The organism is Corynebacterium pyruviciproducens ATCC BAA-1742 (assembly GCF_000411375.1).
Lineage (GTDB): Bacteria > Actinomycetota > Actinomycetes > Mycobacteriales > Mycobacteriaceae > Corynebacterium > Corynebacterium pyruviciproducens.
The window spans coordinates 1090864-1131263 of record NZ_KE150446.1 but is presented as its reverse complement, the minus strand read 5'-3'; the positions used below and the strand labels follow the sequence as shown (position 1 = coordinate 1131263).

The following is a 40400-nucleotide window of genomic DNA, read 5'->3' as shown; positions in this document are numbered from 1 at the left end:
GGGGAGGGGATCTCGGTGTCGACCTTGTCGGTGGAGACCTCGAGGAGTGGTTCGTCTACCTCGACCTCGTCGCCGACTTCCTTGAGCCAGGTGGTGATGGTGCCCTCGGTGACGGATTCACCGAGTTCCGGCATGGTGACATCGGAAGCGGAACCGGAGCTCTTGTCCTCCTGCTTGGGCTCCGACTTGTCAGCCTCCTCGGCCTTCTCCTCTTCCTGAGGTTCCTCAGCCTCGGCTTCACCCTCCTTATCGAAGGAGGCGGGTTCTTCGCCCTCTTCGCCGATCTCGCAAATAATATCGCCGACCTCGACGGTATCGTCTTCCTCAGCGAGCACCTTAATAAGGACACCTGCTACAGGCGAGGGAATTTCGGTATCCACCTTGTCGGTAGAGACCTCGAGTAACGGCTCGTCAACCTCGACGGTGTCACCAACTTCCTTCAACCATGTGGTGATTGTGCCTTCGGTTACTGATTCGCCCAGCTCGGGCATCTCCACGGAAGTGGCCATTTAGTCATACTCCTTGAGCAGTAGTCCTACGCGTTTAATCCATTGTAAGCCTATAGCCTCACCCTGTGCACGCACCCCACGTTCGTGGAAAACACAGGTAACCCCCATTTATCACCCCTACCCGGGTGTAATCCCACTGGTTGGGACGTATTCGCCGATGGGGGAAAGTGGGGATTGCACGTTCCTCGGTGCCGTTCCGCCGTGAAACAGCGCATCGGATAGAGTCGTAGTGTGTTTGGCTTTCTAAAAAAGGGCAAGAAGAACGCGCGCCCCAAAGGTGTGAAGAGGGCTCCCGGCAGCACCATCCGGAGCAATGACCTCCAGACGCTGAAGCAGTGGGCCGCGCCACGGGGGTACGTCGAGGGGTTTGTGGAGCCGGAGACGTTTGTGAATGAGATGTCCATTGTGCTTGTCGACGAGTCAGGGGAGCACATCCGTCGGAAAATCGGCGGGCCTAAAGGGATTGACGTGGTGTCTAAGGAACTGGGGATTGACATCTACGACGTGGAGGAGACCGGATATCCCCAGCGGATGCGCGATCGCATCGAGCAGGACCGGCTGATCAGAAAGCGGCTTGAGTACAAGGAACGCAAAGCGAAGCTGCAGGAAGAAGCACAACGCGAGGAGCGTGACTAACCTTTCGGCCAGCTACGCTCCTCGTGGTGAAAGCGACGGCGTGGCTACTTACTTTTTCTTCTTCTTTTGGGCGAGGATCTCCAGCGCTGCAAGGAGCGTGCGCACGGGGACGCCTGTTCCGCGCTTCGGGGTGTATCCCCAGCGGCTTCCGGTGTTGTACGAGGGCCCGGCGATGTCGATGTGGGCCCATTGCACCTTCGAGGACACAAAATGCTCGAGGTAAGCGGCGGCCGACAACATGCCACCCGGTCGCTCGCCCATGTTGCGAACATCGGCGACATCGGACTTCATGGTGTCGCGCACCTCTTCAGTAATCGGCATCGACCACGCATCTTCGCCGACGGACCGGCCGGTTTGTGCAAGAAGGTCGCGCAATTGCGGCGTGCCCATGATTCCTGAGGTGCGGTTGCCAAGCGCCACGATCTGAGCCCCGGTGAGAGTGGCTACATCGATGATGTAATCGTGCTTCTTTGTTGATGCGTAGGCGAGACCGTCAGCAAGGACGAGGCGGCCCTCCGCGTCGGTATTGCGAATCTCGCTGGTGATGCCGCCGTAGTGGGTGATGACATCCCCCGGCCGGTAGGCAGCTCCGCCGGGCATATTCTCGGCCATGGGCAGGTAAGCGGTGACACTGATCGGGAGCTTGAGGCGCGCCGCCGCGACGGCAGTGGCGAGAACCGAGGCAGATCCTCCCATATCGGAGATCATGTCATCCATGCCACCTGCCGGCTTGATGGAAATACCGCCGGTATCGAAGGTGATTCCCTTGCCCACAAGCCCGACGCTCGTAGATCCCTTGCCTGCCTTGTAGGTGACAGAAACGAGGCGGGGGAGGCGGGCGGAACCGCCGCCTACCGCAAGGATGCCACCGAAGCCCTGCTTCTTCAGCTCCTTGGGGCCGAGCACTTCGACCTCCAGCCCATACTCGTGAGCAATGCGCTCCGCTTCCAGTGCGTATGTCTCCGGGTAGAGGTGAGAGGATGGAGTGTTGACTAGGTCTCGGGTGAGAATGACGGCTTCCGCCCGAATCGAGGCTGCCTCGATGTCCTTTTTGCTTCCGCCAACCAGGGTGATCGTGCAATCGCCGTGCGGGGTGGGGTTGGTTTTCAGCCCATCGAATGCGTATGACCCGAGGATCAAACCTTCCGCTACTGCGGCGTTGTTTGACACTAGTGGTGCCTTCCCGGAAGCGTTAGCGGATACCTCAACGTTGCCCAACGTGGTTGCCACTCGGGATACTGGATGCAACCGGTTCAAGGCGATAGCGGCGGCCTGGCGTAGCTTGTCTTGAGTGAGCTCGGACTTCTTCCCCAGCCCAACCCCGAGTACCACGTGGTCACCGGTGCGGACAGTGCGGGCGCGCTTCCAATGGCCATCGTGGCCAACAGTGACGAGGGAACGAGTGATCTCGTCGGTTGACTTGCCGTCAGCTACATCGTCGGAGAACAGTCCGACGATGACCGCTTCGGTGTCCTTCGGAATTTTCTTTCCACCCGTGACGGTGACGGTGTGTCCTTGGGGAAAATCAACGCCTGACATCGCTTACTCCTTTGTTCTGTGGGATTTTCGTCAGTGGAATGGAGTCAGAACCTCCATGGCTCCAGTGACCTTGGTGATGACCAGTGTACGCAAACGGGGTTTCTGCCTGAGAGAACAAGGTTTTCTGCCCGAAAAGCGTCTCATTGTATGGCGCTTAGTGTCCATTAGGCGGGAAAGGTGTATTGTGTGGCTATGGCTACACTATCGTTCACTGTTCATAAGAATCCGCATCCCGCGACCGAGGAAGAGGTTGCAAAGGTCCTTCAGAAGCCGGGATTCGGTAACTTTTTCACCGACCACATGGTCACCATCGACTGGTCTGAGGAGGAGGGTTGGCACGACGCTCAGGTCAGGCCCTACGAGGCTTTGGAGCTGGATCCAGCAGCCACGGTTTTCCACTACGGCCAGGCTATCTTCGAGGGCTTGAAGGCATACCGCCACGCAGACGGCGATGTCTACACGTTCCGTCCCGAACAAAACGCACGCCGATTCCAGCGTTCGGCTCGCCGCTTGGCAATGCCGGAGCTGCCTGAGGATGTCTTCCTGGAGTCGCTGCGCCAGTTGGTCGAGATTGACAAGCGCTGGGTCCCCGCAGCAAGCGGTGAGGAATCCCTGTACCTGCGCCCGTTCATGATCTCTACGCAGGTCTCCCTGGGAGTCCACCCCGCAAACGCATACCGCTACGTCCTCATCGCTTCACCCGCTGGCGCCTACTTCTCCGGTGGCGTCAAGCCAGTGTCCGTATGGCTGTGCGAGGACTACGTCCGTGCTGCTCCCGGTGGTACCGGCGCTGCCAAGTTCGCTGGTAACTACGCTGGCTCCCTGCTTGCTCAGGCGCAGGCAGAGGAGAAGGGATGCGACCAGGTTGTGTGGCTGGACGCCACGGAGCGCAACTACATCGAGGAGATGGGTGGCATGAACCTCATGTTCGTGTACGCCGACGGCGACAAGAAGTCGGTTGTCACCCCCGCCTTGTCCGGTTCCTTGCTTCCCGGTGTCACCCGCGATTCGTTGCTCCAGGTCGCCCGCGATCTGGGATACGACACCGACGAGCGCCGGATTTCCAAGAAGGATTGGGAACAGGATGTTGCTGACGGCAAGATGGTTGAGTCCTTCGCCTGTGGCACGGCCGCAGTTATCACCCCAGTTGGTGAGGTCAAGAGCGAGCACGGCTCCTTCACCGTCAACAACGGCGAGGCTGGGGAAGTAACCATGCAGCTGCGCGAGCACCTGACGGGTATCCAACATGGTGATGTGGAGGATTCCCACGGCTGGATGCACAAGCTCGGTTAAGGTTTACATTCCCTTTGCACACCGTGGCCATCGCCACGACAAGGCGTAAGTCTTACGGGTAACGGATAGCCCCTTAAGGCCCCAGGTCTGAAGGGGCTATCTTCATCCGTGCGGCCTGGTGAAAGGGGCCACCAGGCACGTGTGCTGTTGTACATGTGTTGTCTCTTGCCAGACGTTAATGTTCTCGGTCACGCCGGGCAGGGTGTTAGCCCCGCAGGTAGCGGCACGAGCGTGTAACGGCCGTGCGCTAGCGAATGATACGCCGATAAAACCTGAGGAACTGGGGCAGGTAGCTCGCGAACACAAGAATGGTCAGCAGCCTGATCACCTGCATGCTCACCACCACGGCACCGGCCCCGCTTTCAGAGGTAAGTGCGAGGACAGTGTCGATGGCTCCCGGGGTGGTTGCCAGGTAGCCCTCGAAGTACGAAATATCAAGCCATGCCGTCAGCGGCCAGGCGGCCAGCGCACACGTACCAATGAGGAAGGCCACAAAGGCCAAGGTGAGTGGGAGCAGCTTGGAAAACAGCTTCAGGGAGTCCTTGGACAGGCTGCCGCCGCAGAGCCAGCCGACGACGAGGAACGCCACCACACGCATGACCTTGGGAGGGTACAGCGCGATCGAATCCGGGACGATGTTAGCAACGATGAGCATGACCAGAATCGGCCCAATGATCGAGGGCGAGGGGATATGCACGAGCCGGGCGAGGCTCTCCGAGCCGAGCGCCACGGCGAAGATGATCACTAGACCCACCCAACCGGCGATGTCCTGTGCCGGTGCCTCGCTGGTGGGAGTGCTTCCGCTGGAGAGTAGCCAGCCGGACACCAGGGGGAGGGAGATCGACACCGCCAACAACCGCAGGTACTGGTTGAGGGCTACGTACCGGTAGTCAGCCCCCACTTCCTTGGCGATGAGCGGCATGACGGAGGCGCCCCCGGCGAGCATGGACATGATTCCTGTCTCCAGCCCAATCTCGCGGTGACTTCTGCCCAGAAACGTTCCGCCGATAATCGCCATGAGGATGGTGAATGCGGCAACGCAAAGACCGGGCAGCAGGTAGTGGGAAAGCTTGTGTATGCCCACAGCAACAAGTGGAAGAGCCGCGAGAACACCGATGGTGCCGCGGGAGTACCGGAATAAGTACCTGTTGATGGGCAGTTCTTTCCCCGTGATGAGAGCACACGCCGCGGATACCACAAGGGGGCCAATAATCCAGGCTGCCGGCACGTTCCACAGGTCCAGGAGGTATCCCAGGACAACGGATAAGGGTGCAACGACGAGCCATCTCATAGGGGATAGTGTACTGGGGAGTAGCACCTACTGATAACCGCGTGACCGGGCCATACACTCGCGAGTGGCGACGAAAACGCCCAGTTAGAGGCTGGAAAAGTGCGCACAGTGCAGTGGCAGGGCGTGAGTGAAATCGTCGCTGCCCGTGAGGTGTGAAAACACTCTCATATAGGCGGTCACAACGCTACCAGTGCGCAGCTCATGGCCGCGGTGATAACCGTCCCCAGAAGCACGCAGGCACCAACGCAGTCACCGTTTAGTCCATCAAACCGCGAGCTCATGTGCCTGCTCAGCACGTACACCGAGGCCAAAGAGAATGCGGAGGACACGGCGATCCACGGACCGCACACCGGGAGCGAGGCGGCACTGAGAACAGCCCACCAGACACCGATCCACCACCAGTGCACCGTACCGATGATCAACCCTCCGAACCCGGATTCGCTCAGCGGGTCAAAGGTTGTGGTTGCCGGGACAAGGCCCGCAACCCGTCCCGCCCACAGGGAGAAAAAGACAGTCCACTCGGCGGGGCCGGGGACGGACAGCGCCGAAGCAAAGGAGGCGAAAATCACGATGTAGATCAAGGCAACGGCGGCGACGGCGAAGGCACCCGAATGTGAATCACGCAGGATCTCTCGCGCCTTCTCCGGCTTGGCGTACGAGCCGAGGGCATCGGCGACATCGGCGACAGCATCAACGTGCATGAAGCGGGTGAGAAGCTCACTGACCACAAGGGCAACCGCCGCCGCCACCAGCGGGGTGCGGTGGAAGGCGAGCGCTGCGAGCGCGGAAATCGCACCGATAACAACTCCAGCGAGGGGAAGCGCGGCCATCGCGCGTCCGCCCACCTGGCGGTTATACTCGCGCGCCCCGGCGAACGGGAGGATAGTCATCCAGCTCAGCGCCGTGGAACAGGCTTCCCACACACGCTGCACCGCAGTGCCACCTGCTGGTGTTCCGCTGGCCGGATTTGTCCCCGGACCCGCCTTTCCACTCATCGTTTCCTCTTTCGGTTCTCGCTTGGGCTGCCTTTCCAGTTGAGCCGAAAAGGCACAGCACGGGGGATAAGCCTACTTGCACAAGGCCGTGCCTACACCGGCCGACTCAAACGTTGCCATGTAATGGAAAACATTGACGGCAGAGCGAAGGTGCGGAAGCGCCTCCACCGCGCCCGAGCCCTCACCGAGGCGCATCGACATCTCGATGATCGGGGTGAGGCCGAGTTCCTCCAGTGCATACGTGTGCGCAGGTTCGGGAGAGCGGTGGCCGGCCACCCAGTAGTTGGACGCGCCGGGGGCGAGACGGTTCCCCCACAGCGCTGCTGCCGCCACGATCGCGCCGTCGAGGATCACCGGCACCCTCCTCACGGCTGCCTGCGCCATGAATGCTGCCATCGCAGCAATATCGGGCGAACCAATGGCTGCCAGGACCTTAAACGGATCGCGCCCGAGCGACCGCGCGCGGAACATCGCGTCGCGGACCGCGGCCACCTTCGGCTTCCACAGCTCGTCATCGATGCCGGAGCCCCGTCCCGTCACCTTGACCGGCTCTGTCCGGGTGTATGAGCCGATGAGCGCGGCGGCGATAGTGGTGTTTCCTATGCCCAGGTCTCCTGGGATGAGCACATCAGCGCCACCGTCGATCTCCTCGTTGGCGATGTCGATGCCCGCGTTGAGGGCGCGTGCTAGTTCGTCTTCGCTCATGGCATCTTCCACGTCGATCGCGCCACTGGCACGCCGAACGTGGTGGGGATCGTCAGACTCGCGGTCGAGGGAAATATCTACCAGACGGATCGTCGCCCCGTGTGTGCGGGCAAGTGCGCACACTCCTGCGCCGCCGGAGGCAATGTTGTCAAACGTCTGGATGGAGACGATGGGATCAAAGTTACTCACTCCCCGGGCTGCGATCCCGTGGTCGCCGGCGAAGACAACCACTCGCGGCTTCTGAATTTGCGGTGGGGGAACGATGTCGTGGACGGAGGCCACCCACGCCCCGAGCTCTTCCAGCCTGCCGAGCGAGCCGGCGGGCTTGGTCAGCTGCGCCTGCACTTTCCATGCTTCTGCCCGTGCGGAGGCGCTTAAATCTGGGACGTGAGAAAAGAAATCCGTTGATTCCATGCCCATCATTCTAAGCTATCGGCTTTGCGGGCTTGAGCTGGATGGGAAGTCCGGCTGCGACGAAGTACACGTCATCGCAGAGCTGCGCGACCTGGGCGTTGAGCAGGCCGAGGGTATCGCGGAACAGCCGCGCGGAGCGGTGCTCGGGGATGATGGATAGCCCCACTTCCGGAGAGACGATGACAACGGTGGTGTCGGAAGGAAGAGCGCGGAGAACAGCAAGGAGTTCATCAATGGCCTGCTGCGGAGCGTCTTCCCACTCACCGACATCGAACTTGTGAGTAAGCCAGGTGCCGAGGTCGTCGACAAGCGAAAACCTCGAGGCGTGGGGGAGATAGTTGACGAGGTCCTCCTCGTCCACCGTCTCCCAGGAGTCTGGGCGCCGCTCACGGTGGAGGCGAACCCGTTCTTCGAAATCGGGGTCCGGGGTGACGTACGGCCGTGCCGTTGCCACGTACGAGACCGCGGACACCGGGTCCGCCGTAACGCTCGGGACCGTCGCGGCGCGCGAGGCGATGAGGCTTTCGGCGAACTGGGACTTGCCCGACCTCGCGCCACCCAGTACCAACGTGAGCATGCGCGGTTACTCGATGTTCGTGCCGGCCTCTACCTGTGGCTTGGGAGTGCGGAGGCGACGAGGCTGCGAGGCGCGGCTCCACGCGTAAAAGCCCAGCGTCCACCCCTTGAGGGTGGAATCCGGGAAGTGCTTACGCACGGCGGCAGTCGCCCTCCGTCCCTGGTAAATGCCCTCGATGAGGAACACAAGCATGACCACCATACCCACGATGGAGGCGGTATTGGCGATCATCGGCTTGGCCACACCAATGAACATAAAAACAAGAAGCACAAGCATCACCGGCATGAGCCAGGAGCTCAGCATGCGGCGGGAATCCACCCAGTCGCGCAGGAACCGGCGCTCCGGCCCACGATCCCGCTCGAGGAGGTACTGCTCCTCGCCGGCGTCCATCTTTTGCTGGATCTCCTTGTTGCGGGCGTTGCGCTGGTCGCGTTCCTTCTGCTTGTATGCCTTGTATTCCTCTTTAGACATCGAAGCCTTGAGTTCCTTGCGACGCTTACGCATCTCCGAGTAGGACTTGGGGGCCTCCGCCGGGCCGGTGTTGATACCGCGCTCACGCTCCACGTCACGGCGCTTCGGGGTAGCGTATCCCTTCTTGGGCGTAAAGGCCTTGGGGTTCGGTGCCTTCTTGGCCTTCTTCTCCGCCGCCTTTGCAGCCTTAGCAGCAGCGGAATTCGCGCCGGATCCGTCGGTGGCTGCCTGGGCTTGTTCGGCGGCCTTATCCTCTGCGCCGCCTGTTGTCGGCTTCTTATTCCTCAACAGATTTAGATACTTCGATGAACTCACAGGACATAGGCTACTAGGTCGCCAGTGGCAGCCGCCAACATGGGCGGGGAATCAAACGTGCTGGCTGCGTTCCAGTGTGGGGAGCCGGTGGGGAGGCAGTTCGCCCAACGGGGAATAGACATTTTGACGGACGTGTTACGGTAAATGGCAGAAGACGATAGATCGAGCACTAGTTCATACCGTGGTCTTCACAGTTTTACATCGGTTTTCGTACCGTGGTAGCGGGTTTTACCGCTCGTGACCAGCCCGATCGCGTCCCTACAATGATCCAGAGGAGAAGAATTCATGACAGCACCGTCCACCACCGGAGTCACCCTCACCGATGCCGCAGCCGCCAAGGCCAAGGCGCTTATTGACCAGGAAGGGCGCGACGATCTGCGCCTGCGCATCGCCGTCCAGCCCGGTGGCTGCTCTGGCCTGCGGTACCAGCTCTTCTTTGACGATCGTGAGCTCGACGGCGACAACGTCACGGAGTTTGGCGGCGTCAAGCTGGCCGTCGACCGGATGAGCGCCCCTTACCTGGACGGCTCCACCATCGACTACGCCGACACGATCGAGGCTCAGGGGTTCACCATCGATAACCCCAACGCAACCTCCACGTGTGCCTGCGGGGATTCTTTCCACTAAGAACTTAAGAACCAAAAGCAGCCCGCGGAGTGCTTCCATGCATTCCGGGGGCTGCTTTCGTTGCGGTGGGTTTGGGCCGCCCAGGTTTAGATCTCCACTGGGTACTCGCGCCTCTCCACGCCCGGGTCAATTCGCTTTTCGACGAAGATACCATGCCAAATCATGAACGAAATGATCGTCCACAGGCGACGTGAGTGCTCCGCCTCTCCGCGACGGTGCTCCTCGAGCATGGCGAGAACCGCCGACTTATCAAACAGATCATCCGTCTGGGATGCCGTGATCTGGTCCTTCGCCCAACCGTAGAGCTCATCACCGGCGAGCCAATACTTCATCGGCACCGGGAAGCCGAGCTTGCGCCGGTTAAGTACGTGGGCGGGCACGATCTGCTTGAGCGCCTGGCGCAGCGCGTACTTCGTGGTGCCGTGCGACACCTTGAGCGTGTGCGGAATGTGCTCCGCAACGCGGAAGACTTCCCGGTCAAGGAACGGTACGCGGAGCTCGAGAGAGTTGGCCATCGTGATCTTGTCGGCCTTGACCAAAATATCGCCGCGCAGCCACGTGAACAGGTCGAGATGCTGCATCCGGGCGACCGGATCCATATCCTTGGACTTCGCGTAAATCGGTGCGGTGACCTCGCGGTGATCCCACTCCGGCTGTGCCCACGGCATAACGCGCTTGATCTGCTCAAAGTTGAAGGAGCGGGCGTTGCCGTAGTAGCGAGTCTCCATCGGCTGGGTGCCGCGGAGGAGGAGCGACTTGCCCCGCACGCCCTCGGGCAACGCCTTACCCACGGCGCGGAGCCCCTTGAGTAGGGGACCGGGCACGTATTCGAAGGGCTTGAGAGAGAGCGGCTCCTTATAAATGGTGTAACCGCCGAAGAGCTCGTCGGAGCCCTCACCGGACAGCACCACCTTGACGTGCTTGCGGGCCTCGGCCGCCACAAAGTACAGGGGAACCAGCGACGGGTCGGCCACTGGATCGTCGAGGTACCAGATGATGCGGGGGAACGCCTCGGCGTACTCCTCCGGGGAGACGATCTTAACAATGTGCTCCACGCCGATGGCCGCGGCGGACTCGGCGGCCACATCCACCTCGGAGTAGCCCTCGCGCTCGAAGCCGGTGGTGAAGGTCAAAAGGTTCGGGTTATGCCGCTTGGCCAGCGCAGCGATAGCCGTCGAGTCGATGCCGCCGGACAAGAAAGAGCCGACGGTGACATCAGCACGCATGTGCTTTTCCACGCTGTCTTCCAAAGCCTGGGCAATGTCGTCGAAAAGCTTCTGCTCCTGATCCGCGGGAACAGGGGTGACGTTGAACTTCGGATCAAAATGGCGCTTTTCGCTGAACGAGGGGTCCGAGACACTCAGGGTAACCGAGCAGCCGGACTCCACACGCCGGATGTTCGCGTGCAAGCTTTCGGGCTCGGGGACGTACTGGAGGTCGACGTAGTGCTCCAGTGCGCGACGGTCGAGGCCGAGGTCGAGGTGCAGCTCGGGTGCCATCTCGAGGATCGACTTCTTCTCGGAGGAGAATACAGTGCCGACCTCGGTCTGGGCGTAGTACAGGGGCTTGATGCCGAATTGGTCCCGGGCAGCGAACACAGTCTGCGTTTCGCTATCCCAGATCACGATGGCGAACATGCCGCGCAGGTGACGGACGACGTCCTCACCCCAGTGGTGGTAGCCCACGACGATGGGCTCGCCGTCACCCTCAGTGTTAAACGTGTACCCCGTGGCGGTGAGCTCCTCCCGGAGCTCAATGTAGTTGTAGATCTCGCCGTTAAACGTCATGGTGTACCGGTTGGGATTATCCTCCGGGCCCCACTGCAACGGCTGGTGGGAGTGCGCAAGATCGATGATGGACAGGCGGTTAAACCCGAACACCACGTGATCATCGTTCCACGTCCCCACGGCATCGGGGCCGCGGTGGTACATGCAGGGGAGCGCGCGCTCCACCGCAGGCACCAACTCGCCCGCGTTACCGGATGGAACGAGTAAGCCTAAAAGTCCACACATGCGGTTGAGATCTCCTTCATCACTGAATAGGGGGCTTTTTCTCCGGTCAGATCCTGGTTGGCAGCTCACTAGCTAGTGGCAGTCAGCGCTTGCCTGCGGCTCACTGACCGCACGGTGCGAGCACGGCCTCACTGGAGCTCGTGTGGGCTGACAGGAGTTCAGCAAGCGGAGGAGCTGCGCCGAAACTGTACCGGATAACTCAGCAAAGTCTACCCGGACTGTCACGCGTAACCGACCAGGCCTCTCATTCCGCTGGGTATCCGGCACACATGCGGTGGATAATAGAGGCGACTAAGCGGTGGGGAATCGGCGTGGGGAAAGAGCGAGAGGTCAGGGGCGCGGAAACCCGTAGAGCAAACATTACGAGGACAGTGGTGGGGGTAAAAGCTAGTGAAAAGTGGGTGGTGGGTAGCTAAAACCAACCTTGGGGCTACCACTTCCACCTTTGGGCTACACCCGTTCATGGGTAGACGATCGGACAGACCTTTGTGACCTGGGTCACTAAGGCTGATCGGGGCCGCGCGCCAAGTTTCCTAAACCCCCAGCGCCGTGCCCTGTGACTAGCAAAAACGTACTATCGTTGGATATGGCAACGGCGGGCGAAACAGTGTGGATTCTGTTGTCTTTTGCGATACGCTGCAAAGATAGAAATGAACCTTTGAGAGTTCTATGAGTTTTGTACATAGGAAGGCAGACACACGTGGAACAGCGAAAGAAGCCCGGTCTTAGCCGCAAGCTGCTGCTAGCCGGAATGCTTGGCGCCAGCGGCCTCGCGCTCGCCGGTTGTGATGTGACTCCTCCTGGTGGTGCCGTGGGCAAGTTCTTGCGCATGGGCTGGCCGGAGGGAATTACTCCGGAGGCGACCGAAGTTGGTAACTTCTGGGTCTGGGTTTGGGTTACCGCCTGGACAATCGGCATCATCATGTGGGCGTTGATGCTGTGGAACGTTTTCTTCAACACAGCTAAGCGGGCAAAGAAGGCTGGCAAGGGCGAACTCCCGAAGCAGCTGCAGTACAACATCCCGCTGGAGATCGTGCTCACAATCATCCCGATCACTATCGTGTCCGTCCTGTTCTTCTTCACCGTTCAGGCTCAAGATCAGGTCAACGCCCTGGATAAGAACCCGAAGGTGACCGTGGACGTCACCGGGTTCCAGTGGAACTGGAAGTTCGGCTACGCCAACGTCGCCGCCGACCTTTCGCCCACCGGCTCGGACTACGTAGGCACCAACGAAGCCGCCACCAAGGCTGCTGAGGAATCCGCTTACGAGCGCGATGCCGACGGCAACATCAAGACGAAGGAACTCCCCAACGGCGAGGAGTACCAGTGGGGCGGTCCGGTCCACGGCAAGTCCCGTGACGATCGTTCCTACCTCCACTTCAACAACATCGAGACCAAGGGCTCCTCTAAGGAAATCCCGGTTCTCGTTCTTCCGAGCCAGACTCCGATCGAGTTCCGTCTCGCATCCGCAGACGTGTCCCACTCCTTCTGGGTTCCTGAGTTCCTGTTCAAGCGCGACGTGTACGCCAACCCGGAGGCTAACAACTCCGTGAACCGCTTCCAGATTGAAAAGATCGAAGAGGAAGGCGCATTTGTTGGTCGCTGTGCTGAGATGTGCGGTACGTACCACGCCATGATGAACTTCGAAGTTCGCGTTGTCTCCCCGGAGAAGTTCCGCGATTACCTCAAGTTCCGGGAGGCTAACCCTGAGGCACCGAACTCCAAGGCTTTGGAGTCCATCGGTGAGGCACCGTACGCAACGACCACCCGTCCATTCGTCACCGAGCGTGACGGTACCCGTAGCGGTGACAACACCTACGACTACGCGGCAAGCAAATAAGAAAGGGTTGTAGGACACAATGAAAAGCACAGCTCGTATCTTCTACGGTCTGACCATCTTCCTGGTGGTTATGTCGATCATCTACTTCCTCGCCGTGAACTACGTTGAGGATGCCGGCAACTACACCGGAATCGAATGGGCAGGCGGAACCGCACTGGTTGTCTCCGCTCTAATGACGCTCATGCTGGGCGCCTACTTCCACTTCACTGAGGCTCGTCAGGATGTTCTCCCAGAGGATTGGGAAGACGCTGAGGCGGAGGACGGTGCCGGTGTGTACGGCTTCTTCTCCACTTCCTCGATCTGGCCGATCGCAATGGCCGGCTCCATTCTGGTGCTCGGACTGGGGATCATCTACATGCACTACTGGCTCATCGTTGCCGGCGCAGTGCTGCTGATCTTCACCACGTTCCAGCTGAACCTCCAGTACGGCATCCCGAAGGAAAGGCACTAGTAGCACCGGACTAGTTCCGGAGAACTCTTCAGGTTGAAGCCCCCGCCACTCGGCGGGGGCTTTGTCGTATGAGTTCCCAAAAAGTTCCCGGGGCGTGAGAAATATTCTCTTGGGGGTATTTTCACTCCCTCTTCCAGGTAAAAGCCCTGGTCGAAGTGGGGTAAACGAAAGTTGGAGTAGACCGTTTCGGACACTTTCGGAGATGTGAGAAATATCACATCAAATTCCATGAATTCTTCCGGTATTTTGCTCCCACTTACCCAAGAAATATGGGAACCAAGATGCCTAGTGCATGGTTCGAATTAAGAGAGCTTGGGTTTAGCTGGGGGAATGCGAGGTCGTACAAACCAGTGAAATAGTTCCCGTTGGGTGGGGAGGGCAAGGGGAGCGACGCATTGTCAAACGGCTATGCAACTTTCGTAGTCCATGGGTTGCAGTGAGCGGGTGGAGCGGGGTGAATTAGGCCTGCGAATCGACAATACTAATGGTTGTGACAAGCGCAGTTGGAAATAATACGGCAGCACCACGGCGTGTTGCGGCGCTGAACCGACCGAATATGGTCAGCGTCGGCACCGTTGTGTTCCTGTCTCAAGAGTTAATGTTCTTTGCTGGTTTGTTCGCGATGTACTTCGTCTCGCGAGCAAACGGCCTGAAGAGCGGCACATGGGATTACGGCCCGGCACACTTGAACGTGCCGTTCGCCCTCATTGTGACGATCATCCTGGTGGCGAGCTCCTTCACCGCCCAGATGGGCGTCTTTGCCGCTGAGCGTGGCGACGTCTTTGGTCTCCGGCGTTGGTACCTCCTGTCAGCACTGATGGGAGCTATCTTCCTCGCCGGCCAGATGAATGAGTACGTGACGCTCGTTGGCCATGGGTTGACCATCCAGAGCAGCGTGTACGGGTCGGTGTTCTTCATCACCACCGGTTTCCATGCCGCTCACGTTCTGGCCGGCGTTCTGGCTTTCGTAGTGGTCTTGACTCGCGTATCGCTAGCCAAGTTCACTCCGGCCCAGGCAACAGCGGCGATGGTGGTGTCTTACTACTGGCACTTCGTTGACGTTGTTTGGATTGGTCTGTTTACCACTATTTACTTCATTCAGTAGGCCGTATTGGTCGTCTGAGTCCTTCCCTACTGGGGAGGCACAATGTCGGCCTACAGCCATTCACTTTCCATACGAGTTAAAAGGGAAATGATGGATACCACACCACGAAACGCCGAATCGGTGGCCACCGCCGCCGAAAAGGCGAAAAAGGTTAGGGGCCGTCGGAAGATGAGGCGAACCGCTGCTGGCGGACTCGCTTTGACCGTCGGTCTCACCAGCGCTGGTTTTTTGGCCAGTGCCCTTACTCCCGACGCTCAGGTTGCTACAGCTAAGCAGGACAACCAGGCTCTCATCGTAGAGGGTAAATCCCTTTACGAGACCTCCTGTGTGTACTGCCACGGCGCGAACCTCCAGGGTGTCCAGGATCGCGGTCCGTCGCTCATCGGTGTCGGCGAAGGCGCCGTCTACTTCCAGGTTCACTCTGGTCGTATGCCGATGATGCGTAACGAGGCACAGGCTGCCCGCAAGCCCGCGAAATTCAATGAAACTCAGACGATGGCTCTCTCTGCCTTTGTTGCCGCCAACGGCGGTGGCCCTGAGTTGAAGCGCAACGAGGATGGAACCATTGCAATGGATTCTCTCCGTGGTGCCTCGACAGTTGACGGCGAGATCCATCCCGAGGATGTTGCACGCGGTTCCGAGCTGTTCCGCATGAACTGTGCGTCCTGCCACAACTTCACTGGTCGTGGCGGAGCGCTTTCCTCCGGTAAGTACGCTCCTGGTTTGGACCCTGCTAATGAGCAGGAGCTGTACCAGGCAATGCTCACCGGTCCCCAGAACATGCCCAAGTTCTCCGATCGCCAGCTGAGCGAGAACGAGAAGAAGGACATTATCGCTTACGTTAAGGCAGCTAAGGAAACCCCGAACCCCGGCGGCTGGACCATCGGCGGTCTCGGCCCGGTGACTGAGGGCATGATGATGTGGATTGTCGGCATCACCGTTCTTGTCTGCTTCACGATGTGGATTGGAAGCCGCTCATGAGTCACGCAGTAGATAAAAAGTACACTTCCGAGGAACTGAAGAACATGTCCCAGGAAGATCTCGCCCGTCTCGGCACCGAGATGGACGGCGTTACCATTGCTTACCGCAAGGAGCGCTTCCCCATCCCGAACGATCCGGCTGAAAAGCGCGCGGTAGGAACCGTTGGCTTCTGGCTGGTTCTGGGCATTGTGTGTGCACTGGCCTTCTTGGCTGTGTACCTGTTCTGGCCCTGGGAGTACAAGGGCCTCGGCCAGGAAGGCATGTGGTGGTACACTTTCTACACGCCGCTTCTCGGCGTGACGATGGGTCTGTCCATCATCTCCCTGGCAATCGCTTGCGCTCTGTACATCAAGCGCTTCATCCCCGAGGAGATCGCGGTGCAGGAGCGCCACGATGGCCCGTCGGATGAAATTGATCAGCGCACGCTGACCGCACTCCTCAACGATTCGTGGGAGACCTCCTCCCTCGGTCGTCGTAAAGTGCTCAAGGGTCTCTTCGGCACCGGCGCGGTGCTGGCAGGTATTTCGATCATCGCCCCGCTCGGTGGCATGATCAAGAACCCGTGGAAGCCGGGCAAGCTCGGCATCCAGGGCGACGGCACTCTGTGGACGTCCGGTTGGACGCTGCTCGATACTCCTGGCGTGGACAAGATCTACCTCGGCCGCGACACGGGTATCACCGCGGAGAAGGACGAGAACGGAAACTACCACACCAACGGTCTGGCCCGCCTCGTTCGCGTTCGTCCGGAGGATCTGGCAGCTGGCGGTATGGAGACGGTCTTCCCGCTCCTTCCTGAGGCTGTAATCCGCCACGGCGACAAGACCAAGGACGTGTACGAGCAGCATATGCACTCGATTCACGGCCCGCGTAACGCCGTCATGCTGATCCGTTTGCGCAGCCAGGACGCCAACCGCGTCGTGGAGCGCGAGGGGCAGGAGGATTACCACTTCGGTGATTACTACGCCTACTCCAAGATCTGCACGCACATCGGTTGCCCGACCTCCCTCTACGAGGCTCAGACCAACCGCATCCTGTGCCCCTGCCACCAGTCACAATTCGATGCCTTGCACTACGGCAAGCCCGTTTTCGGCCCCGCCGCACGTGCCCTGCCTCAGCTGCCCATCACGGTAGATGAGGAAGGCTACCTCGTTGCAACGAGGAACTTCAGCGAGCCGGTTGGCCCGGCCTTCTGGGAGCGTGAGTCATGAGTAACAAGCTAGCTACCCGTGCTCGTAACGTCGACGAACGCTACGGTGCAGCAGGGTTTATCCGCACGAACATCAATAAGGTGTTCCCAACACACTGGTCGTTCATGCTCGGCGAGATCGCGCTTTACGCGTTCATCGTCCTGCTCCTGACTGGTATCTACCTCGCACTCTTCTTCGATCCTTCAATCACGAAGGTTATCTACGACGGTGCGTACGCGCCCCTCAACGGCGTGGAAATGTCTCGTGCCTACGAGACGGCTCTGAACCTCTCCTTCGAGGTTCGCGGCGGTCTGTTCATCCGCCAGATGCACCACTGGGCAGCAGTCCTGTTCAGCGTTGCGATCTTCGTCCACATGTTCCGCATCTTCTTCACCGGCGCGTTCCGTCGCCCGCGTGAGGCAAACTGGCTCATCGGTGTCACCCTGTTGCTCCTCTGCATGGTTGAAGGCTTCATGGGTTACTCCCTCCCGGATGACCTGCTCTCCGGCGTGGGCCTGCGCATCATGTCTGCGATTATCCTGTCCCTTCCGATTATCGGTACGTGGACTCACTGGTTCATCTTCGGTGGCGACTTCCCGTCCGACCTGATGCTGGACCGCTTCTACATCGCTCACGTACTGCTCGTGCCGGGCATCATTCTCGCCCTCATCGCGGCTCACGTCGCGCTGGTCTGGTTCCAGAAGCACACGCAGTACCCGGGCCCCGGCCGTACGGAGAACAACGTCATCGGCGTTCGCATTCTCCCCGTGTTCGGCACGAAGGCTATCTCGATGGGCCTGTTCACCTTCGGTGTTCTCGCGCTCTTCGCAGGTATCTTCACCATCAACCCGATTTGGAACCTTGGGCCGTACAACCCGTCCCAGGTGTCCGCTGGTTCGCAGCCTGATATTTACATGCTGTGGACTGATGGTCTGGCACGTATTATGCCGCCGTGGGAGCTGTACCTCGGTAGCTACACCATCCCGGCAGTGTTCTGGGTGGCAGTGGTCGCCGGTCTCCTTGTTGTCGTTCTCTTCTGCTACCCGTGGATTGAGAAGGCCTTCACCGGGGACGACGCTCACCACAACATCCTGCAGCGTCCTCGCGACGTTCCGGTGCGCACCTCGCTCGGCGTGGTCGCCATCGCGGCTTGGTTCCTCATGACCCTGTCCGGCGCTAACGATCTGTTCGCTCACTTCGCGCAGATTTCGCTCAACGCCATGACGTGGTTCGGCCGCATCGGGTTTGTGGTTCTGCCTCCGATCATCTACTTCGTTACCTACCGTATTTGCATCGGTTTGCAGCGCTCTGACCGTAAGGTTCTGGAGCATGGCGTCGAGACCGGCGTTATCTACCAGACCCCCGAAGGTGGGTTCGTCGAGCTGCACCAGCCGCTCGGACCGACCGACGAGCACGGTCACCAGATCCCGCTGGAGTACCAGGGCGCTGCTGTGCCGAAGCGTGCAAGCCAACTGGGTTACTCCGGCCGTCCGGGCCGAGGCAGCTGGTTGAAGGCCGACAAGCCGGAGATCGCAAACAAGGCATACGAGATCGAGGAAGCCAACGAGCGTGAGAAGTTCGAGACTCTCACCGAGCTGACCCGCAAGGCCGCCGAGGAAGGCGACTCTCGCAATCAGCTTCGCCGCGGCGACTCGAAGTAAGCTGTAGCGCTTGGCACACAGCTAGTTCATAGACTGGCCGAGAGCCCTCATCATCATCCAGATGGTGGGGGCTCTTGCCATACCCGGAGCATCGAGGCACTGCGTAGGACGCCAGAGGCACCAGAGCGCGACACATGGCCGAGCGGAGCGCTGCCGGAGCTGGTTTGCGGGGGACCTTTCGGTTGCAGGCGACCAACGTCCCGGAAGCAGGCTGGTTTACAGGGAGGGTGCGCGCGTTGCATGAGACAGTGGGGTTGAAGGAAGCTTGCGTCGCTATGTTCGGGCACGGTGGTGCCGAGCATTGGCTGTATAGGCTCCTGGGGCATCTCCAGATGACGCAGGAGGCCTTTCTACGCATTGGCGGTTAGAGGCCAGAGGGTAGCCCCCGGGATGTGGTGAGAAAGAGACGGAGGAGTGGGACGAGTAGTTGTGTAAATGTGGATCGGGAGAAAGCGTCACTAGAGAAGATCAGGCGCGCAGACGCGGAAATCTTGGATAAAAAGGGAGCCGTAGGAGATGGGATGTAACGGAATGTTACCGAAATTCGGCTCAAGTGATAATCCTAACACTTCAAAAACAATATATTCCAGCTCACAAAATGGGGGCGTTTGGATATAACCACTGAAAGGGGGTTAGATCCTTAAAACCTCTGGTGGGCGGGGGTGGAAGTGATATCTGGGGTGTGAGGTACGTGTGTGAATAAGGCGGGAAAACGGGCTCTGGCGGGAGTGTGAAAGAGCGAAAACTGCGCTGTCAGCGTGTTGGGTTGCGGTTGTTTGTGACCATTTTGTAACCTAATTGAGACCAAAGCGTTTTGTTGGTTTGGGTTCCCCCTTTCCACTTTGCGCCAAACGAACCGAAGCCCCCGTGGTTGAGGAGAAGAAAACGGTGAAACCGATTCTTGTTTCTCGCCACAAGCCGGACGGATTAATTTGATCGTCGCACTAATTGTGGCACGTCTGGTGGGCCCAAGAGAAATTTGGAGAAACATCCGTGGGTAAGCACACTAAGGCCTCGAATAATGCTGTCCGTTACGGCTCAGCAGCTTCGGCACTGGCCGTCGGCGCAACCGCCGTTATCGCCCAGCCTGCAACTGCCGCTCAGGTTACCGTGCCTAACAGCAACATCACTTTCGAGGTTCAGGGCCTGGAGAACATTCCGAACATCAACCAGGTGCCGGGCATTACCGATTGGGTGCCCTCGCTGAACCGGCAGGCCGCTACCGTTGATTACTCTGCAAACGTCAACGCGCCGGCAGTTCCCGAGGCTAAGCCCGTGGGTAACCAGATCGTCGACGCCGCTGCCAGCAAGATCGGCTCGCCGTACCAGTACGGCGCTACCGGCCCGAACGCTTTCGATTGCTCCGGTCTGACCACCTGGGCCTACGCACAGGTTGGCAAGCAGATCCCGCGTACCTCCTACGCGCAGGCAGCTCAGGGTCAGCGCGTCTCCCGCGACGAGCTTCAGGCCGGCGACATTATCGCCTTCTACTCCGGTGCATCTCACGTGGGCATCTACACCGGACACGGCACCGTCATCCATGCTCTCAACTACGGCACGCCACTGTCTGAGACGTCCATGGACTACATGCCGTTCCACTCTGCAGTTCGCTTCTAAGCGCCGCACAATCTTCTAGCGCCCGCCCACTGAATGTGGGTGGGCGTTTTGCTATGAGCTAAAGGGGTGCGTGGGGCTGCCAACGGGCTACGCGTCGCCGTTGCAGGTCTTTCGGGAACGCTGGAGTGGTGGAGGGTGCGTCTGCTGGTGAGGTCAATCGATGGTTTGATGGCGGATGAGTAATTGTGCAATTAGCGCCACATACATCACAGAAGTTAACAAGAGTGAGCTGATGGCAGCACTTTTCGTATGAGGAAATAGTTTTGGGGGTAAGGAGATTAATCGGCGGCGGGAGCACGTATATAGTTTGTCCTGTATTGAGGTGTTTACGTCGCGCGATGCGATGGCGACGTGGTTCAGGCTAGAATTTCGTGAGTCTGTCAGGGTGACCGCCGTCGCGGTTTAAGGGAAGAAAGAAACGGTGAGAGTGGTTCGCGTAGGGGAGCTCCGGGAAGCCGGGGCAGGCACAGTGTCCATCGGACGGGGATCAAAGCACGTCTCCGGCCGTCATAGGGCTACAAAGCGCACTGCGGGCACGGCCCGTGGGAGCATCGCCACGCGCATCACGGCCGTTGTCCTTGGCGGCGTCATGGCCTTCCCGCCCCTCAACACACCACAAGCAGCGGCCGATCCTGCTGATGTGCAGCAGATCATCGACGAGCTCGAGGCAACCTCGAGGGATGTCGAGGCGCACAACGAGCAAATCGAGGCGACCCAGATCTCGCTCGACGAGGAACAGCAGCGGATGGACGAGCGCCAAGCCAAGAGGAACGAGGCGCGTGCCAGGGCCGAGCAACTGCAGGCCGAGGCCAACCGCAAGCGGGAGGCTGTCAACGAGGTCGCACGCACCCGGTTCAAGGTGGGCAACGGAGACATCGTGTCCAAGCTGTGGATTTCCGAAAACCCGCAGCAGGTCATTGAGAAGCGCTCCTTCCTCAACGCGCTGCGCGATAACGCGGAAGCGCAGGCGCGTGCTGCGGCCAAGGAGACCCGTATCGCCGCGGACGAGTTCGCCGATGTTGAGTCAGCCGAGGTTACCGCCCGCTTCGAAATTGAACAGCTGCGGAAGAAGCAGCAAGACCTAGAAAAGGAGCGGGAGGAACTCAAGTCCCGTACGGACGAGATCCGCGCCCGCGTGGATGCCCTCAGCCCTGCGGATAGGCAGGTGTGGATAGAGAAGGACGGCCCCGTCCACTACTCCATCGAGGGACTCACCGGCACGAACCCGCTCGGAATGTCCGCGCTTGAGGCGGCGATGAGCAAGATCGGCTCGCCCTACGAGTGGGGAGCGATTGGCCCCTCAGCCTTTGACTGCTCTGGCCTCATGTACTGGGCGTACCAACAGCAGGGCATAACCATTCCGCGCACCTCGAGCGCCCAGATGGCCGGTGGCACGCCGATCTCGCGGGAGGAGCTCCAGCCCGGGGATATCGTGGGCTATTACGCGGGGGCAAGCCACGTGGGCATGTACGCCGGCAACGGCATGATCGTGCACGCCTCCGACTACGGTATCCCGGTGCAAGTGGTACCGCTGGATAGCGCCCCAATCTACGGCTACCGCCGCTACTAGCAGGGTCGATGTCTTCAGTTCTTGTAGTCACTAACGATTTCCCGCCCACCATTGGTGGGATCCAAAGCTACGTTCGCGATTTTGTTTCGCTGCTCGATCCCGCCTTCACCCACGTGCTGTGTTCAACGCAGGACACGGCCGCAGCGCGCCTTTACGATCAGGGCGTGGACTACGTCGTCCATCGGCTACCCCAGCGGGTGTTGCTTCCCACGCCCTCGGTGGCGCGCACAATGGCACGAATCATTAAGGTCTACCAGATTGATGTTGTCTGGTTCGGTGCAGCGGCCCCGCTTGGTCTCCTCGCCCCCGTTGCCAGGCGCGCAGGTGCCAGGAAAATTGTTGCCTCCACGCACGGCCACGAGATCGGCTGGACCATGCTGCCCCTAGGGAAGCAGCTCATTGAATCGATTACGGCCCAGTGTGATGTTGTGACGTACATTTCCAGCTACACGCACGCGAAGCTGAAGCCCGCGATGAGCCCTCATGCACAGTACGTGCGGATGCCGTCGGGCGTGGATATTCACCGGTTCACTCCGGCGCCCCCACCGGCGTATCTAGAGCACCCGGGGGAACTGTGGGTGGTGTGCGTGTCTCGGCTCGTGCGGCGCAAGGGCCAGGATTGGCTCATCCGAAGCGTCGACAAGCTCCGTGAGCGCCATCCCGTCCGCCTTGTGATCGTAGGGGAGGGACCGGACGGGGAACGCCTGAGGAGCCTCGCCACGGGCCTTCCCGTGACGTTTACGGGCCGTGTGAGTGAGGTGCAGATGGTTGACTACCTCAGGGCTGCCGACGTCTTCGCCATGCCGGCGCGCACCCGGTTGCACGGACTGGACGTGGAGGGGCTAGGAATCGTCTATTTGGAGGCGCAAGCCTGTGGCATTCCCGTGATCGCCGGGGCCTCGGGCGGGGCGCCGGAAACGGTGACACCTGACTCCGCCTATGTAGCCCACAGCCCCGTAGAACTGCAGGTACAGCTGGATGAGCTGTTTTCCAACCCGGGGCTGCGTGCCTCGATGGGGCAAGCAGGCAGGGAATACGTGGAGGAGACGTGGAGTTGGGAAATTATAGGTGACATCGCCCGTGGCGTTCTCGCGCTATAATATGAATTTTCACACAGGTCACATCGATTTTTGAGGCGCCGACGGGAGGAATCCCGGCTTGTGCCTCGGCGTCAGTGGGGCCGGATGGTGACAGATTTTTTTGAAGTTTGGAGGTCCACCCTTGAGGAGTAAGAAGACTCCGCTCACGCTCGGCTTCGATATTGGGGGAACGAACCTGCGTGGGGCGGTGGTGGATGCCAACGGAAATATTCTCGATTCCGCCCAGATCCCTACCCCGTCCTCGGAGGATCACATGGAGCGCGGCATCGTCCACGTGGCCAATAAGCTCCGTCGATCCTGGGACGTGAAGGCGTGTGGTCTGGCCATCGCCGGGTTCATCGATCCGGATCTGGAAACGGTGTCCTACGGTCCGCACGTCCCGTGGCGCAACGCGCCGGTACGGGCGCGCCTGGAGGAGCAGCTCCACATGCCGGTGCGCATTGAGCACGATGCCAATTCCGCGGCCTGGGGCGAGTACCGGTTTGGCGCCGCCATGCAGTCGCGCGTGTGGGTGCTGTTTGCCATCGGTACGGGCATCGGAGCCACGCTCATGGTGGATGGCGAGATCTATCGGGGCGCGTTCGGCGTGGCGCCGGAATTCGGCCACCTCGTGGTGGTGCCCGGAGGGCGCCCCTGCTCCTGTGGCAAGAGCGGGTGTCTCGAGCGGTACTGTTCGGGGACCGCGCTGGAAGATACGGCCCGCGAGGTGATTGGGTGCGCCCAATTTGAGGATTCCGAGCTTGCTCGAACCTACTACGATGAGCCGGAAAAGCTCACTGGGCGCGTGATCATGGCGGCGGCGAAGAGGGGCGACCCCGCCGCGGTTGCCGTGGTGAATAACTTTGCCATGTGGCTCGGGCACGGCCTGTCCATCGTCTCTGACGTGCTGGATCCAGAGTTGATTGTCATCGCTGGCGGAGTCGCCGATGAGGCGGCGTTGTATCTGGATAAGGCGCAGGATGCGTATGCCTCGTCCATCGTGGGGGCGGGGTACCGGAAAGTTGCTCGGCTGAAGACCGCAGAATTGGGATCGTCGGCAGGTATGATCGGGGTATCCGACCTCGCGCGCAGCGTGGTGCAATAACAGTGCTAAATGATTATTGGTCTGGATAGACCTGGTGAGGATTTTTCATGCATAACAAGTGGTATTCGCTGTTTAAGGGTGTGCTGGGGCCGTTTTTGTACGTGTACAACCGGCCGAAGATCTACCACGCTGAGCGGATTCCGAACACGGGTCCCGCTATCCTTGCTTCCTCGCACCAGTCCGTTGTGGATTCGTTCTTCCTGCCGCTGTTGTGCCCGCGCCAGATCACTTTCTTGGCAAAGAAGGAGTACTTCACGGGTGAGGGCCTGGTGGGCAAGATCCAGCGGTGGTTTTTCACCTCGGTGGGGCAGATCCCGGTGGATCGGGAGTCATCCACCGCTACGGATGCCGCCGTGGACGCGGCACGCGGTGTGCTAGCAAAGGGCGACCTCTTCGGCATCTACCCCGAAGGCACCCGCAGTCCCGATGGTCGCGTGTACCGCGGCAAGCGCGGCGTGGCCAAGATCGCCTTCGAAACCGGCGAGCAGATTATCCCCATCGCGATGAAGGGGTCGGGGCGTGCAAACCCCATCGGCTCGTGGTTCCTGCGCCCAACCAAGGTGGAGGTCGTCGTGTGCGAGCCGATCGATGCCGATGCGTTCGCATCCGCGCGTGGGTTGGAGCCCGGAAGCTACGAGGCTCAGCGTGCCGTGGTGGATCACATCATGCATGTCCTGGCCGATGCCGTCGGCGCGGAGTACGTCGATGTTTATGCGGCGGACGTAAAGAAGTCCCTGGCAGCAGGGAAGGGATACCCGGAGGGCGCGGAGCCGGGCGCCTAGCCACATTTCTTACAGGGTAGCGGTGTCCGTGCTGCGGCCGTTTCGGGGGGCCTTGAGGGGTGCGAGCCAACTGGCCCGGAGCGTGCGTGTTGTAGCATCCGCGCCGGGTTCGCGCACCCCCATTTCATTGTGTGCTGCGTCACAAAACGGGCGGGGGATTGCCACACAGATTACATTGGGACGGGAAGAGATAAGTTAAAGGTCACGGCTTGGTTTATGAGTAGGTTTTCCGTCCGTGGCCACTGCAGAATCTGGACAACCACTGCGTGCGCTATTTTTATGACACAGAATTTATAGAAGATGGTTCAACAATCGAGTTGATTTCCATCGGAATCGTTGCTGAGGACGGGCGTGAGTACTACGCCGTCTCCACGGAGTTTGACGGCACCCGAGCCGGTCATTTCGTGCGCACCCAGGTGCTCCCCAAGCTTCCTCCGCGCGAGAGCGACGTGTGGAAGCCCTTGCGTCAAATCACCGATGAGGTGCACAAATTCCTCCACACAGACGGCACCCGTCCCCATCTGTGGGCGTGGGTGGGCGACTATGACCACGTTGTGTTGGCGCAGCTGTTCGGAGAAATGAAGGATCTTCCCCAGGACATGCCACGGTTTACCTACGAGCTGAAGCAGTACTGGGAGATGGCGGGCCGGCCCCGGCTGCCCGAGGTGCCGCAGGGAAACCACAACGCGCTCGTGGATGCTCGGCACAATAAGGCGAAGTTTGCCACGTGCATGGCCGTCCTCCCGTTGTCCAACGGCAACTCTGCCGTCTAGGGCCACGCCATCCGGAGGTGGGCACCCATTCCAAGGGTAAGTGGTAGTAAAGGCTTCGACGTGCTAAGAATTAATGAATGAGTTGGACAGTAGATCTCCCAGTAGATGAGTTGCCAGATCTTCCTCCGCTGCCTGAGGGTTTGAGGGAACGGTTTGACGATGTCATCAGCCGGCCTGCCAAGCAGCAGCCGACCTGGGATACCCGCGACGCGTCAAACGTGCGCAAGATTTTGGAGTCGGTTCCGCCGGTGGTGGTGGCACCCGAGATCCGTAAGCTCAAGGCTCAACTGCGGGATGTCGCTTTGGGGAGGGCCTTCCTTCTCCAGGGCGGTGACTGTGCCGAGACGTTCGAGACGAACACAGAGCCCCACATCAAGGCAAATATTAAGACTATTCTTCAGATGGCCGTGGTGCTCACCTATGGTGCCTCCACGCCCGTGGTGAAGATGGGCCGCATCGCCGGCCAGTACGCCAAGCCCCGTTCCAGTGACCTGGATGCCAACGGGCTGCCCAACTACCGCGGCGATATTGTCAACGGGATCGAGGCCACCCCTGAGGCGCGTAGGCACGATCCAGCGCGCATGATTCGCGCGTACGCCAACGCCTCGGCGGCGATGAACCTCATTCGCGCGCTGACCCATTCGGGCACGGCCGACTTGCACCGCCTGCACGAGTGGAACCGCGAGTTCGTGCAGAATTCGCCCGCCGGTGCCCGCTACGAGGCGCTGGCGATGGAGATCGAGCACGGCCTTAACTTCATGGATGCCTGTGGCGTGTCCGATACCACGCTCAATGCAGCCGATATCTTCTGTTCCCATGAGGCGCTGTTGGTGGATTACGAGCGCGCCATGCTGCGCCTGTCCACTAACCCTGAAACCGGCGAGCTTGAGCTTTTCGATCTCTCGGCCCACCAGCTGTGGGTGGGGGAGCGCACGCGTGGCCTGGAGGATTTCCACGTGGCGTTCGCGCGCCTCATCGCCAACCCCGTGGGCATCAAGATCGGGCCGAGCTGCACCCCCGAGGAGGCCGTGCAGTACGCGGATCGGTTGGATCCCAACTTCGAGCCGGGCCACCTCACCATGGTTGCCCGGATGGGGTACGAAAACGTGCGTAAGGTTCTCCCCGGCATTGTCAAGGCGGTGGAGGACAGTGGACACAAGGTCATCTGGCAGTCCGATCCGATGCACGGCAACACGTTCACCTCGTCCAACGGGTACAAGACGCGCCACTTTGACAAGGTCATCGATGAGGTGCAGGGCTTCTTTGAGGTGCACCGCCAGCTGGGCACGCACCCCGGTGGCATTCACATCGAGCTGACCGGCGAGGATGTCACTGAGTGCCTCGGCGGTGCGGAGGACATCACGGATGTTGATCTTCCTGGTCGTTACGAGTCCGCGTGCGACCCCCGCCTCAACACCCAGCAGTCTTTAGAACTCTCGTTCCTCGTGGCTGAGATGCTGCGCAACCACCGCTAGTCTCGGTTCCGGTTTTTTACTTGTCGACGCCCTCCCGGTGCGGTTACTTCAACCACACCCGGAGGGTGTCATTTTTATCAACCGTCGTGTGTGCCGAGGGCTGTTGCCGGTAGGCGGTCCCGTTGGCGTTGCCGCGCAGCGTGGCTGACAGCCCCAGCTCCCGCAGCCTGCGGTCGATTTCCTCGCGGGTCCACCCGGTGAGGTCGGGGATTGTCACCTTGTCGGAGACGACGAGGTCCACCTTGTTATCGCTAGGTTCAACGAGCGTGCCGGGGGAGGGGTAGACGGCGGCAACCGTCCCGGAGTTCGAGTCGGCGTGGCCGACAAACCCGGCCTCGCGGAGGGTGGCCAGCGCCTCGGTGACGCTCGCGCCCTTCACGTCGGGCACGGTGAGCGCGTTGGATACGAGGAGGTTGACGGAATCCCCGGATTCCACTGTCTCGTTTTCCCCGGGGGAACTGGAGATGACCGAGCCGCCGGGGACAGTGGAGGAGAACTTTTTGGTGGTCTCACCGGCCTTGAGGCCGGCCTTTTCCAGTGCTTTGATGGCATCATCGAGTTTCTTGCCCACAAGCTCCGGGATGGAGACAGGCTTCTTGCCTTGCGAGAGGCTGACTGTGACCACGGTTCCCACCGGTGCTACCTGTCCCGGTGCGGGGGAGCTGGCGGCCACGCTTCCTTTGGGTACCGTGTCTGAGTACACGGCGTCGCCGGTGACCGGGGTGAACGTACGTTCCTTGAGAGCAGCTTCAAAATCGGCCAACGACCCGGAGGCCGGGATCGCCGGCACGGTTGGTCTCCCCAGGGAGACGAGCAACGCGACGGAGCGCCCTCGCACGGCGCGCTGCCCGGTGGCGGGGTCGGTGCCCACCGCGTCGCCCTTGGGAATGTCGTTGTTGTACACCTCGACAACCGCGGGCTCGAAGCCGGCGTTATCGATCCGCACAAAGGCTTCCTGTTGGCTGAGCCCAGTGATGTCAGGCAGTTCCCCGTAGCGGCCTGAGCCGAACCACCAGCCACCCACGCCGACGGCAGCGGCGAGGAGGATTACCACAATAAACCACGTGATGAACTTCCCAGTGGAGCGGTTGGTCACCTGTTTCACCGGCTTTTCCGTGAGCTCATCGGGGGTGCGTGGTGCGTCGTATTCTGCCGGAACGCTCTGCCCCTGATTTTCAACAGGCCTTCCGTACGCGTAGTCTGCGTCGGCCTCGGGGTATCCCCGGTCCTGGTCATAGAAACGGGTGCTGTCGTACACCTGAGTCTCCGGAGCCCGTTGCTGGCCGTAGCTCTGCGTTTCCGGGGACTGGCTGCGGCCGTATGCAGCGGTTTCAATTGCCTGCTGTTCGTCCCTCTCGCGTTCGCCGCGGTCGGGTTCCAGATCGTAACGCCGAGTGGGGTCGGCCGCGTGCACGTAGCTAGCAAGCGATTCAGACCCGGCGTGCGAGGCGATGTCTCCTGCGGCTGTGGCTCTTCCCGCGGCTGTGGCTCCAGCCACAGCCGCACTGCCAAGAGCTGCAGTACCAGCACCGACAGCAGTGGCTGCCCCTCCGACAACGCCACTTACGCCTGCAGCCGGAGGGGCCGCAGGCCTGGTTGTGGGAAGGATCGCCGTCTCTTGAGGGCTGGACTGTTGGGATGAGGGAGGAAGGACAGTGGTTGATCTGTCCTCCCTATCGTTGACTCTGGTGAGTACGTCGGTGGGCAGGGTCAGGTTTTCTCCCGCGCGGCGAGCCGCGGTGTTCTCGGGGACAGGGACCACGTAGTCCGGCAGTCGCAGTTCTCGCGCGACATCCTCGAGAGCGTCGAGGAACTCCTGGGCATCGGTGAACCTTTCTCGTGGGTCCCGAGCCGTCGCAGTGGCGATGAGATGATCGAACAGTGTAGGGACGCCGTCGATAAGCGAACTTGGGGGCGGAACAATCCCAGTGACGCGGGCGCGGGCGTGCTCGTACACGTCGTCGCCAGCGAATGGGGTGCGACCCGTGAGGAGCTCAAACAGGACGATCCCTGCGGAATACACGTCGGAAGCGGGGCCGATGGGCTCGCCCGTGACCTGCTCAGGTGACAGGTAGGCGACGGTGCCCGCGATCTTGTGCGAACCGGTGACCGACGTGGAAGCCGCCCTGACAAGCCCGAAATCTGACAGCTTGACCTGGTGGTCGCCGTTGATAAGGATGTTGTCCGGCTTCACATCCCGGTGCACCATCCCCGCGCGGTGAGCCACGGCCAGCGCGGTGAGTACCGGCACCATGACTGCGGTGGCGGCGTGTGGGGGCATCGGACCACGCTCGGCGGTGAGCTCGCGCAGCGTGCCGCCGGTGATGAGCTCCATGATGAGGAAGTCGTAGGCGCCGTCCGAGCCGGTGTCGTACACGTTGACCAAACAGGGGTGGCTGAGCTGCGCCATGGCCCGGGCTTCGCGCTTGAAGTGCGAGCGTGCGACCGGGTCCGCGGATAGCTCCGGTGCCAGCACCTTTGCCGCGACGTTGCGCCCGAGCCGTGTGTCCACGCAGCGGTACACCGTGGACATGCCACCGCGAGCGATAGGGCGCTCTACGCGGTAGCGGTCGTCGAGTAGTTCTCCATTGCGTGGGCCAGTCATGCTCCAAGTATTGCGTATTTCGGTGCCTGCGTGCCATTTAGGGGTGAGTATGAGGTAGTTTAATGAGTGTGAGTTCAGTACCAGTCTCTGAAAACGTCCTGCCGGAAGGCGAACCACTCTACACGCTCGATGAGGTGGCGGAGTTCCTTCGGGTTCCTTTCAGTCGAGTCAAGCAGCTTTTGAAGGAGCACAAGATGATTGCCGTGAAAGACGGCAAGAAACTGTGCATCCCGGCCCGCTTCTTTAACGGCGATCACACGCTCAACAAGCACGTCACCGGTGCGATCACGGTGCTCGCCGACGGTGGCTACAACGATGAAGAGATCCTGCGTTATTTCTTCACCGAAGATGAGACCCTGCCGGGACGGCCTGTGGACGCATTCCACGGCCACCTCGCACGAGAGGTGCTTCGTCGCGCGCAGGCGATGGCTTTCTAACTTTCCTGCCGAGGAAGTTACCTTTCAATTTTACTCGGCGCATCCGCTGAATCGTGCGGTAGTCACGGTGGGGCGCGGCACGCGATGCGCTCGTTTACTTGGAAAGGTAACATCCAGGAACTCGTGTGCGCTGCTTAGGGGCGTGCGCGGCCCAAAAACCAATAAGGAACAAATTCCACCTGGTCCGGAGATATGCTCCACGTTTTGAGAGCATAGCGCCGGACCGTTTTCGTCATCGTGCCTTCGCCACTTGCTCACGTCCAGCTCAAAGAAGGTATACCAGCGCAGCGCTAGCCGGATGTTCGCGTCAAGACCCGCGACAGCAGCGCGGATATTAGAAGTGCCGACCTCAAACGGGGCGGACGGTTTCCCCAGCTCTGGCATGAGGAGGCCAAAAAATTCGTCCGGTCCGGACAGGGGAGAAAATTCCGTCTTGTGAAGGGTGAGCTTAATGTTGCGCGGTGCGATGGCCTCTCGTGCGACTTCCGTGACGGGAATGAGCCGGTGCCTTGTCAATGGTCACTTCTTTCCTCTTTACGTGAGTGCTTCCAGAGTGTGCAGCAGCTACGCCACCTGCCCCGCAGTCGGCGGTGCCTGTTCCAGAACAGTGTATGAGGGTAACCTAACTACAAGGTAAAACCTAAATAAGTTTACCAAAATATTGAAAGGAATCCTTATAGTGCCTACAGTACGACTCAGCCGACACATCCTCGTTGCCATTATCGTCCTGCTCGGGGTGATCGCGCTCGTACTCAGCGGTTGAAGCAGGGGAGACGGGAATGCGACCAGTTAAGCACCGAGCTCCGAGGCTACAGAGCAGTGTGTTGTGTCCCCGTGAATGGGCGACGTGGATACTCTCCTTGCGCTCGGAATTACCCCCGGCATGATCGCCTCGTGGGGTGCCCAAGATGTGCCTGGGACCACCGGTGTCGGTCCGTGGGCAGAGGATGCACTCGGCCCCGCGAGGCCAGAAATACTCAGTGACACGGCGTCGGGCATCTTCTCCGATGCCTCGGAGAAGATTGCGGGAGTCAACCCGACGCGTATCGTTGCCGTGAATCACTCCATCGACGGCGACACAGCCCAGCTTCTACAGAACATTGCGCCCACCACCTTGAAGCCCGACGGTGCCACCAATTGGCAGATTCCGTGGCGCGACCAGGTGAAGCAAATTGCTGCAGGCGTGGATCGGGCCGATGAGGCAGACTCGCTCATCTCGGAAGCGGAAGAGTCCTTCGATTCGTTTCAGAAGAAGCACCCCGAGACGGCGGGCTAGAAGGCAGCGGTGCTCATGCCGTTCGCCGGCAAACTCGGGCTGTACACCTCAAACGACGGACGTGGCCAAATCATCGAATCGATCGGCTACACCATCCCCAAGGAGCTGCAAGGCGACGCGACCGCCAACTCCCGCGAGCTGTCCCCGGAAAACTACTCGGAACTCAATAGCCTTGACTACCTCTTCGTCATGGACTTCCAGGGTGCAGCTGACACCCTCAAGCAGGATCCTACGTTCCAATCTCTCGATGTGGTGAAGGAAAACCGTGTCATCTTCCTTTTTGAGAACGTCGGTACGGCCATGTCCATCCCTAATCCGCTCACCATTCCGTGGGCCGTGGAAAACATTGACAAAGCCATTAGCTAGGCGGAACAACAGCCCCTACTCATAATCTGCTCGAGTGGTCACGGTCAGTGCGGCACACGAGTCGAGTGAGGCCCGCTCTCTCGCCTAGCATCTGGAGAGTGAAATGGACTCTTCTGCGGCCCTCGAGACAGGAGGCACCACACACCGCTGAGGTACGGGGTAGCTGGTTGGTGTGAGCCTCGGCTGGAGTGGAAAAGAAAGCGTGCCAAAAAAAGGCCGACCTGGCAGGGCGGAGTGCCCCGAAATTACCACCTCTAGCGGGCCCAAAATGTAAAAAATTGGCGGAGGTGGCGACAGTAAGGCGGAAATGAGGATGGACCTCGACGTGAGAAAGAAACCCGCGTGAGCAACACGCGCGCGAAGACCGATACCTCGACCGTCCCTGCGGCGCCGTCTCGCCGGCGCCGTCGTCGTGGCCGGGTGTCCTGGCTGCCAGTAAGCACCGTGATCGTGGTGCTTACTGGCCGTAAGCGCTGGGCTTTCTCTCTTTGTCGGTTTACGGCCGCTGCCGGCATCAACCGTCATGGCAACCATCATGGCGGGCCCCGATGCAGGGCTCGAGTGGACACACATCGTCTATCACCTGAGACTTCCCAGAACGGTGCTGGCCACGCTCACCGGGGCTTCGTTGGCCGTGGCGGGCGCGCTTGCGCAAACGTGGACACGCAATCCGCTGGCTGGCCCAGGTTTCATCGGCATCACCTCCGGTGCCGGGTGCGCGGTCTCCGTTGGTCTAACCCTGGGGGCGGCACAATCGATGGGCTCTATCTCCGTCCTCGCGCTCATCGGTGCAGCGGTCGCCGCCGTCATCGTCTTGCTTGCAGCGAGGGCCGCCGGAGGCACCGGCGATCCCACGACCCTCATTCTCTCTGGGCTGGGAGTCACCGCCGCTCTGAGCGCGCTGACCTCGCTGCTGACCATTTCCTCTACCCGCGTCCTCGACGGCATCCGCCGGTGGACTGTGGGGTCCACATTCGGCTGGGGCAGCGACGAGATAGTTGTCGCCCTTGTTGGCCTCATCATCGGGGCGATCATTGCCATCGCCGTTGCACGCCCGCTTGACCTGCTAGCCATGGGGGAGGAGACGGCCACCACGCTGGGAGCTCGGCCAGTCGCTACAGCTTTCCTTGCTGCGGTGGGCATTGTCATCCTTGCCGGAACTGCGACGGCGGCGGTCGGGCCTGTGGCCTTCGTTGGTTTTGCAGCGCCCCATATCGTCCGACTTCTCATCGGTCCCGGGCTCACCACGTCACTGGTACCCGTTGTGCTAACTGGTGGCTTCATCACGCTCATCGCGGACATGGTCGGCCGGGTCATCGTGGCACCTAGCGAGCTAGAGATGTCCATCATCCTGGCGATTGTTGGCGCGCCCATCCTCATCTGGGTGGTTAAACGCGCAGGGATGAGAGGTGAGGCGCGCTAATGTGGGCTGTCCAACGCCGCCGCCGGGTGCGTACCGTCGCAGTGGGGATCGCCTTTGCAATCCTCGCCTGCGTGACGTACCTCCTCATCCTTGGTCACGGCGCAACAAAGCTCTCCCCGGGTGAGGTGCTATCTACCCTGTTTGGTGGCGGTACGAGCCAGCAGATTCTGGTTGTGTGGGACCTCCGCCTCCCCGTCGCAATTGCCACCATCGTCAGTGGCGCGGTTCTCGGGATCTCCGGCTCGTGGACGCAAACCGTCACCCGAAACCCCCTGGCGAGCCCCGATGTCATCGGCGTATCCGGGGGAGCAGCAGTGGGTGCTGTTGCCTCCTTATCACTGGGCAACTCAGGCGGGGCCTCCACCACAGCGTGGGCTCTTGTGGGAGCGGCTGTGACGGTGGCCACGGTGCTCAGCATCGCCGGCATCAAGAACGTCACCAGGCTCATCCTCATCGGGTTTGCGGTTGCCCTGTTCACGCAGGCCGTTGTGTCCTACCTCATCCTGACTGCGGACGTTCGGGACGCAGCGACGAGCCAGGTGTGGCTGTCAGGATCCACTGGGCTGGTGAGATCCCCGGATCTGCCGCGTCTCATCCTGGGGGTCATCCCGTTCCTTCTGTTGGGGCTCATTGGGGCCCACAACTTGCCCATTCTTTCGCACGATGACGCGACGATTGCCGGCCTTGGTGTACGCGCTGGCGCGGAGCGCGCCCGGTTCATCATCGCAGCAACTGGTTGTGTCGGCGTGGTCGTGTCGATTGTTGGACCCATCGGGTTCATTGCACTCATCGCCCCTCATCTGGCACGCATCGCTACACGCGCGCCGCTGGCCTCGCCGCTTGTTTCTGCTGCTGTCGGCGCGGCGCTCATGGGCCTGTGCGAGGTTGCCGCCGAATTCCTCCCGTTTACCGTTCCTGTTGGCATCATTACCTCGGCCATTGGCGGGATCGCCCTCGTCATCCTCCTCATCAACCTGAAAAGGAGCAACCGATGAACGATTCACAAGCAATCGTCGTCGACCACGTCTCGTCCGGCTACGGCGATCACATTGTTGTGAAGGACATCGACATCACAGCGGAGGCAGGGACGTTCACCACGCTCCTCGGCCCCAACGGATGCGGGAAGTCGACTCTGCTCAAGTCGATCACGCGCCTTCTCACCCCGGTAGCCGGCACGGTGACATACGACGCAACCAGCCTGCAGGATGTAAGCCCGAAGAAGCTGGCACAAACTGTGGCCATGCTGCCGCAACACCCGTTCGCACCGGATGGGCTGAGCGTGGTGGAACTTGTTTCGCGGGGCCGCCACCCGTGGCGCTCGCCTCTGCGAGGGCTGAGCGCGGCGGATCGAAGGATCATCGCTGAGGCGATGGAGGAGACCGAGGTCAGCGGGCTTGCTGAGCGGTCCATCGAGACTCTTTCCGGCGGCCAGCGGCAGCGGGTGTGGATGGCGATGGTGTTGGCCCAGGACACCCCGGTCCTGCTGCTGGACGAGCCGACAACCTACCTTGATCCCGCCCGGGCGATGGAAATTCTCAGCATCGCCAAGCGTCAGGCTCAGGCCGGGAAGGTGGTCATTTCGGTCCTCCACGATCTGCACCTGGCGGGCCACTTTTCTGATCGCGTGGTGCTGCTGAAAGAGGGGCACGTCTACGCTGACGGCTCTCCAGCGGACGTGATGACCGTCAACGCGCTCAAGGACGTGTACGATCTGCGTGCCGAGGTGTGGGACGACCCCGCATCTGCTTCCCCGATCATCGTTCCTCGCGGAGTGTACGGGCACGACCAGTAACCCCTCACGCGCGTGCGCACGGTCCAATTCCCAGTTCTTGCCCTGTTCACTGGGGTGATGGCCTTCCGTGTGTGTACCGGGAAGCGCATCCCACCATCTGTACACGTCCTGTTTCCGTGACGGCCTCCGCGTGTGGGCACGGGGCTCGAAGTTACGCATTCCCCTCGAACGAACGGCTCGTGTGCGCCCCACAAAGTTGTGCGCGCACCAAGAAGTTGCGCGCATACGCGGAGGCGTCCACGTGGGTACCCCTGTCTGCCAGGCTAGTTTCGACCGCGTGCGAATTCCGGATGCGTGCGGATATACGAGCGCTCTACTACTACGGCCATGACAAAAGACACGGTAATGAGCGGGACCATGATCCACCCGTTGTAAAGGTGGTGGTTGCCCGAGCCAGCAAAGGCCAAGCTGATGGTCAGCGAGGCGGCGATCGTGAGAACGAGGAGCCAGCGTGGCGGGCGGACGGTGCCGATAAGCGACAGCGGAGACGCGTAGTACCACGGCAAAGTCACCGAGTTGAACACCATGAGCGAGCCGTAGGCGGCAATCGTTCCCTCGATGTTGGCGCGCTTGGACTTCCTAAACAGCCACCAGGCCACCACCAGGCCTGCAAGCATCGCCAAGCTAGACACGGTCCGCAGTATGTCGAGGGTGTGGTTGTACGAGAAATCAGCGTCGAAAAGCCTACCAACAGGGGTGATGAAACCGGCGAGGAGTGAGGGGAGGGCGAGCGGGTTGATGACCTTCGAGTTACCAGTGACCTGGGAGACCCAGTCCCAGCTCGTTCCCGAAGCGACGGTGACCACTGCCAGCGTGGCGAGCGTTTCACCGGCCAGGACAAACCCGGAGAGGAAGAACCCGACCACGGGGCGCACACCCCACAGCTTCTTCATCGTCCGAACAGCGATCCACACGACGAAGGGCAGGGCAATCACCGCCGTCGCCTTGAGTGAGACGGCGATGGAGATGACGGCGACACCCGCAACTATCCACGCCGGCCGCTCCCTCAGCGCCCAATACAGTCCGATGCTTACCAAACCGACCATGACAGACTCGTTGTGCATTCCGCCCACCATGTGGAAGACCATGACCGGATTGAGAACCCCAAGCCACAGTGCGAGGCGAGGATCCCCGCCGATCGATCTCGCGATGCGGGGAACACACCACGCGATGGCGGCGAACCCCGCGATGGAGATGAGCTTGTACACGATCACCCCGGCGGTGACATTCTCACCGACAAGGGATGTCACGCCCTCCCCGAGCCACAGGTGCAGCGGGCCATACGGTGTGGTGGTGTTGCGCCAGTCGTGGGATACCTCCAGCAGGTAGGGGCCGGGGTTGACCGCCGCCCCCTGCTTGTACGGGTTGAAGCCGTCACGGAGCATCGCCCCCTGCATGAGGTAGGAATACACGTCGCGGGACAGGATGGGTGCCGCAACCACAAACGGGGCCACCCAGGCCACCACCGTCTTCTTGAGGTCCACTTCATTCAGACGGAGACCCGCGATGCACCATGCACCAACGAAGAGGATGAGGCCACACCACATGACCGTGTTGGAAAACGACGCACCGTGGCCGTAGGAGAGAAAATCGGCGTGGAGCGCGCGGAGAACGCCACCTTTGTAGCGGATCGCCCCGGCGCCGTAGCTGCCCAGCGCAATGAGAAGCGCTGCGACCATTCCGAGCTTTGTTGGCTCCGGGAGGCGGCGCGCCAGTGCCGTGACGAATTTCTCCGCAAGTGCGGGCTCTCGCTGTGGCTCCCGTGGCGTGGTTGCGGTGATGGTGGGTGCCGAATGCAGTGAGGTGGAGGCGTGCGCGGTCATTTTGCCCGCTGTGTTGTCTTCACGGCCAGCTCCGTCAAAATGCGGGTGGTTTCTGCGGAGATAGAGGCTCCTTGCAAGTAGCGAAGCCCCTCATCCCGCAGGTTTTCAATGCGTTCCTCAATGACATCCACCGCGCCGGACGTGCGGATGATCTCTGCCATTACCTCGATCTCCTGCGGATCGGTTGTTGCGCCGACCTTGTTGAGCAGGAATTCTGCGTCGGCGGTGTCGTGTGTGAGATCGACGGCGGCCGCAAGGAGCTCCGTCCTCTTGCCTTCGCGCAGATCATCGCCGGCGGGCTTACCCGTGACCTGCGGATCGCCGAAAACTCCGAGAAGATCATCGCGCAACTGGAACGCGATGCCCAGGTTATGGCCGTAGCCCCGATACGCCTCCAGAGTGTCCTCATCAACCCCAGCCAGCATGCCGCCGATCTGGAGCGGGCGAGCGATGGTGTATGAGGCTGTCTTGTACACATTGACGCGGCGAGCGGTATCGAAGCTTGTTTCCCCCATGGCCTCCGCGCTGATGTCTAGGATTTGGCCGCCAATGACTTCCGCGCGCATCGCCTTCCACGCGGGACGTGCACGCATGAGCTGATCCAGCGGCACGCCGGATTCCATGAACATGTCCTCGGCCCACACGAGCGCCAGGTCACCGATGAGGATGGCAACTGACCTGCCAAATTCCTCCGCCATCTCGGGCGAGCCGGTGAACTCGTCGCTGCCGTTGAGGTAGGCCTCCATCGTGCGATGCACTGTGGGGTTGCCACGCCGCGTATCGGACGCATCGATGATGTCATCGTGGACGAGTGCACACGCCTGGATAAACTCCAGCGAGGAGCAGGCCCGTTGGACCGCCTCGTTGTCCTTGTCGCCACCGCCTCCGATGTATCCGGCCCATGCGTAGAGCGGGCGGACGCGCTTGCCCCCGGAGATGACAAACTGTGCAAGCGCGTCGGCAGCCACCTTGACATGGGGGCCAATGACATCGACGGATTCCCGGTTAGCAGCTAGAAAGCTGCGCAGATTCTCGGTTACGCCCTTTTGAATAGAGGTCAGTTCAAATGTCACGGGCTCTCCTTATCCCATCTTTGGTCATCTCAGCCACGCTGCACCGCATCCGGTGAGCAGGCGTTTCCTCGGTTCTCCGCTACTTTGGCATCTTGCCTGGAGGAGTCGCGTTGTTTTCCTCTGTAACGATACCTTTTGTGGCGAGCTCCCAAGGCGACTGCCTCGATTGGGTGTTGCCGCACAAAGCCCCAGGCTTTCTAGCGCTCCTAATGGTTCCCAGACGCGGGCGTGTCGCCGGTGGCACCGCGCTGGGCGGGTTCGGCTCCCCGCCAGGAATTGACTTCCCGGTCAGGTTCGGTGGTTGATCGGGTGCGGGTAGCAGGTCTGGTATCCGCGGTGGTGCGGGCTGCGGTGTCACCGGGGGCCCCGGTGTCTAGCTGGGCGAACAATACTGCGAACGGACGGTAATCGCCGTAAAAGTAGAAGGACCGCAAGAGATCCTGGAAGCCGAACTCCGAGGAGCGGTAGAGCGAAAACGCTCGGTTGCTTTCGCCTGGAACCTCAGGCGTAGAAAGAAGTGCGAACGGTGCGTTCGTAGCGCTGAGCAACCGGCGGAGCAACCTCCTGCCGATGCCGTGGGACTGTGCCGAATCCTTCACGTGGATTTCGCACACCTCGAAGTAGGTTTGCAGTAAGCGCGGGGCATCGAGGGCGGTGGGCTTTCTAAACATCACGCCGCGGGCGATCTCCCGGTGCCACCAGCTCGCATCGTCGGCGTTGTGACCGTAGCAAATACCGATGGGGGACTGCGGGAACGCGGGGTCGACGGCTTCAAATGCGACGAATCCCGTCAACGTGGCATCGTGTTCCCACGCTGCGATGCGCGAGGCCCGCAGGCGGGAGTCATACTTCATCGCCGCCATGTACAGATCGACGTAGTGCTCCACGTTGTCCACGAACCGCTCACGGGAAACCTGCACGATGATACTGCGATCCGGATCCGGCTCGTGCGAATCACGCTCTTGCGTGTGTAGTGGGGTGGCCGTTGGTGCGGAGAAATTGGCGAAGCTGGCCCGGGTTTTCCCTTTAGATTCGCGCTCACCAGTCAGCGAAGTAACTTGCGGGGAAATAGGGCCTGAAGTGGCTTGTTTTCCCGATGAAAGCAGGGAAACTACGCGCATCACAAGGCTGGTGGGCCAGTGTGGGGAATGCGACATGGTTGTCTCCTTGCAAACGTTTTCTCTTACTTCACAAGTGTGTCACTTTCTCGGCATCCTTGGAGGTATATCCAGCACCTGGAGCCAAATTAGAACAGATGTGCTAATTTTCGGTGTGGGTGTGAATGCTCCTTTCTAGAGTCAGAGACGTAATAAGCGGTTATCCAAAGGTGTTGGAAAGCGGAAAGGGGCAGAGGCGATGGCTGGACATGTGGTGTCATCCACGGTTGGGGCACGCGCACAGAAAGGAGAACAGGACGTTTTCCTTGATAAGGCTTACGGTCTGCTGTCCGCCGCCACTGAGGCTTTCCACTCCGGTGGCACTGCTGAGGCCCTGGAATATGGCTACCAGGCTGCGTTGAGAATTGCCGGCGCGCGAATTACCTCTCTGGGGGTAAGAAAACGCAAGCGCACGGGGGTGAGCGTGTGGCAAAAGCTGGCCGAAGTTGATGAAGCGGGGGTGTGCCAGGCGAAGACATTCGCGGCCTATTCTGCCAAGCGGTCGCGGGTTCTCCACGGGGTAGATAGCGACGTGTCGGCCCACTGTGTGCAGAAGCTGTTGAGCGACGTAAAAGAATTTATTGATTTCGCGGAACAGGAGCGGGGGTGGCTTTCCGTAGCAGCCTGATAGGCCGTAAGATGAAAAGCAACGGACAAATATAGAACAAATATAGATTGGTGCGCGGGAACATTTCCGTGGGCTCGTCCGTTAGTACATAGTGAAGGGATGCAATGAGCTGTATTGCGCTGATCAAGGTAAGGCCGTCACTGCCTGGGTGCGGCAGCTCACGGAATCCAGGTCATTAACCGCACTTCCCAGGGAGGACACGTGGCACTGACAGATAAGGAAAAGGAAACGCTCCTTGAGATGGAGCGACTATTGGAAGCTGATGATCCAAAGTTTGGCTCTTCCATGCGCTCTGCCGCCCGTGGTAGCTCTGCACAGCCCGGATTAAGTCTCCGTGGGATTGCACTTGTTGTCGTCGGTATCGTGCTTCTCATCGGAGGCGTGGCCCTGGCATCTGAGAGCATGTGGTTCATTGCGCTGAGCGTCGTCGGATTCCTCGTGATGTTTGGCGCGTCCGTGTGGATGCTCAATGGTGGAGGCAAGGTCAACGGTGGCTCCCGCAATCCACGCTCTGCTAAGCAGACTGTGCGTGCCGGCAAGTCAGGCGGGTTTGGCCACGGTATGGGCAGTCAGATGGAGGACAACTTCCGTCGCCGTTTCGAACGCTAAAAATAACGCGCACCACTTTCGCGGTGCGAATCTGCAAAGCCGATCGCTCGATGCGGTCGGCTTTCTTTTTGTCTTGTTGACCGGGCCGAAAGCTTCGGGGTGAGGAGGGGGGTGTTCCTATATAGTTCGTCAACCTGAGGGGGTAATTGGATGGGGGTGACGTTCGATGTGGGGTTGTTTTTGGGTACGCCTAGGAGCCGA

At 60.4% G+C, this 40400-nt stretch carries 36 protein-coding genes; 24 read left to right on the top strand and 12 right to left on the bottom strand.

Annotated features, from left to right (window positions below; all coding sequences use genetic code 11):
* The coding region (locus tag HMPREF1219_RS04845; protein WP_016457771.1) for a biotin/lipoyl-containing protein at positions 1-509 on the bottom strand (509 nt) is incomplete at its 3' end.
* A gap of 231 nt (positions 510-740) precedes the next feature.
* Between HMPREF1219_RS04845 and HMPREF1219_RS04840 the strand changes: the two genes are divergently transcribed.
* On the top strand, positions 741-1145 hold the full coding sequence (locus HMPREF1219_RS04840; RefSeq protein WP_016457770.1) for a hypothetical protein: 405 nt from the start codon (positions 741-743) through the stop codon (positions 1143-1145).
* 48 nt (positions 1146-1193) lie between these two features.
* Here the strand turns inward: HMPREF1219_RS04840 and HMPREF1219_RS04835 are convergent, their stop codons facing one another.
* Positions 1194-2684, bottom strand: a complete 1491-nt coding sequence (locus tag HMPREF1219_RS04835) for a leucyl aminopeptidase (protein ID WP_016457769.1) — start codon at positions 2682-2684, stop codon at positions 1194-1196.
* Between the two features lie 192 nt (positions 2685-2876).
* Here HMPREF1219_RS04835 and HMPREF1219_RS04830 point away from each other — a divergent pair, with 192 nt between their 5' ends.
* On the top strand, positions 2877-3977 hold the full coding sequence (locus HMPREF1219_RS04830) for a branched-chain amino acid aminotransferase (protein ID WP_040426917.1): 1101 nt from the start codon (positions 2877-2879) through the stop codon (positions 3975-3977).
* Between the two features lie 247 nt (positions 3978-4224).
* On the opposite strand, the gene HMPREF1219_RS04825 is transcribed toward HMPREF1219_RS04830, so the two are convergent.
* From HMPREF1219_RS04825 to HMPREF1219_RS04805, 5 genes are all read right to left on the bottom strand, one after another.
* Positions 4225-5268: an AbrB family transcriptional regulator gene (locus HMPREF1219_RS04825; RefSeq protein ID WP_016457767.1), complete on the bottom strand. Its 1044-nt coding sequence runs from the start codon at positions 5266-5268 to the stop codon at positions 4225-4227.
* A gap of 176 nt (positions 5269-5444) precedes the next feature.
* Complete coding sequence (locus tag HMPREF1219_RS04820) at positions 5445-6263, bottom strand: adenosylcobinamide-GDP ribazoletransferase (RefSeq protein WP_016457766.1); 819 nt, start codon at positions 6261-6263, stop codon at positions 5445-5447.
* Between the two features lie 72 nt (positions 6264-6335).
* Positions 6336-7382: a nicotinate-nucleotide--dimethylbenzimidazole phosphoribosyltransferase gene (cobT, locus tag HMPREF1219_RS04815; protein ID WP_040427283.1), complete on the bottom strand. Its 1047-nt coding sequence runs from the start codon at positions 7380-7382 to the stop codon at positions 6336-6338.
* Between the two features lie 10 nt (positions 7383-7392).
* Positions 7393-7959, bottom strand: a complete 567-nt coding sequence (locus tag HMPREF1219_RS04810; protein WP_016457764.1) for a bifunctional adenosylcobinamide kinase/adenosylcobinamide-phosphate guanylyltransferase — start codon at positions 7957-7959, stop codon at positions 7393-7395.
* A gap of 6 nt (positions 7960-7965) precedes the next feature.
* A complete protein-coding gene (locus tag HMPREF1219_RS04805) occupies positions 7966-8745 on the bottom strand; it encodes a DUF3043 domain-containing protein (protein ID WP_016457763.1) in 780 nt (259 codons plus the stop codon).
* A 285-nt stretch (positions 8746-9030) separates the two neighbouring features.
* Here HMPREF1219_RS04805 and erpA point away from each other — a divergent pair, with 285 nt between their 5' ends.
* Positions 9031-9372 carry an iron-sulfur cluster insertion protein ErpA gene (gene erpA, locus HMPREF1219_RS04800; RefSeq protein WP_016457762.1) on the top strand — a complete coding sequence of 114 codons (342 nt, stop codon included), beginning with the start codon at positions 9031-9033 and terminating at the stop codon, positions 9370-9372.
* 86 nt (positions 9373-9458) lie between these two features.
* Here the strand turns inward: erpA and asnB are convergent, their stop codons facing one another.
* Positions 9459-11384 carry an asparagine synthase (glutamine-hydrolyzing) gene (asnB, locus tag HMPREF1219_RS04795; protein ID WP_016457761.1) on the bottom strand — a complete coding sequence of 642 codons (1926 nt, stop codon included), beginning with the start codon at positions 11382-11384 and terminating at the stop codon, positions 9459-9461.
* A 700-nt stretch (positions 11385-12084) separates the two neighbouring features.
* Here asnB and ctaC point away from each other — a divergent pair.
* The 13 genes from ctaC (at position 12085) to HMPREF1219_RS04725 (ending at position 27010) form a co-directional block, all read left to right on the top strand.
* The gene (gene ctaC, locus HMPREF1219_RS04790; protein ID WP_016457760.1) at positions 12085-13224 is read left to right on the top strand and encodes an aa3-type cytochrome oxidase subunit II; all 1140 of its coding nucleotides are present in this window, start codon (positions 12085-12087) and stop codon (positions 13222-13224) included.
* Between the two features lie 19 nt (positions 13225-13243).
* Positions 13244-13675, top strand: coding sequence for an aa3-type cytochrome oxidase subunit IV (ctaF, locus tag HMPREF1219_RS04785; protein ID WP_016457759.1), 432 nt, complete (start codon positions 13244-13246; stop codon positions 13673-13675).
* 490 nt (positions 13676-14165) lie between these two features.
* Positions 14166-14780, top strand: coding sequence for an aa3-type cytochrome oxidase subunit III (ctaE, locus tag HMPREF1219_RS04780; protein WP_101679185.1), 615 nt, complete (start codon positions 14166-14168; stop codon positions 14778-14780).
* 87 nt (positions 14781-14867) lie between these two features.
* Positions 14868-15761, top strand: coding sequence for a cytochrome bc1 complex diheme cytochrome c subunit (gene qcrC / locus HMPREF1219_RS04775; protein WP_084594646.1), 894 nt, complete (start codon positions 14868-14870; stop codon positions 15759-15761).
* Positions 15758-16969: a cytochrome bc1 complex Rieske iron-sulfur subunit gene (qcrA, locus tag HMPREF1219_RS04770; RefSeq protein ID WP_016457755.1), complete on the top strand. Its 1212-nt coding sequence runs from the start codon at positions 15758-15760 to the stop codon at positions 16967-16969. The genes qcrC and qcrA overlap by 4 nt, the downstream gene beginning before the upstream one ends.
* On the top strand, positions 16966-18609 hold the full coding sequence (gene qcrB / locus HMPREF1219_RS04765; protein ID WP_016457754.1) for a cytochrome bc1 complex cytochrome b subunit: 1644 nt from the start codon (positions 16966-16968) through the stop codon (positions 18607-18609). The genes qcrA and qcrB overlap by 4 nt, the downstream gene beginning before the upstream one ends.
* A gap of 993 nt (positions 18610-19602) precedes the next feature.
* Complete coding sequence (locus HMPREF1219_RS04755; RefSeq protein WP_016457752.1) at positions 19603-20226, top strand: C40 family peptidase; 624 nt, start codon at positions 19603-19605, stop codon at positions 20224-20226.
* 427 nt (positions 20227-20653) lie between these two features.
* On the top strand, positions 20654-21796 hold the full coding sequence (locus HMPREF1219_RS04750) for a C40 family peptidase (RefSeq protein WP_245554392.1): 1143 nt from the start codon (positions 20654-20656) through the stop codon (positions 21794-21796).
* Between the two features lie 8 nt (positions 21797-21804).
* Positions 21805-22896 carry a glycosyltransferase family 4 protein gene (locus tag HMPREF1219_RS04745; RefSeq protein ID WP_016457750.1) on the top strand — a complete coding sequence of 364 codons (1092 nt, stop codon included), beginning with the start codon at positions 21805-21807 and terminating at the stop codon, positions 22894-22896.
* A gap of 121 nt (positions 22897-23017) precedes the next feature.
* Positions 23018-23980, top strand: a complete 963-nt coding sequence (locus HMPREF1219_RS04740) for an ROK family protein (RefSeq protein WP_016457749.1) — start codon at positions 23018-23020, stop codon at positions 23978-23980.
* A 47-nt stretch (positions 23981-24027) separates the two neighbouring features.
* Complete coding sequence (locus HMPREF1219_RS04735; RefSeq protein ID WP_016457748.1) at positions 24028-24762, top strand: lysophospholipid acyltransferase family protein; 735 nt, start codon at positions 24028-24030, stop codon at positions 24760-24762.
* Between the two features lie 266 nt (positions 24763-25028).
* Positions 25029-25535 carry a polyadenylate-specific 3'-exoribonuclease AS gene (locus HMPREF1219_RS04730; RefSeq protein WP_016457747.1) on the top strand — a complete coding sequence of 169 codons (507 nt, stop codon included), beginning with the start codon at positions 25029-25031 and terminating at the stop codon, positions 25533-25535.
* Positions 25536-25612: 77 nt separating this feature from the next.
* Positions 25613-27010 carry a class II 3-deoxy-7-phosphoheptulonate synthase gene (locus HMPREF1219_RS04725; RefSeq protein WP_040426914.1) on the top strand — a complete coding sequence of 466 codons (1398 nt, stop codon included), beginning with the start codon at positions 25613-25615 and terminating at the stop codon, positions 27008-27010.
* A 43-nt stretch (positions 27011-27053) separates the two neighbouring features.
* Here the strand turns inward: HMPREF1219_RS04725 and HMPREF1219_RS12445 are convergent, their stop codons facing one another.
* Positions 27054-29615, bottom strand: coding sequence for a PASTA domain-containing protein (locus HMPREF1219_RS12445; RefSeq protein WP_016457745.1), 2562 nt, complete (start codon positions 29613-29615; stop codon positions 27054-27056).
* A 62-nt stretch (positions 29616-29677) separates the two neighbouring features.
* Here HMPREF1219_RS12445 and HMPREF1219_RS04715 point away from each other — a divergent pair, with 62 nt between their 5' ends.
* The 6 genes from HMPREF1219_RS04715 (at position 29678) to HMPREF1219_RS04690 (ending at position 34909) form a co-directional block, all read left to right on the top strand.
* Entirely contained in the window at positions 29678-30052 is a 375-nt protein-coding gene (locus HMPREF1219_RS04715) for an Rv2175c family DNA-binding protein (protein WP_016457744.1), read from the top strand.
* An 847-nt stretch (positions 30053-30899) separates the two neighbouring features.
* Entirely contained in the window at positions 30900-31328 is a 429-nt protein-coding gene (locus tag HMPREF1219_RS13385; protein ID WP_342662167.1) for an ABC transporter substrate-binding protein, read from the top strand.
* A 15-nt stretch (positions 31329-31343) separates the two neighbouring features.
* Complete coding sequence (locus HMPREF1219_RS13380) at positions 31344-31694, top strand: ABC transporter substrate-binding protein (protein ID WP_342662166.1); 351 nt, start codon at positions 31344-31346, stop codon at positions 31692-31694.
* Between the two features lie 460 nt (positions 31695-32154).
* On the top strand, positions 32155-33117 hold the full coding sequence (locus HMPREF1219_RS04700) for a FecCD family ABC transporter permease (protein WP_084594644.1): 963 nt from the start codon (positions 32155-32157) through the stop codon (positions 33115-33117).
* Positions 33117-34112, top strand: coding sequence for a FecCD family ABC transporter permease (locus tag HMPREF1219_RS04695; protein ID WP_016457740.1), 996 nt, complete (start codon positions 33117-33119; stop codon positions 34110-34112). Before HMPREF1219_RS04700 ends, HMPREF1219_RS04695 begins: the two co-directional genes overlap by 1 nt.
* Positions 34109-34909: an ABC transporter ATP-binding protein gene (locus HMPREF1219_RS04690; RefSeq protein WP_016457739.1), complete on the top strand. Its 801-nt coding sequence runs from the start codon at positions 34109-34111 to the stop codon at positions 34907-34909. Before HMPREF1219_RS04695 ends, HMPREF1219_RS04690 begins: the two co-directional genes overlap by 4 nt.
* Before the next feature lie 263 nt (positions 34910-35172).
* On the opposite strand, the gene HMPREF1219_RS04685 is transcribed toward HMPREF1219_RS04690, so the two are convergent.
* From HMPREF1219_RS04685 to HMPREF1219_RS12440, 3 genes are all read right to left on the bottom strand, one after another.
* Positions 35173-36732: an alpha-(1->6)-mannopyranosyltransferase A gene (locus HMPREF1219_RS04685; RefSeq protein WP_016457738.1), complete on the bottom strand. Its 1560-nt coding sequence runs from the start codon at positions 36730-36732 to the stop codon at positions 35173-35175.
* The gene (locus HMPREF1219_RS04680; protein ID WP_016457737.1) at positions 36729-37805 is read right to left on the bottom strand and encodes a polyprenyl synthetase family protein; all 1077 of its coding nucleotides are present in this window, start codon (positions 37803-37805) and stop codon (positions 36729-36731) included. The genes HMPREF1219_RS04685 and HMPREF1219_RS04680 overlap by 4 nt, the downstream gene beginning before the upstream one ends.
* A 206-nt stretch (positions 37806-38011) precedes the next feature.
* Positions 38012-38725: an N-acetyltransferase gene (locus HMPREF1219_RS12440; protein WP_211212606.1), complete on the bottom strand. Its 714-nt coding sequence runs from the start codon at positions 38723-38725 to the stop codon at positions 38012-38014.
* 436 nt (positions 38726-39161) lie between these two features.
* Between HMPREF1219_RS12440 and HMPREF1219_RS04670 the strand changes: the two genes are divergently transcribed.
* Both HMPREF1219_RS04670 and HMPREF1219_RS04665 read left to right on the top strand, forming a co-directional pair.
* Positions 39162-39590, top strand: a complete 429-nt coding sequence (locus HMPREF1219_RS04670) for an SAV_6107 family HEPN domain-containing protein (RefSeq protein ID WP_016457735.1) — start codon at positions 39162-39164, stop codon at positions 39588-39590.
* 201 nt (positions 39591-39791) lie between these two features.
* Complete coding sequence (locus HMPREF1219_RS04665; RefSeq protein ID WP_016457734.1) at positions 39792-40199, top strand: DUF3040 domain-containing protein; 408 nt, start codon at positions 39792-39794, stop codon at positions 40197-40199.
* Positions 40200-40400 lie beyond the last annotated feature (201 nt).

What these genes read in the sequence shown, in the direction of transcription:
- HMPREF1219_RS04670 (WP_016457735.1), top strand. Translation starts at nt 39,162, where the DNA reads ATGGCTGGACATGTGGTGTCATCCACGGTTGGGGCACGCGCACAGAAA.
- HMPREF1219_RS12445 (WP_016457745.1), bottom strand. Translation starts at nt 29,615, where the DNA reads ATGACTGGCCCACGCAATGGAGAACTACTCGACGACCGCTACCGCGTA.
- HMPREF1219_RS04820 (WP_016457766.1), bottom strand. Translation starts at nt 6,263, where the DNA reads ATGAGTGGAAAGGCGGGTCCGGGGACAAATCCGGCCAGCGGAACACCA.
- qcrC (WP_084594646.1), top strand. Translation starts at nt 14,868, where the DNA reads ATGATGGATACCACACCACGAAACGCCGAATCGGTGGCCACCGCCGCC.
- HMPREF1219_RS04835 (WP_016457769.1), bottom strand. Translation starts at nt 2,684, where the DNA reads ATGTCAGGCGTTGATTTTCCCCAAGGACACACCGTCACCGTCACGGGT.
- qcrB (WP_016457754.1), top strand. Translation starts at nt 16,966, where the DNA reads ATGAGTAACAAGCTAGCTACCCGTGCTCGTAACGTCGACGAACGCTAC.
- HMPREF1219_RS04715 (WP_016457744.1), top strand. Translation starts at nt 29,678, where the DNA reads ATGAGTGTGAGTTCAGTACCAGTCTCTGAAAACGTCCTGCCGGAAGGC.
- HMPREF1219_RS04690 (WP_016457739.1), top strand. Translation starts at nt 34,109, where the DNA reads ATGAACGATTCACAAGCAATCGTCGTCGACCACGTCTCGTCCGGCTAC.
- HMPREF1219_RS13380 (WP_342662166.1), top strand. Translation starts at nt 31,344, where the DNA reads ATGCCGTTCGCCGGCAAACTCGGGCTGTACACCTCAAACGACGGACGT.
- asnB (WP_016457761.1), bottom strand. Translation starts at nt 11,384, where the DNA reads ATGTGTGGACTTTTAGGCTTACTCGTTCCATCCGGTAACGCGGGCGAG.
- HMPREF1219_RS04735 (WP_016457748.1), top strand. Translation starts at nt 24,028, where the DNA reads ATGCATAACAAGTGGTATTCGCTGTTTAAGGGTGTGCTGGGGCCGTTT.
- HMPREF1219_RS04685 (WP_016457738.1), bottom strand. Translation starts at nt 36,732, where the DNA reads ATGACCGCGCACGCCTCCACCTCACTGCATTCGGCACCCACCATCACC.
- cobT (WP_040427283.1), bottom strand. Translation starts at nt 7,382, where the DNA reads ATGGAATCAACGGATTTCTTTTCTCACGTCCCAGATTTAAGCGCCTCC.
- ctaF (WP_016457759.1), top strand. Translation starts at nt 13,244, where the DNA reads ATGAAAAGCACAGCTCGTATCTTCTACGGTCTGACCATCTTCCTGGTG.
- qcrA (WP_016457755.1), top strand. Translation starts at nt 15,758, where the DNA reads ATGAGTCACGCAGTAGATAAAAAGTACACTTCCGAGGAACTGAAGAAC.
- HMPREF1219_RS04725 (WP_040426914.1), top strand. Translation starts at nt 25,613, where the DNA reads ATGAGTTGGACAGTAGATCTCCCAGTAGATGAGTTGCCAGATCTTCCT.
- HMPREF1219_RS04810 (WP_016457764.1), bottom strand. Translation starts at nt 7,959, where the DNA reads ATGCTCACGTTGGTACTGGGTGGCGCGAGGTCGGGCAAGTCCCAGTTC.
- HMPREF1219_RS04825 (WP_016457767.1), bottom strand. Translation starts at nt 5,268, where the DNA reads ATGAGATGGCTCGTCGTTGCACCCTTATCCGTTGTCCTGGGATACCTC.
- HMPREF1219_RS04830 (WP_040426917.1), top strand. Translation starts at nt 2,877, where the DNA reads ATGGCTACACTATCGTTCACTGTTCATAAGAATCCGCATCCCGCGACC.
- erpA (WP_016457762.1), top strand. Translation starts at nt 9,031, where the DNA reads ATGACAGCACCGTCCACCACCGGAGTCACCCTCACCGATGCCGCAGCC.
- HMPREF1219_RS04745 (WP_016457750.1), top strand. Translation starts at nt 21,805, where the DNA reads ATGTCTTCAGTTCTTGTAGTCACTAACGATTTCCCGCCCACCATTGGT.
- HMPREF1219_RS04695 (WP_016457740.1), top strand. Translation starts at nt 33,117, where the DNA reads ATGTGGGCTGTCCAACGCCGCCGCCGGGTGCGTACCGTCGCAGTGGGG.